Annotated in this window: 56 protein-coding genes, 2 tRNA genes and 7 pseudogenes (1 of these 65 cut by a window edge); 51 read left to right on the top strand and 14 right to left on the bottom strand. The window is 69.3% G+C overall.

All coding sequences use genetic code 11. The features are described 5' to 3' along the window. Nucleotides 1-140, top strand: the end of a protein-coding gene (locus tag ABD357_RS02885; RefSeq protein WP_344387258.1) for an AAA family ATPase. Its footprint begins 391 nt before the window's first position; only the last 140 of its 531 coding nucleotides appear in the window; its start codon lies beyond the left edge, outside the window; the stop codon is at nt 138-140. A gap of 183 nt (nt 141-323) precedes the next feature. Beyond that, nucleotides 324-941: an SUKH-4 family immunity protein gene (locus ABD357_RS02880; RefSeq protein WP_344387256.1), complete on the top strand. Its 618-nt coding sequence runs from the start codon at nt 324-326 to the stop codon at nt 939-941. 9 nt (nt 942-950) lie between these two features. Here the strand turns inward: ABD357_RS02880 and ABD357_RS02875 are convergent. Next, nucleotides 951-1,048 (bottom strand) — tRNA-OTHER (locus tag ABD357_RS02875). A 204-nt stretch (nt 1,049-1,252) separates the two neighbouring features. On the opposite strand from ABD357_RS02875, the gene ABD357_RS02870 reads away from it, so the two are divergent. The 9 genes from ABD357_RS02870 (at nt 1,253) to ABD357_RS02830 (ending at nt 11,288) form a co-directional block, all read left to right on the top strand. Further along, complete coding sequence (locus ABD357_RS02870; RefSeq protein ID WP_344387253.1) at nt 1,253-2,719, top strand: MFS transporter; 1,467 nt, start codon at nt 1,253-1,255, stop codon at nt 2,717-2,719. Between the two features lie 32 nt (nt 2,720-2,751). Then, nucleotides 2,752-2,949, top strand: coding sequence for a hypothetical protein (locus ABD357_RS02865; protein WP_266762988.1), 198 nt, complete (start codon nt 2,752-2,754; stop codon nt 2,947-2,949). Further along, nucleotides 2,949-3,317: a type II toxin-antitoxin system death-on-curing family toxin gene (locus ABD357_RS02860; protein WP_344387250.1), complete on the top strand. Its 369-nt coding sequence runs from the start codon at nt 2,949-2,951 to the stop codon at nt 3,315-3,317. Before ABD357_RS02865 ends, ABD357_RS02860 begins: the two co-directional genes overlap by 1 nt. Nucleotides 3,318-3,438: 121 nt before the next feature. Further along, nucleotides 3,439-5,238: a DEAD/DEAH box helicase gene (locus tag ABD357_RS02855; RefSeq protein WP_344387249.1), complete on the top strand. Its 1,800-nt coding sequence runs from the start codon at nt 3,439-3,441 to the stop codon at nt 5,236-5,238. A 395-nt stretch (nt 5,239-5,633) separates the two neighbouring features. Beyond that, nucleotides 5,634-6,281: an IclR family transcriptional regulator gene (locus tag ABD357_RS02850; protein WP_344387247.1), complete on the top strand. Its 648-nt coding sequence runs from the start codon at nt 5,634-5,636 to the stop codon at nt 6,279-6,281. A gap of 214 nt (nt 6,282-6,495) precedes the next feature. Then, nucleotides 6,496-7,287 (top strand): S16 family serine protease, encoded by a 792-nt coding sequence (locus ABD357_RS02845; protein WP_344387246.1) that lies wholly within the window; start codon nt 6,496-6,498, stop codon nt 7,285-7,287. Nucleotides 7,288-7,405: 118 nt separating this feature from the next. Continuing rightward, nucleotides 7,406-9,550, top strand: a complete 2,145-nt coding sequence (locus ABD357_RS02840) for a PEP/pyruvate-binding domain-containing protein (protein WP_344387244.1) — start codon at nt 7,406-7,408, stop codon at nt 9,548-9,550. After that, nucleotides 9,547-10,455 carry a hypothetical protein gene (locus tag ABD357_RS02835; RefSeq protein WP_344387243.1) on the top strand — a complete coding sequence of 303 codons (909 nt, stop codon included), beginning with the start codon at nt 9,547-9,549 and terminating at the stop codon, nt 10,453-10,455. The genes ABD357_RS02840 and ABD357_RS02835 overlap by 4 nt, the downstream gene beginning before the upstream one ends. A 146-nt stretch (nt 10,456-10,601) precedes the next feature. After that, nucleotides 10,602-11,288: a fused DSP-PTPase phosphatase/NAD kinase-like protein gene (locus ABD357_RS02830; protein ID WP_344387242.1), complete on the top strand. Its 687-nt coding sequence runs from the start codon at nt 10,602-10,604 to the stop codon at nt 11,286-11,288. Between the two features lie 27 nt (nt 11,289-11,315). On the opposite strand, the gene ABD357_RS02825 is transcribed toward ABD357_RS02830, so the two are convergent. Next, the gene (locus ABD357_RS02825; protein WP_344387241.1) at nt 11,316-11,789 is read right to left on the bottom strand and encodes an Lrp/AsnC family transcriptional regulator; all 474 of its coding nucleotides are present in this window, start codon (nt 11,787-11,789) and stop codon (nt 11,316-11,318) included. 122 nt (nt 11,790-11,911) lie between these two features. Between ABD357_RS02825 and hppD the strand changes: the two genes are divergently transcribed. From hppD to ABD357_RS02805, 4 genes are all read left to right on the top strand, one after another. Then, nucleotides 11,912-13,057: a 4-hydroxyphenylpyruvate dioxygenase gene (gene hppD, locus ABD357_RS02820; protein WP_344387240.1), complete on the top strand. Its 1,146-nt coding sequence runs from the start codon at nt 11,912-11,914 to the stop codon at nt 13,055-13,057. A gap of 73 nt (nt 13,058-13,130) precedes the next feature. Then, nucleotides 13,131-14,537 carry an FAD-binding oxidoreductase gene (locus ABD357_RS02815; RefSeq protein ID WP_344387239.1) on the top strand — a complete coding sequence of 469 codons (1,407 nt, stop codon included), beginning with the start codon at nt 13,131-13,133 and terminating at the stop codon, nt 14,535-14,537. A gap of 159 nt (nt 14,538-14,696) precedes the next feature. Further along, the gene (locus ABD357_RS02810) at nt 14,697-16,331 is read left to right on the top strand and encodes an RDD family protein (protein ID WP_344387237.1); all 1,635 of its coding nucleotides are present in this window, start codon (nt 14,697-14,699) and stop codon (nt 16,329-16,331) included. Between the two features lie 118 nt (nt 16,332-16,449). Beyond that, nucleotides 16,450-17,085 carry an RDD family protein gene (locus ABD357_RS02805; protein WP_344387236.1) on the top strand — a complete coding sequence of 212 codons (636 nt, stop codon included), beginning with the start codon at nt 16,450-16,452 and terminating at the stop codon, nt 17,083-17,085. Between the two features lie 18 nt (nt 17,086-17,103). On the opposite strand, the gene ABD357_RS02800 is transcribed toward ABD357_RS02805, so the two are convergent. Further along, entirely contained in the window at nt 17,104-17,373 is a 270-nt protein-coding gene (locus ABD357_RS02800; protein ID WP_344387234.1) for a hypothetical protein, read from the bottom strand. A gap of 493 nt (nt 17,374-17,866) precedes the next feature. On the opposite strand from ABD357_RS02800, the pseudogene ABD357_RS02795 reads away from it, so the two are divergent. Then, nucleotides 17,867-18,193 (top strand): annotated as a pseudogene (locus ABD357_RS02795) (hypothetical protein); the annotation flags it as partial. 52 nt (nt 18,194-18,245) lie between these two features. On the opposite strand, the gene ABD357_RS02790 reads toward ABD357_RS02795, so the two are convergent. Continuing rightward, complete coding sequence (locus tag ABD357_RS02790; protein WP_344387232.1) at nt 18,246-18,830, bottom strand: nicotinamidase; 585 nt, start codon at nt 18,828-18,830, stop codon at nt 18,246-18,248. Between the two features lie 186 nt (nt 18,831-19,016). After that, complete coding sequence (locus ABD357_RS02785) at nt 19,017-20,345, bottom strand: nicotinate phosphoribosyltransferase (protein ID WP_344387231.1); 1,329 nt, start codon at nt 20,343-20,345, stop codon at nt 19,017-19,019. A 194-nt stretch (nt 20,346-20,539) separates the two neighbouring features. On the opposite strand from ABD357_RS02785, the gene clpS reads away from it, so the two are divergent. From clpS to ABD357_RS02750, 7 genes are all read left to right on the top strand, one after another. Continuing rightward, the gene (gene clpS, locus ABD357_RS02780; protein ID WP_328771263.1) at nt 20,540-20,857 is read left to right on the top strand and encodes an ATP-dependent Clp protease adapter ClpS; all 318 of its coding nucleotides are present in this window, start codon (nt 20,540-20,542) and stop codon (nt 20,855-20,857) included. Between the two features lie 12 nt (nt 20,858-20,869). Then, nucleotides 20,870-21,475: a DUF2017 domain-containing protein gene (locus ABD357_RS02775; RefSeq protein ID WP_344387229.1), complete on the top strand. Its 606-nt coding sequence runs from the start codon at nt 20,870-20,872 to the stop codon at nt 21,473-21,475. A 150-nt stretch (nt 21,476-21,625) separates the two neighbouring features. Further along, complete coding sequence (locus tag ABD357_RS02770) at nt 21,626-22,048, top strand: M67 family metallopeptidase (RefSeq protein ID WP_344387228.1); 423 nt, start codon at nt 21,626-21,628, stop codon at nt 22,046-22,048. A 79-nt stretch (nt 22,049-22,127) separates the two neighbouring features. Then, nucleotides 22,128-22,223 carry a putative leader peptide gene (locus ABD357_RS02765; RefSeq protein WP_316754057.1) on the top strand — a complete coding sequence of 32 codons (96 nt, stop codon included), beginning with the start codon at nt 22,128-22,130 and terminating at the stop codon, nt 22,221-22,223. Nucleotides 22,224-22,343: 120 nt separating this feature from the next. Beyond that, complete coding sequence (locus tag ABD357_RS02760) at nt 22,344-22,631, top strand: MoaD/ThiS family protein (protein ID WP_344387226.1); 288 nt, start codon at nt 22,344-22,346, stop codon at nt 22,629-22,631. Nucleotides 22,632-22,648: 17 nt separating this feature from the next. Then, nucleotides 22,649-23,599, top strand: a complete 951-nt coding sequence (locus tag ABD357_RS02755; RefSeq protein WP_344387225.1) for a PLP-dependent cysteine synthase family protein — start codon at nt 22,649-22,651, stop codon at nt 23,597-23,599. A 497-nt stretch (nt 23,600-24,096) separates the two neighbouring features. Next, entirely contained in the window at nt 24,097-24,849 is a 753-nt protein-coding gene (locus ABD357_RS02750; RefSeq protein ID WP_344387224.1) for an MBL fold metallo-hydrolase, read from the top strand. A gap of 130 nt (nt 24,850-24,979) precedes the next feature. On the opposite strand, the gene ABD357_RS02745 is transcribed toward ABD357_RS02750, so the two are convergent. Then, nucleotides 24,980-26,245, bottom strand: coding sequence for a PTS transporter subunit EIIC (locus tag ABD357_RS02745; RefSeq protein WP_344387223.1), 1,266 nt, complete (start codon nt 26,243-26,245; stop codon nt 24,980-24,982). Nucleotides 26,246-26,412: 167 nt separating this feature from the next. On the opposite strand from ABD357_RS02745, the gene ABD357_RS02740 reads away from it, so the two are divergent. From ABD357_RS02740 to rdgB, 4 genes are all read left to right on the top strand, one after another. Then, nucleotides 26,413-26,709, top strand: coding sequence for a PTS sugar transporter subunit IIB (locus tag ABD357_RS02740; RefSeq protein WP_344387222.1), 297 nt, complete (start codon nt 26,413-26,415; stop codon nt 26,707-26,709). A gap of 114 nt (nt 26,710-26,823) precedes the next feature. Next, the gene (gene rph / locus ABD357_RS02735) at nt 26,824-27,561 is read left to right on the top strand and encodes a ribonuclease PH (protein ID WP_344387220.1); all 738 of its coding nucleotides are present in this window, start codon (nt 26,824-26,826) and stop codon (nt 27,559-27,561) included. A gap of 158 nt (nt 27,562-27,719) precedes the next feature. After that, the gene (locus ABD357_RS02730; protein ID WP_344387218.1) at nt 27,720-28,124 is read left to right on the top strand and encodes a hypothetical protein; all 405 of its coding nucleotides are present in this window, start codon (nt 27,720-27,722) and stop codon (nt 28,122-28,124) included. 82 nt (nt 28,125-28,206) lie between these two features. Beyond that, entirely contained in the window at nt 28,207-28,809 is a 603-nt protein-coding gene (gene rdgB, locus ABD357_RS02725; protein ID WP_344387217.1) for an RdgB/HAM1 family non-canonical purine NTP pyrophosphatase, read from the top strand. Between the two features lie 55 nt (nt 28,810-28,864). Here rdgB and ABD357_RS02720 read toward each other — a convergent pair. From ABD357_RS02720 to bcp, 3 genes are all read right to left on the bottom strand, one after another. Beyond that, nucleotides 28,865-28,948: transfer RNA gene (locus ABD357_RS02720), tRNA-Leu, on the bottom strand. Continuing rightward, nucleotides 28,948-30,003: an HNH endonuclease signature motif containing protein gene (locus tag ABD357_RS02715; protein WP_344387215.1), complete on the bottom strand. Its 1,056-nt coding sequence runs from the start codon at nt 30,001-30,003 to the stop codon at nt 28,948-28,950. The genes ABD357_RS02720 and ABD357_RS02715 overlap by 1 nt, the downstream gene beginning before the upstream one ends. 222 nt (nt 30,004-30,225) lie before the next feature. Then, the gene (bcp, locus tag ABD357_RS02710; protein WP_344387214.1) at nt 30,226-30,693 is read right to left on the bottom strand and encodes a thioredoxin-dependent thiol peroxidase; all 468 of its coding nucleotides are present in this window, start codon (nt 30,691-30,693) and stop codon (nt 30,226-30,228) included. Between the two features lie 104 nt (nt 30,694-30,797). On the opposite strand from bcp, the gene ABD357_RS02705 reads away from it, so the two are divergent. Together ABD357_RS02705 and ABD357_RS02700 are read left to right on the top strand one after the other, a co-directional pair. Beyond that, a complete protein-coding gene (locus ABD357_RS02705; protein WP_344387212.1) occupies nt 30,798-31,208 on the top strand; it encodes a DUF3618 domain-containing protein in 411 nt (136 codons plus the stop codon). 82 nt (nt 31,209-31,290) lie between these two features. Further along, nucleotides 31,291-31,632, top strand: coding sequence for a GroES family chaperonin (locus ABD357_RS02700; protein ID WP_344387211.1), 342 nt, complete (start codon nt 31,291-31,293; stop codon nt 31,630-31,632). Here ABD357_RS02700 and ABD357_RS02695 read toward each other — a convergent pair whose 3' ends face one another. Continuing rightward, complete coding sequence (locus ABD357_RS02695; RefSeq protein ID WP_344387209.1) at nt 31,633-34,047, bottom strand: transglycosylase domain-containing protein; 2,415 nt, start codon at nt 34,045-34,047, stop codon at nt 31,633-31,635. Nucleotides 34,048-34,258: 211 nt separating this feature from the next. On the opposite strand from ABD357_RS02695, the gene ABD357_RS02690 reads away from it, so the two are divergent. From ABD357_RS02690 to ABD357_RS02675, 4 genes are read left to right on the top strand one after another with little or no spacing between them, the layout of a single operon-like run. After that, nucleotides 34,259-35,059, top strand: coding sequence for an ABC transporter permease (locus ABD357_RS02690; protein WP_344387208.1), 801 nt, complete (start codon nt 34,259-34,261; stop codon nt 35,057-35,059). Nucleotides 35,060-35,066: 7 nt separating this feature from the next. Beyond that, nucleotides 35,067-35,900 (top strand): ABC transporter permease, encoded by an 834-nt coding sequence (locus tag ABD357_RS02685; RefSeq protein WP_344387207.1) that lies wholly within the window; start codon nt 35,067-35,069, stop codon nt 35,898-35,900. Nucleotides 35,901-35,904: 4 nt separating this feature from the next. Then, nucleotides 35,905-36,906, top strand: a complete 1,002-nt coding sequence (locus ABD357_RS02680; RefSeq protein WP_344387206.1) for an ABC transporter ATP-binding protein — start codon at nt 35,905-35,907, stop codon at nt 36,904-36,906. Between the two features lie 10 nt (nt 36,907-36,916). Next, nucleotides 36,917-37,807 (top strand): DUF1707 SHOCT-like domain-containing protein, encoded by an 891-nt coding sequence (locus ABD357_RS02675; RefSeq protein ID WP_344387204.1) that lies wholly within the window; start codon nt 36,917-36,919, stop codon nt 37,805-37,807. A gap of 169 nt (nt 37,808-37,976) precedes the next feature. On the opposite strand, the gene ABD357_RS02670 is transcribed toward ABD357_RS02675, so the two are convergent. Next, nucleotides 37,977-39,311 (bottom strand): SGNH/GDSL hydrolase family protein, encoded by a 1,335-nt coding sequence (locus ABD357_RS02670; protein ID WP_344387203.1) that lies wholly within the window; start codon nt 39,309-39,311, stop codon nt 37,977-37,979. Nucleotides 39,312-39,685: 374 nt separating this feature from the next. Between ABD357_RS02670 and ABD357_RS02665 the strand changes: the two genes are divergently transcribed. The 5 genes and pseudogenes from ABD357_RS02665 to ABD357_RS02645 all read left to right on the top strand — a co-directional run bounded on the left by ABD357_RS02665 (nt 39,686) and on the right by ABD357_RS02645 (nt 43,264). Further along, nucleotides 39,686-41,068 carry a DUF445 domain-containing protein gene (locus tag ABD357_RS02665; RefSeq protein WP_344387201.1) on the top strand — a complete coding sequence of 461 codons (1,383 nt, stop codon included), beginning with the start codon at nt 39,686-39,688 and terminating at the stop codon, nt 41,066-41,068. Between the two features lie 150 nt (nt 41,069-41,218). Further along, a pseudogene (locus ABD357_RS02660) lies at nt 41,219-41,491 on the top strand (MFS transporter); the annotation flags it as partial. A 241-nt stretch (nt 41,492-41,732) separates the two neighbouring features. After that, the gene (locus tag ABD357_RS02655) at nt 41,733-42,443 is read left to right on the top strand and encodes a hypothetical protein (RefSeq protein WP_344387199.1); all 711 of its coding nucleotides are present in this window, start codon (nt 41,733-41,735) and stop codon (nt 42,441-42,443) included. 5 nt (nt 42,444-42,448) lie between these two features. Next, nucleotides 42,449-43,108 carry a PH domain-containing protein gene (locus tag ABD357_RS02650; protein WP_344387198.1) on the top strand — a complete coding sequence of 220 codons (660 nt, stop codon included), beginning with the start codon at nt 42,449-42,451 and terminating at the stop codon, nt 43,106-43,108. Nucleotides 43,109-43,129: 21 nt separating this feature from the next. Further along, a complete protein-coding gene (locus tag ABD357_RS02645; protein ID WP_344387196.1) occupies nt 43,130-43,264 on the top strand; it encodes a hypothetical protein in 135 nt (44 codons plus the stop codon). A 22-nt stretch (nt 43,265-43,286) separates the two neighbouring features. Here the strand turns inward: ABD357_RS02645 and ABD357_RS02640 are convergent, their stop codons facing one another. Further along, the gene (locus ABD357_RS02640) at nt 43,287-44,609 is read right to left on the bottom strand and encodes an MFS transporter (RefSeq protein WP_344387195.1); all 1,323 of its coding nucleotides are present in this window, start codon (nt 44,607-44,609) and stop codon (nt 43,287-43,289) included. Nucleotides 44,610-44,653: 44 nt separating this feature from the next. On the opposite strand from ABD357_RS02640, the gene ABD357_RS02635 reads away from it, so the two are divergent. The 7 genes and pseudogenes from ABD357_RS02635 to ABD357_RS02605 all read left to right on the top strand — a co-directional run. Next, complete coding sequence (locus ABD357_RS02635; protein WP_344387194.1) at nt 44,654-45,679, top strand: GlxA family transcriptional regulator; 1,026 nt, start codon at nt 44,654-44,656, stop codon at nt 45,677-45,679. A 69-nt stretch (nt 45,680-45,748) separates the two neighbouring features. After that, nucleotides 45,749-46,108, top strand: coding sequence for a VOC family protein (locus ABD357_RS02630; RefSeq protein ID WP_344387193.1), 360 nt, complete (start codon nt 45,749-45,751; stop codon nt 46,106-46,108). A 236-nt stretch (nt 46,109-46,344) separates the two neighbouring features. After that, a complete protein-coding gene (locus ABD357_RS02625) occupies nt 46,345-46,764 on the top strand; it encodes an Hsp20/alpha crystallin family protein (protein ID WP_344387192.1) in 420 nt (139 codons plus the stop codon). Nucleotides 46,765-46,902: 138 nt separating this feature from the next. Beyond that, entirely contained in the window at nt 46,903-47,376 is a 474-nt protein-coding gene (locus ABD357_RS02620) for a DUF2267 domain-containing protein (protein ID WP_344387191.1), read from the top strand. A 64-nt stretch (nt 47,377-47,440) separates the two neighbouring features. Next, a pseudogene (locus ABD357_RS02615) lies at nt 47,441-47,752 on the top strand (hypothetical protein); the annotation flags it as partial. Between the two features lie 331 nt (nt 47,753-48,083). Continuing rightward, nucleotides 48,084-48,494: pseudogene (locus ABD357_RS02610) on the top strand (flavodoxin family protein); the annotation flags it as partial. 142 nt (nt 48,495-48,636) lie between these two features. Continuing rightward, a pseudogene (locus tag ABD357_RS02605) lies at nt 48,637-48,990 on the top strand (MOSC domain-containing protein); the annotation flags it as partial. 115 nt (nt 48,991-49,105) lie between these two features. Here ABD357_RS02605 and ABD357_RS02600 read toward each other — a convergent pair. Together ABD357_RS02600 and ABD357_RS02595 are read right to left on the bottom strand one after the other, a co-directional pair. Next, nucleotides 49,106-50,566: a sodium:solute symporter family protein gene (locus ABD357_RS02600; RefSeq protein WP_344387189.1), complete on the bottom strand. Its 1,461-nt coding sequence runs from the start codon at nt 50,564-50,566 to the stop codon at nt 49,106-49,108. 453 nt (nt 50,567-51,019) lie between these two features. Next, a pseudogene (locus ABD357_RS02595) lies at nt 51,020-51,171 on the bottom strand (ABC transporter substrate-binding protein); the annotation flags it as partial. A 116-nt stretch (nt 51,172-51,287) separates the two neighbouring features. On the opposite strand from ABD357_RS02595, the gene ABD357_RS02590 reads away from it, so the two are divergent. The 6 genes and pseudogenes from ABD357_RS02590 to ABD357_RS02570 form a co-directional block, all read left to right on the top strand. Next, nucleotides 51,288-52,637, top strand: coding sequence for an aspartate aminotransferase family protein (locus tag ABD357_RS02590; RefSeq protein WP_344387187.1), 1,350 nt, complete (start codon nt 51,288-51,290; stop codon nt 52,635-52,637). 27 nt (nt 52,638-52,664) lie between these two features. Continuing rightward, nucleotides 52,665-53,744 (top strand): phosphotransferase, encoded by a 1,080-nt coding sequence (locus ABD357_RS02585; protein ID WP_344387186.1) that lies wholly within the window; start codon nt 52,665-52,667, stop codon nt 53,742-53,744. 165 nt (nt 53,745-53,909) lie between these two features. Next, nucleotides 53,910-55,082, top strand: a complete 1,173-nt coding sequence (locus ABD357_RS02580) for an ROK family transcriptional regulator (RefSeq protein WP_344387184.1) — start codon at nt 53,910-53,912, stop codon at nt 55,080-55,082. A gap of 106 nt (nt 55,083-55,188) precedes the next feature. Beyond that, nucleotides 55,189-55,269: pseudogene (locus ABD357_RS44505) on the top strand (DNA-binding protein); the annotation flags it as partial. A gap of 88 nt (nt 55,270-55,357) precedes the next feature. Next, nucleotides 55,358-55,624, top strand: a complete 267-nt coding sequence (locus tag ABD357_RS02575) for a hypothetical protein (protein WP_344387183.1) — start codon at nt 55,358-55,360, stop codon at nt 55,622-55,624. A 35-nt stretch (nt 55,625-55,659) separates the two neighbouring features. Continuing rightward, a partial coding sequence (locus ABD357_RS02570; RefSeq protein WP_344387373.1) for a transposase occupies nt 55,660-55,768 on the top strand: 109 nt, incomplete at its 3' end.

Genomic DNA, 55,768 nt, shown 5'->3' with positions numbered 1-55,768 from the left:
CGTGGACGGTCGACGAACTGGACCGCGGGTTGCGGGAGGAGACCCCGCGCATCGGGCTCTGGCTGGACACGTCGGAACTGAGCGTGGCACAGACGGTGGACGCGATTGTCGCGGGGCGGGAATCGGCTCGGGTTGCCTGACGGCACGTGGGTGACGTGCCGTGCGAGTCGGCCGGTAAACGGGCCGGAAGCCTTGTGGCGCTTGGGTTTTGGTGCGTTGTCAGTGGTGCGGCGTATGGTTTTCGATCAGTGGGGAGCGGCTGCTGGGACAGCGGGCCGCGCCCTGCTGGGGATGCACGATGCGATCACATGCACGGGGGAGCCATGAGGACGATTGACGCCGGTACGGGGGCGGTCACGCTGACCGACGAGTGCGGTGGCGCGGGACGCCGGCTGGAGGTGCCGGCCGACGCGACTGCTCGGGGCGAGATGTCGGCGTACTGGCGCATGGCCGCGCTGGTCCATGCCCTCACCAAGATCGCCGACCCGTACGCGGGTCTCCGGCTCGACCTGCCGGCACGGCTGCTCGACGAGGAGTTCGGCCCGGGCGGGATCATGCGCTTCGAGGACGTCGACTTCCCGGCCACGCTCACGCACGAGCCCACCCGCCGTTTCCTCCGGGAGACGGGTCTTCCGGAGGACGGCGTCACGTTCCAGCTCGAGATGGACGTTCCGCTGCAGACGCTCGCCGAGCGCCACGCGGCCGAGCGGACGGAGGAGTTCCCCTCCCTGGGTCCTTGGGCCCAACTCCCCTATGCAGCCGACCGGTTGATTCGTCTGGGCCGCCTCGCCGATGCCACGGACCTCCTCGTCGACGGCACCACCGGGGAGCTCCACGAGTGGTCAGCCCCGGCCGCCGGGCTGCGACCGCTCAACGCCGACATATCCACGCTCGCGTTCACGCTCTGGCTGCTGCACCGCGCAAGCTGCCCGACGCCGTAATAACACTCGCGGCCGTGACCGGATTCGAACCGGTGTAAACCCCCGCGGGCGGAGCCCGCTAATGGATGCAGCGCAGGCGGTCCCCTCAACCACTCGGGCACACGGCCGGGTTGGGAACGTTTCGCTCGTTCCGAACTCGATGTCGTCGACCGTAGGCCGCGGGGGACGGGACGCTCAGGGGATGGACTGGGGCTGCAATGGGACTGCCGTACCGCGTTCATGAAAGGAGAGAGGGCGTACGACCAAGGTCCCAGGCGATCACCGCCTCGCGACAGGGGCCAACGGAAGTCGTGCCCCTTACGCTGACGACCATGACCACCCGGGAACCGAGCGACGCCGACGTCGCGGACACCGCCGCCAAACCAGCCGCACCGGCCGACCCCGGCGCCGATGACGGTGTGCTCGGCCGCCCCTACCGGTCGCTCAGCATCGGGATCGTGTCCGTCGTGCTGCTGATCGCCTTCGAGGCGACGGCGGTGGGGACCGCGATGCCGGTGGCGGCGCGGGAGCTCGACGGGGTTTCGTTGTACGCGTTCGCGTTCTCGGCGTACTTCACGACGAGCCTGTTCGGGATGGTGCTGGCCGGACAGTGGTCCGACCGGCGCGGGCCGCTGGCGTCATTGACCGCGGGGATCGCGGCGTTCGCGGCGGGGCTGGCGCTGTCCGGGACGGCCGGGGTGATGTGGCTGTTCATCCTCGGCCGGGCGGTGCAGGGGTTCGGCGGCGGGCTGGTGATCGTGGCGTTGTACGTGGTCGTGGGGCGGGCGTATCCGGAGCGGTTGCGGCCCTCGATCATGGCGGCGTTCGCGGCGAGCTGGGTGATCCCGTCGATAGTCGGGCCGCTGGCCGCCGGTTCGGTGACTGAACAACTCGGCTGGCGCTGGGTGTTCATCGGGATACCGGTCCTGGTGGTGTTCCCGCTGGCGCTCGCCCTCCCACAGATACGGCGACTGGCATCCGGCCCGGCGGAGGGCTCCGTCGCCGCACCCTTCGACCGTCGCCGGATCCGGCTGGCGCTGGGCATCTCGCTGGGGGCGGGCCTGCTGCAGTACGCCGCCCAAGACCTGCGGTGGCTTTCGGCCGCCCCGGCCGTGGCGGGGACGGCGTTACTGGTGCCGGCAGTGCTGGGGCTGCTGCCGCGCGGGACGTACCGGGCGGCGCGCGGGTTGCCGTCCGTGGTGCTGTTGCGTGGGGTCGCGGCCGGGTCGTTCATCGCGGCGGAATCCTTTGTGCCGCTGATGCTGGTCACGCAGCGGGGGCTGTCGCCGACGCTCGCCGGGTTCTCGCTCGCGGCCGGTGGGGCGACCTGGGCTCTGGGGTCCTTTGTACAGTCGAGGGCACGGGTGGAGCCGTACCGGGAGCGGCTGATGGGCCTGGGGATGGTGCTGGTCGCGGCGGCGATCGCGGCGGCGCCGAGTGTGCTGATCGACGCGGTGCCGGTGTGGACGCTGGCCGTGACGTGGGCGTTCGGCTGCTTCGGAATGGGGCTGGTGATCTCGTCCACCAGCGTCCTCCTGCTGCACCTGTCCGCCCCGGAGGAGGCCGGTGCCAACTCCGCCGCGCTCCAGATATCCGACGGCCTGTCGAACGTCCTGCTGCTGGCGGCGGGCGGGGCGGCGTTCGCGGCGCTGGGCGGCGGCACGATCACGCATGCGGCCACGTCGGCCTCCGGCGCCGGCGCACCACCGGCCGCCTTCGCCGCCGTGTTCCTGCCGATGGCGGGGGTGGCGTTGGTGGGGGCTTGGGTGACTACACGGGTGCGGGGCGAATCCCGGTGACCCTGGCTGGTACCGCGTAGTACCGTCGAGCCATGGCTGGACTCAACCTGCGATTCACCGACGAAGAACTCGACGCGCTGCGCGAGCGTGCGGCAGCGGAGGGGCGCAGCATGCAGGCCTTCGCGCACGATGCCGTGATCTCGGCCATAAACGAACACTCGCGGTTGTTCAACGAAGCTGCCGACCATGTGCTCAAGGCCAGCGCTGAGCTGAACCGTAGGCTCGCCTGATGCACTACCTCACGCTGCCCGAACTGCTGAACCTTGCGAAGCGGCTCGGGGCGGAAGAGGTGCGTGACTACGGGCTTCTGGACTCGGCGCTGGCGCGCCCGCAGTCGAGCGTGTTCGGGCAGGACGCTTATCCGGACGTCTGGCAGAAGGCCGCGGCGCTGATGGAGTCGCTCGCCCGCAATCACGCGCTCGTTGACGGGAACAAGCGCATCGCCTGGTACGCGACCTGGGTGTTCCTGCACATGAACGGGCACCTCCTGGACCCGGACTTCGACGTGGACGAGGCCGAGGCCTTCGTACTCGATGTCTGCCAGGGAGCCCTGGACGTACCCAAGATCGCCGCACAGCTGCCACGCTTTGCGCGCTGACTGTGAGCTGGATCCCATCCGCGGGTGGCGCGGCGCAGTCCGCGCGTTGGCACAACCGAGCCGCCGATAGGGTGGCCCGGTTGTCATACGTACCCTGCCGCCCAACCACCCCACGGAGACCGTGACTACCACCGCCAGCAGCGCCTCCCACTCGCACCATCTGTCGCCCGCCTTTCCCGGCCGTGCCCCCTGGGGCACCGCCGGCAAGCTGCGTGCCTGGCAGCACGGGGCTATGGAGAAGTACCTCCAGGAGCAGCCGCGTGACTTTCTTGCCGTTGCCACGCCCGGCGCCGGTAAGACGACCTTCGCGCTGACGCTTGCCTCCTGGTTGCTGCACCACCATGTCGTGCAGCAGGTGACGGTGGTCGCGCCGACCGAGCATCTGAAGAAGCAGTGGGCCGAGGCGGCGGCGCGGATAGGGATCAGGCTGGACCCGGAGTACAGCGCGGGGCCGCTCAGCAAGGAGTACCAGGGGGTCGCGGTGACGTACGCCGGTGTGGGCGTACGGCCCATGCTGCACCGCAACCGCGTAGAGCAGCGCAAGACGCTCGTCATCCTCGACGAGATCCACCACGCGGGCGACTCGAAGTCCTGGGGCGAGGCCTGCCTCGAGGCGTTCGAGCCCGCGACCCGCCGCCTCGCGCTCACGGGTACGCCGTTCCGCTCCGACACCAACCCCATCCCCTTCGTGACGTACGAGGAAGGCAACGACGGGATCCGGCGGTCTGCCGCCGACTACACGTACGGGTACGGCAGCGCGCTCGGCGACGGCGTGGTCCGGCCCGTCATCTTCCTCTCCTACAGCGGCAATATGCGGTGGCGTACGAAGGCGGGGGACGAGATCGCCGCCCGCCTCGGCGAGCCCATGACCAAGGACGCCGTCAGCCAGGCCTGGCGCACCGCCCTCGATCCACGCGGCGAGTGGATGCCGAGCGTGCTGCGCGCCGCCGATCAGCGGCTCACGGAGGTACGGAAGGGCATCCCGGACGCCGGCGCCCTCGTCATCGCCTCCGACCAGGACTCGGCACGGGCGTACGCCAAGCTGATCCGTGAGATCACGGGGGACAAGGCGACCCTCGTCCTGTCCGACGATGCCGGCGCGTCCGAGCGGATCGACGAGTTCAGCCACAACAACGACCGCTGGATGGTCGCCGTCCGCATGGTGTCCGAGGGCGTGGACGTGCCCCGGCTGGCCGTCGGCGTGTACGCGACCACCATCTCCACGCCGCTGTTCTTCGCGCAGGCCGTCGGCCGCTTCGTACGGTCCCGGCGCCGCGGCGAGACCGCCTCCGTCTTCCTGCCGACCGTCCCCGACCTGCTGACCTTCGCCAATGAGATGGAGGTCGAGCGCGACCACGCCCTCGACAAGCCGAAGAAGGACGGCGAGGAGGACCCGTACGCCGAATCCGAGAAGGAGATGGAGGAGGCGAACAAGGAGCAGGACGAGGACACCGGCGAGCAGGAGGAGTTCGCCTTCGAGGCGCTGGAGTCCGAGGCCACCTTCGACCGCGTGCTGTACGACGGCGCCGAGTTCGGCATGCAGGCGCACCCGGGCAGCGAGGAGGAGCAGGACTACCTCGGCATCCCGGGCCTCCTCGAACCCGACCAGGTCCAGCTCCTGCTCCAGAAGCGGCAGGCGCGCCAGATCGCGCACAGCCGCAAGAAACCCGCCGAAGAGGCCGACCTCCTCGAAATGCCCGCCGAGCGGCGGCCGGTGGTCACACACAAGGAGCTGCTGGAGCTGAGGAAGCAGCTCAACACGATGGTCGGGGCGTACGTCCACCAGAGCGGCAAGCCGCACGGGGTGATCCACACCGAGTTGCGGCGCGTGTGCGGCGGGCCACCGAGCGCGGAGGCGACGGCAGGGCAGCTGAGGCAGCGGATCGCCAAGGTGCAGGAGTGGGCGACCCGTATGCGGTGACAGCACGGGTTCGGGTACGAGGATCAGGGCGCCGGTTTCGTTGTGCACGGGACCGGCGCTCTCGTATGTGCGTGGGCGTGCGTGGGTGTGCGTGGTGTGCGGGGGTGGTGCACAGGGGGTGATGTGCGCCGGGCGTACCAGGACAAACGCAACGATGCTCGTACCGGACACTGACCGGATTCTGGACGGAGTCTTCCGCTGAGCGAACCGGGTCGCTACTGTCCCGCTACGCACACGCCCCGTGGCAGCGCCGCCGCGGAGCGCAGCCGGTGCCCGCCCGGGTAGTCCCCGGGACGCTTGCCGACCGGCGGCCTCTGAAGCGCGTCGCCGTTGGGACCGGTGACGCAACCGCCGCGGAGGGGGCCGTCGACTCTCACCACTAAGGAGTGGGCGTCGTGACCGCGGAGACCTCTCAGACGCTCGACCGAGGACTGCGTGTCCTCAAGTTGCTCGCCGACACCGATCACGGGCTGACCGTCACCGAGCTGTCCAGCAAGCTCGGGGTGAACCGGACCGTTGTGTACCGCCTGCTCGCCACGCTTGAGCAGCATGCGCTCGTACGCCGTGATCTGGGTGGTCGTGCCCGGGTGGGGCTCGGGGTGCTGCGGCTGGGGCGCCAGGTGCATCCCTTGGTACGTGAGGCCGCGTTGCCCGCGTTGCGGTCGCTGGCCGAGGACATCGGGGCGACGGCGCATCTCACTCTGGTCGACGGGACGGAAGCGCTGGCCGTCGCTGTGGTGGAGCCGACGTGGACGGACTACCACGTGGCGTATCGGGCGGGGTTCCGGCATCCGCTGGAACGGGGGGCCGCGGGCAAGGCGATCCTTGCGGCGCGGGCCGCGGCCGCGACGGTGGCCGATCCCGGATACACGCTGACGCACGGGGAACTGGAGGCCGGTGCGAGCGGTGCGGCTGCGCCGCTGCTGGGGGTGACCGGGGTGGAGGGGAGCGTGGGCGTGGTCATGCTTGCGGATTCTGTCCCGGAGAGGGTTGGGGCGCGGGTTGTGGACGCCGCGAAGGAAGTGGCCGAGGCTTTGCGCTAGCCAGGTGGGCGTGGGTGGGTTTTCTTTCCCCAGCCACGCCCCTTCCCGAAACTGAGGGCTGCGCCCCCAGGCCCCCAGGGGTTTGTTCGTCGGCTGCGGGCCGTCCGTGGCTGGTCGCGCAGTTCCCCGCGCCCCTTACGGGGCGCAGCCCCGCCTGTCCCAGGCCCGCCTACCAGTCCGCGGCCGGAATTCCCCCTCACGTTAGATTGATCCCGTGCTCTCTCAGCTCTCGCGCCCCCGGGCCGTCGCCCTATTCGCTCTGCCTGTCGTGGCTCTGCTCGCCACAACGGCCTTTGTACCGTTGCCGTTTGCGGTGGCTCAGCCGGGGATGACCGCGGATGTGCTGGGGGAGAACCGGGGGGAGCCGGTCATCACCATCACCGGTGCGGAGACGCACGAGACGCGTGGCCAGTTGCGGATGACGACCATCGTGGCGACCGGGCCCGATGCGGACGTGCGGCTGGCGGATGTCATCGACGGGTGGTTCGACACGGAGCGAGCCGTGATGCCGCGGGACTCCGTGTACCCGAGCGGTGACACCGTCAAGGAGATCGAGGAGCACAACGCCGAGGCGATGCGGGAGTCCCAGAACACCGCCACCGAGGCCGCGCTGGACTACCTCGGCGAGGAGCCGGACGACATCAAGGTCACCCTGAAGCTCGCCGACGTCGGCGGACCCAGTGCCGGGCTCCTCTTCTCGCTCGGCATAGTCGACAAGCTGGACGGTGACGGCAGCGGAGGCGACCTGACCGGCGGCCGCACGATAGCGGGCACCGGCACCATCGGCGCCGACGGCACGGTGGGCGCCGTGGGCGGTGTCGCTCTCAAGACGCAGGCCGCCAAACGCGACGGCGCGACCGTCTTCCTCGTACCGAAGGCCGAGTGCTCGGACGCGGAGTCGGAGCTGCCCAAGGGGCTGCGGCTGATCCCGGTGACGACGCTGAAGAGCACGGTCGAATCCCTCCGAGCCCTGGAGACGGGCACCGGATCCGTCCCCAGCTGCTGAACTCCACGCTGCTGAACTCCACCCAGAGGAGAGCGGCCGCACTGCGGGCGGTGAGGAGCCGGTCCAGCGTTAGCGAGGACGCGGAGAGGCGTTCAGAGTGGACATTGGGACGTTCGGCGTGACCGAAGGATTTGCTGTGGGCATCTGCCTGGAGCGGCTGGCGGTGATTCCGTTGGACACCGAAGAGGCCGGGAACGCGGCGCTGACCGGGGCCAAGGCGGCCAATCTCGCCCGTGCCGCCGCTGCCGGGCTGCCCGTCCTGCCGGGGTTCGCTCTCGTGCCGCAGGAGTCGGCGTCCGACCTGCCGCACGGGCCGTCCGCAGTGCGCGATGCCTGGCGTGGACTGGCCGACGAGGAGGGGCGGTCTCTGGTCGTACGGTCCTCCTCCGCGCACGAGGACACCGCCGATTCCTCGAGGGCCGGCCTTTTCGCATCCGAACTCGACGTGCGCGGCTGGGACAACTTCCTGTCCGCGGTCCAGGCGGTGCTCGACTCGTCCCGTCGGAGCCGTGGGCCCGCGCGTGGCGGAGGTGATCCGTCTGCCGGCATGGCGGTGCTGGTCCAGCCCATGCTGCGCACGGTCGTGGGGGGAGTCATGTTCGGTGCGGACCCCGTGGCGGGCCGTGACGACCGCATTCTGGTCAGTGCGGTGCGTGGCGGGCCCGAGCAACTGCTGGCCGGTACCGTCCAGGGCGTTCGCTACCAGTTGACCCGCCACGGCCGGCTGGTCGCCACCGAGCCGCGCGAACACCGCCGCGACCGGCTGTTGGGACGCCGCCGGGCATGGCGCCTCGTGCGGCTGGCCCACCAGGCGAAGCGGGTGTTCGGCGAGCCCCAGGACATGGAGTTCGGTTTCGACACCGACGACGCTCTGTGGCTCTTCCAAGCGCGTCCCATCACCGCCCTGGCTCTACGGGCCGCACGCGGTGCCAGGCTGCTGGGCCCCGGCCCGGTCGCCGAGACCTTCCCCGAGGTGCTCCAGCCGCTGGAGGAGGACCTGTGGATGGCACCGATGTCCCACGGACTGACCCTGGCCCTGGACAGTGCCGGCACCGCCCCGCGCCGGGTCCTGCGCGCGGTGCCCCCGGTCACCACCGTCGACGGGCGTGTGGCGGCCGACCTGAGACTGCTCGGCGCCGTACCGTCCGCGCACCCTGTGCTCGACTTCATCAACCCCATACCCGGCGCCCGGCGTGCCTCGGCGGCGTGGCGGGTGGGGCGGCTGCGGATCGCGCTGCCGATGCTGGCGGTGGACCTGATGGCCGATGTCGACCGCGAGCTGACCCAGATGCCGCCCCCGCAGGAGATGCTGTCCGGGCAGATACTGGCCGCCCTGGCCTGGGGCCGCAACGTCCTGTCGTCGCTGCACGCGCAGGAATCCCTCGTGGGCTCTCTGGTCGGTCAGGGCAGCGGTGCCACGGCCGTGGGCGAGGCACTGGCCGTACTCGCCGAGGGGCGATCACGCGGCATCACCGACGCGGAGCTGCTGGCTCGGCACCCCGTGCTGCTGTCCCTGTTGCCGCCCTCGCTCGAGCGGCCGGGCCGGCTGCCGCACCGTACCGGCTGGACCGGAGCACCGCGTGGCGTCGAGGCGCTGCCCGCCCGTGAGGGGCTGCGGCTGCGCATCCGCTGGGTGCAGGAGATGCAGGCGAGTCTGGTCCGTGAGTACGCGGCCCGTCTGCAGACCGCCGGCCGGCCCGACGCGCTGCGGCAGTTGTCCACGCTGCGCTGGCCGGAGCTGGCAGGGATCCTGGGCGGGGAACCGTGGACGGCGGATGTGGACGAGCGGGCGCTCCGGCCGGACTCGCGACCTCTGCCCGCCGCATTCCGGCTCTCGCAGGAAGGCCGCCCCGTCGCCGAACACATCGGCGGTCGTGGCCGAGGGCGGGCTCGGAGCCGGGATCGCGGCCACCGCACCGGCCAGGGCGCGGGCGGCGGCCTCGGCATCGGCACCGCCTGGCACGGCCGCGGCCCGCGGCCCGGCCATGCGGTCCTGGTGGTACGGACCCTGGATCCCGCCCTGGCCGCCGAGCTTCCCGAACTGGGCGGACTGGTCGCCGAGACCGGGAGCGTCCTGTCCCACCTCGCTGTGCTCGCCCGTGAGTACAAAGTCCCCACCGTCGTCGGTGTGCCGGACGCAGTCGACCGCTTTCCGCAGGGCGTCGAACTGACCGTGGACGGCACCAGCGGCACGGTCGAAACCGTGCGCAAGGGGCCCGAGAACGAACCCGTGAGCGCGGGAGCGGAAGAGGGCTTCGCGTGAAGTACGTCAGCTACCTGGTGGGAGGCGTGGCCGCGGTAGCGGCGGCGGTCTACCTTTTTGTGTATCTCTACCGCTGGGAGTGGCAACGCGCCCTGACCAGCGGAATCCTGCTCCTGGTCGTCGAAGTCTTTCTCGTGGCCGCGGTCCTGCTCTCCCGGCTCGGCCGCCTGGAACGCCGACTCGCCGAGACCGAGGCGCGCGCCGAGGAGGTACAGCGGCGGCTGCAGCAGAGCCGTGAAGCCGCACCCGATCGCTTCCGCTGGCTGGACACCCGTCGTTTCGAGAACAGGAACGACACGTTCGTGTTCGTCCCCGTGCTGATGGCCGCGGGCGCCGCGCTCTCCGTCATCGCCCTGGTCATCCAGAAGATCGCCAGTAGTACGGGTAGCGCGAGGGCGGAGCGGCTGCTGGCGGGCCGCCTGGCGAACCTCGCAGCCCCGCCCGGTGGCATACGTGGGGATGTCCCCGGCATCGAGGAGCGTCCGGCCGTTCCTCCCAGCCGACCGAGACGCACCCTCTTCAAGGCCGCCGCGGGCGGGGTGAGTACCGCACTGCTCGCCTTCCTCACCTTCTTCCTCGCCGACACGGTCCAGACCCACCCCACGTCGGCTCCTGACTCCGCGGCCAGCACCGTCGTCTTCCACGTCACGTTGCGCAACGCCGACACCGGGCCGGTGCGCGACGTGGCCGCACGCGACCTCTGGGAGACCTGCCGCCGGTCGACCGCCGGCTCGCGCGAGCACGCGCCACTGTCCAACCTGGGCGACGGGGTGTACGCGGGCGTCATCCGGCCCCCACTGCCCGGCCACGACCTGTTCCGGCTGCGTGGCTGCCTCATGGACATCACCGCGAATCGGGCGACTGCCGTCGTCCTCGGCGAGGGGCAGGTGCCACCCACTCCATGAAGCAGGTCGCAGGTCGCAGGTCCACCCGTTCCATGAAGGCTTTGGCTTGGTTAGTACCTTTTGTGCGTTTAATCACATAGCAGGGGTACTCGAACGGTGTTCCGGCTACTGTGAGCGGGACGTTTTCCCACCCAAGGTTCCGTTTCGTGTTGATTTTCCGCACCTCTCCGATCGCTCGCATCCACCCACTCATCCGCAGGACCGCGAAGATCGCGATCCTCTGCGTCCTCGGTTACGCCGCCGTGTGGCTCGTCGCCACACTCGGCATGCTCGGCATCCACGCCCTGGCTTCCCAGAAAGGGTCGTCCGGTGTGCGACTGGCCGGTATCAACCACTTCCAGGCCGTGGACGACCGTCTCTGGAGGGGATCCGCCCCTCGGGAAGCCGGATACCGCGAGCTCTCGGAACGGGGTGTGAACACCGTTGTCGATCTGCGCGCCGAGAAACTCTCGGCCGCGGCCCTGGCGGTGCCCCGGGATGCCGGGCTGAACGTCGTGCGCATGCCCATCAGGGACGGGCAGACGCCCACTACCGAGCAGGTCGACGGTTTCCTGCGGACCGTGGAGTCGGCGTCCGGTCCGGTGTTCGTGCACTGCGGAGCCGGTGTCGGGCGGACCGGAGCCATGGCCGCGGCGTATGCGGTACGCATCGGCGACGCGACCTCGGCTCAGGCGGCGCTGCGGAACCTCGCGGTGGGCCCACCCTCGATCGAGCAGGTCTGGTACGCGCTCTCCACCGGCCGCGACGACGGTGAGACCGAGCAGCCGCCCGCCGTTGTCGAAGCGATCAGCCGCCTCCTCGACGCCCCTCGCCGCATCAACGCCTCGATCTAGCCGTCACCACTCCCGCCACCACTCCCGTCAGTCGCCGTCCCCCGCCGCCTGCTCCACCAGCGGGATGATCCGCAGGGGCACGGGGTTCTCCATGACGATCGCCGTGGCCGCCCGGACGATGCCGTCGAAACCGACGACCAGGTCGATCACGCGCTGGAGATCGGCGTTGGAGCGGGCGACGAGACGGCACAGCATGTCGCCGCTGCCGGTGGTGGTGTGCAGTTCGAGCACCTCTGGGACGGTCGCCAAGTGCGCCCGTACGTCCGTGCCCTGACCCTGCCGGATCTGGAGGGTCGCGAAAGCCGTGACGGGGTACCCGAGTGCCGCGGGGTCCACCTGCGGCCCGAATCCGCGGATGACGCCGTTCGACTGAAGCCGGTCGAGGCGAGCCTGGACCGTCCCGCGCGCGACGCCGAGCCGCCGCGAGGCCTCCAGCACGCCGATGCGCGGCTCGCGCGCCAGCAGCACGAGGAGCCGGCCGTCCAGCTGATCGATCCCCATGGAGGCCTCCCCGGTGGTCATCCTGTACAGAAGTCCCGGTCGTAGGTGCCAGTTGCTGCGCATGTTGTCCAGTGAATACGCCAACTATTGCGCACCTTGCGGAACGGAGGGAGCGTATCGCCATGACTGAGACCATCCATCACACCCCTGGTACCGCGCGCGACGCAGACCCGTTCCCGGTCAAGGGAATGGACGCGGTCGTCTTCGCCGTCGGCAACGCCAAGCAGGCGGCGCACTACTACTCCACCGCCTTCGGCATGAAGCTCGTCGCGTACTCCGGACCGGAGAACGGCACCCGCGAGACCGCCTCGTACGTCCTGACCAACGGCTCGGCGCGCTTCGTCCTCACCTCCGTCATCAAGCCCGCCACCACCTGGGGCCACTTCCTCGCCGAGCATGTGGCCGAGCACGGCGACGGTGTGATCGACCTGGCCATCGAGGTCCCGGACGCGCGCAGGGCGTACGCGTACGCGATCGAGCACGGCGCCCGCTCGGTCGAGGAGCCGTACGAGATGAAGGACGAGCACGGCACCGTCGTCCTCGCGGCGATCGCCACATACGGGCAGACCCGGCACACCCTCGTCGAGCGGACGGGATACGACGGCCCGTATCTGCCCGGCTTCGTGACCGCCGACCCGATCGTCGAGCCGCCCGCCCACCGCACCTTCCAGGCCGTCGACCACTGCGTCGGCAATGTTGAGCTCGGCCGGATGAACGAATGGGTCGGCTTCTACAACAAGGTCATGGGCTTCACGAACATGAAGGAGTTCGTGGGCGACGACATCGCCACCGAGTACAGCGCGCTGATGTCGAAGGTCGTCGCGGACGGCACGCTCAAGGTCAAGTTCCCGATCAACGAGCCCGCCATCGCCAAGAAGAAGTCCCAGATCGACGAGTACCTGGAGTTCTACGGCGGCGCCGGCGTCCAGCACATCGCGCTGAACACGAACGACATCGTCGAGACGGTACGCACCATGCGGGCGGCCGGAGTCCGGTTCCTGGCCACGCCCGACTCGTACTACGACACGCTGGGGGAGTGGGTCGGCGACACCCGCGTCCCCGTCGACACCCTCCGCGAACTGAAGATCCTGGCCGACCGCGACGAGGACGGCTACCTGCTGCAGATCTTCACCAAGCCGGTCCAGGACCGCCCGACCGTCTTCTTCGAGATCATCGAACGCCACGGCTCGATGGGCTTCGGCAAGGGCAACTTCAAGGCCCTGTTCGAGGCGATCGAGCGGGAGCAGGAGAAGCGGGGCAACCTCTGACCGTCGGTTCCAAGGCGGCCCGCCTGCCCCTCGTGCAGGTGGGCTTCACACCGGCGTCCCCGGATGCGACGCTGTGATCATGAGCCGTATCGAAGCCCCTCGTGACGAAGCGACGGGGAACCTCCTCGACCGTCTGCTCGCGGGGCTGCCGGCCGAGGCGGTGCTGAGCGACCCGGACGTCACGGTCTCGTACGCCAACGACATGGCCAGCTTCTGCGAGGCCGGGACGCCCGCGGTCGTCGTGCTGCCGCGGACCGTCGAAGAGGTCCAGCACGTCATGCGCATCGCCACCGAGCTGCGCGTCCCGGTCGTCCCGCAGGGCGCCCGTACGGGACTGTCGGGCGGCGCCAACGCATCCGACGGCTGCATCGTGCTGTCCCTGATCAAGATGGACCGGATCCTCGAGATCAGCCCCGTCGACCGGATCGCCGTCGTCGAGCCCGGCGTCATCAACGCCGCGCTGTCCCGCGCAGTGAACGAACACGGCCTCTACTACCCGCCGGACCCCTCCAGCTGGGAGATGTGCACGATCGGCGGCAACATCGGCACGGCCTCAGGCGGCCTGTGCTGTGTGAAGTACGGGGTCACCGCCGAGTACGTACTCGGCCTGGACGTCGTCCTCGCCGACGGCCGCCTCATGCATACCGGCCGCCGCACGGCCAAGGGCGTCGCCGGGTACGACCTGACCCGCCTGTTCGTGGGCTCGGAGGGTTCGCTCGGCATCGTCGTACGGGCCGTACTGGCGCTCAAGCCGCAGCCGCCGCAGCAGCTGGTGCTGGCCGCCGAGTTCGCGTCCGCGTCCGCCGCCTGTGACGCCGTGTGCCGGATCATGGAGGGCGGGCATGCGCCGTCCCTCCTCGAACTGATGGACCGTACGACGGTGAAGGCCGTCAACGACATGGCGAACATGGGCCTGCCGGAGACCACGGAGGCCCTGCTGCTCGCCGGCTTCGACACCTCGGACCCGGCCGCCGACCTCGCCGCGCTCGGCGCCGTGTGCGAGGCCGCGGGCGCCGCCCAGGTCGTCCCGGCCGACGACCTGGCCGAATCCGAACTGCTCCTCCAGGCACGGCGGTTGTCGCTCACCGCGCTCGAAGCGGTCCGAGGCGTGACGATGATCGACGACGTGTGCGTGCCCCGGTCGCGGCTCGGCGACCTGATCGAGGGCGTCGAGCGGATCGCCGAGAAGCACCAGCTGACCATCGGGGTCGTCGCCCACGCCGGCGACGGCAACACCCACCCCACCGTCTGCTTCGACGCCGGCGACCCCGACGAGTCCCGCCGCGCCCGCGAGTCCTTCGACGAGATCATGGCCCTCGGCCTGGAACTCGGCGGCACGATCACCGGTGAACACGGCGTGGGCGTACTGAAGAAGGAATGGCTGGCCCGCGAGATCGGCCCGGTCGGCGTGGAGATGCAGCGCGCGATCAAGACGGCCTTCGACCCGCTGGGCATCCTCAACCCCGGCAAGGTCTTCTGAGTCGCCGCCCGGTAGTTGAAACCGTCCGGTATTTCGGGAAGGCGTGCCAGAACCTTGCCCGAACGGGGTAGGTAGTGGCGGACCGGACGTGACCCTTGCTCCGGTCTGGTAGATGTGGATTCCCCAAACGACCCCCGAGCAGATACGGGACCGACGGACATGAGCGCCCCAACCCCGGCCCCCGGCCACGACAGGCCCCGCGAAGGGTATTACCCGGACCCGTCCATTCCTGGATATGTCCGGTACTGGAACGGTGCCTCGTGGGTACCCGGCACCAGCCGACCGGCGCCGTCCGCCGGCGAATCGCTGCCGACGCCACCCGGTGGCCGCTCGGCCCCGGCCGCCACCGGTCCCGCCACCACGGAGGAGACGGGACCGCACTTCTTCGACGAGGACCCGCCCGCCGCGGCCCCCTCGCCCGCCGAAGCCCAGCACGGCAGCCGCCCCGAGCCCGCGACGGCGTGGGGCGCCGACCGCTCCCGGCAGACCGGTTTCGGCGGTGAGCAGGACCGCCGGGTCTCCTGGGGTTCCCCCGCTGATCCGCGCCTGTCGTCCGAGCCGGCCCAGCCGGAGGGCAGGTCCGAGCACACCGACGGCACGGTCACGTTCCGCGCGCCCAGGTCCGAGGACCGGGTCGAGGACAAGCCCCGGGACGCCCAAGACGGCCAGAACGCCCAGGACGCGCAGCCTCCGGCTTCCGGCGGCACGGTGGTGTTCCGCAGGCCCACGGGGCGGGTGCGGCCGGCCGCGGGCTCGGAGGAGGAGTCATCCGGTTCGCCCCGCGACGCCTCGCCCGGGTCCGGCTCGCCCCGGCCCAGGGCCGGAGCCTCCGGTGTCCCCAGCGCCCGTAACCCTCTCGCCTCCGAGGGCACGATGGCCTTCCGTGCCGTCACTCCGCGGCAGAGGCAACTGCGCGACCCTCAGGTCCCGGGCCCGACCGCGGGAGGAACCGCCGTGGGGGACACGGCTTCAGGAGGCTCGAGGGCAAGCTCGACCGCGGGAAGCCCGGCCGCCGCCCGCGCGGGCCTCTCCCAGGGCGCCTCCGCCTCGGCGGCCGGCGCCCAGAGCCCCGCCGTACCCGCCCAGTCCACGAATTCCCCGGCCGCGCAATCCACCGCCTCCGCCCCCACCGCCCCATCCACCCCCTCCACGCCCGAGCAGTCCACCCCCATGGCCGCGGGCGCCGGCGGTGGACAGCCCTCCTGGGCCCAGCAGGTGCACCGCCTCGCCGGAGCCGAGAGCGAACCGCCCGTCGTCCCCTGGAAGCCGGTGTCCGAGGACCCCTTCCAGGCCGCCGCCCGGGCGCAGGCGTCCGCGCGTCCCGCCGGGCTCGGCAAGCGGCTGGCCGCCCGGCTCGTGGACTCGCTCGTACTGGGCGCCGTCACGGGCGCGGCTGCCGTGCCGCTGGGCACCAGGGCCCTCGACCACGTCAACGACAAGATCGACGCGGCCAAGCTGTCCGGCGAGACCGTCACGGTCTGGCTGCTGGACGGCACCACGGGCGCGTACCTCGGCATCGTCCTCGCCGTCCTGCTGCTCTTCGGTGTCCTCTACGAGGCGCTGCCCACCGCCAAGTGGGGCCGTACGCTCGGCAAGAAGCTGTGCGGTCTCCAGGTGCGGGACATCGAGGGCGGCGAGCCCCCGTCGTTCGGCGCGGCCCTGCGCCGCTGGCTCGTCTACAGCGTCCCCGGACTCCTCGGCATCGGTGTCCTCGGTGTCCTGTGGGGCCTGTTCGACCGCCCGTGGCGCCAGTGCTGGCACGACAAGGCGGCGCACACGTTCGTAGCGGGGTGACCCGCGAGCCGGCCCACGCCCCAGCCGCCCGCCGACGCACGAGTCAGCCGCTGCGAGCGATAGCCCGGACGGCTCCCCGCCCATTGCGCGGCCGGGTGCTTCGCGGTCGACTCGGGGTATGACGACCGAGCCGCCGCCTTCCCCGGAAGACGATCCGTTCAAGAAGCGTCAGCCGCCACCCGGCGAGGCCGGCGGCTCCCCGTACGACACCCCGTCGGAGGGCTCGGAGGGCGGGGGCACCACACCCCCTCCGTACGCGGGTGACCCCTACGCCGGCGGCCCGTACGGCAACGAGCCCCTCGCGGGGATGCCGCCGCTCGGCGACAGCCCCAAGCGCGTACTGGCACGGCTCATCGACATGATCCTGGTGGGTGTCGTGTCGTGGCTGCTGGCGTGGGCGTTCGGTGCCACCGACTACGACGCGGACGGCGGCACCGTCGAGTACAGCGAGTCCATCGGCCAGTCCCTGATCGCCGCGGTGCTCTACGTCACGTACGACACCGTCCTGACCGCCAGGGACGGGCAGACCCTCGGCAAGAAGCTGTTCCACATGCGGGTGGCGAACCTCAACGACGGCTCGACGCCCTCCTGGCAGAACGCGCTGACCCGCGCACTGATCCTTTGGCTGCCCTTCGCGTTCTGCTGCGCGTGCATCTGGACCGCGATCACAGGTGGCTGGAGCTTCTTCGACAAGCCCTACAAGCAGGGCCTGCACGACAAGCCGGCGAAGACCGTGGTGGTCAGCACCGGCTGAACCAGTCGAGCGGCGCGGTCAGCGCTTGCTGCCGCTGGCCACCGGAACGGATTCGGTCACCGGAACGGATTCCGCAACACGCTCCGGGGCGACGGACGCGGCGACCGGCGTCGGCTTCTTCGGGACGGGAACCGTCATGGCCACGAGGAGACCGAGGGCGAGGGCGGAGAGCGCGATCACCGCGACTCCCGGACCCGAACTCGTCTGTGACAGCAGCAGCATGGCGAGGGTGGAGAAGATCACGGTGCAGGAGCCGTAGGCGAGCTGTGCGGCGGTCGGACGAGGCATGAGCGTTCCTCGGGTCGGGGGCCTCCCCCGTGCCTCTCGCCAAGGGGGAGGATGCGGATACGAATCAGGGGGCGACAACAACGGTGTCGACTTGGCAATCCGCTGATCTCCAGCGCGCCGCCAGCCGACTCTAATCCGCTGTCTGCCCGAGTGGAACGAGCGGTAAGCGTGACCTAACCCACGGTGCCGGTGCACAGGGGGCGCACGGAATCATGGCGTCCACCCACTGGACGGTGTGGCGCGCCGGTTGAGCGGTACACCAACCTCGTGGCGCTCCGTACCGGCTAACTGACACCAACACCAAGATCGCGACCGCGAAGGAGTCCCAGCGACGGCTCGGCGATCATGGTGAAGGTCTCGGCCGCGGCGAATTGAACGGCATACCAGCAGGTCAAAGCTTGATCGATCGTGACCCTCTGGCGGGTCGCGGCCGATCGTGTTTAGGTGCGTCCTGTGGCTCTCTTATTGACACTGTTTCTCACGGGGGTGTGATGTGGCCGCAGGAGGTTTCTGCAAGCTGCCGAACGGCAGTGTGGTGGTGGCGTTGAACCTGCCCACCCCCTCCGCCATGGGCGGCACCGGTTGTGTACGCATCCTCGTGCACGCACAGAACCGGGCCCGCGCGCTGACGCGGGTGCGCAACCTGGGCATGCGGGCGGTCTACCTGCGCGGCAACGCCGAGCCGCCGACCCCGGACGAAATCACCGCGGTCCTGCACCATCCCGACGGCCTCATATGGCGCACACCCCCCGGCGGCGACACCACCGCCACCGCCACGGAGCTGTGGCGCCCGATCCGGGCCCTGAAGCGGCGTACGGCTCCTCCCGGCCAGCCTTCCAAGCCCACTACTGCGCCCAAGGCTGCGAAACCGGCTAAACCACGGGCTTCCCGGTGAGCTCCACACCCGCCTCGCGCAGCTCCTCCAGGGCCCGCTCGGTGGTCTCCTCGCCCACACCGGCCGTGAGGTCGAGCAGTACGTTCGTACGGAAGCCTTCGCGGGCCGCGTCCAGCGCCGTGGCGCGGACGCAGTGGTCGGTGGCGATGCCGACCACGTCGACCTCGGTGATCTGGCGTGCGCGCAGCCAGTCCGCCAGCGTGACGCCGTTCTCGTCGGCGCCCTCGAAGCCGCTGTACGCCGCGGCGTAGGCGCCCTTGTCGAAGACCGCGTCGATCGCGCCGGAGGCGACCGCCGGGGCGAAGTTCGGGTGGAAGCCCACGCCCTCCGTGCCCGCCACGCAGTGCTTGGGCCAGGAGTGGACGTAGTCGGGGTTCTCGGAGAAGTGGTCGCCCGGGTTGACGTGATGGTCACGGGTGGCCACGACATGGCGGTAGCCGGCGGGCGCCTGCCCGATCAGCTCCGTGATCGCGGCGGCCACGTCTGCCCCTCCGGTCACCGCGAGGCTGCCTCCCTCGCAGAAGTCGTTCTGTACGTCGACGACGATCAGTGCGCGGCGCATGGTCGGTGTCCTTCCCCCTTGAGGGGCGCTGATGTTGCGGTTGCATTGCCCGTTCCCCGCTTGTTCATGCCCCCGCGGGGAAAGGCTGTCCGGAGCTGATTCCCGGGTACCCCGGTCGGGAGCTCCGCTCCCGGCAGACGTGAACGGGCGTACCCGGGCGCACGCATCGGGCGTACGCGGGCGTGCTCAGACGTATTCCGTCGGGATCACCGCCTCCCCGCGGGACAGCTGGGTCGCGGACAGCGGCAGGTTGGCGCGGGCAGCCGCGTGCCGGTCGCGTACGACATCCAGGGGCTCGCGGGCGACGACCTCGCCGCCCTTTATCAGCTCGACAAGCAGCTGACGGTCGGCCAGCTCCGCCGGGACGGCCCCCGTGCCGATCACCTCGGCCTCGGCGACCCCCTCCTCGTCGAGCCGTCGCGCGGCCCACTTCCGGCCGCCGATGGACGTCTTGCCGCCCGTCGACTTCTTCGCCACCGGCACGAGCGGAGCCTTCGGATCCGCCGACTCGGCACGGGCCACCAGTTTGTAGACCATCGAACACGTCGGATGGCCGGATCCCGTCACCAGCTGGGTGCCCACTCCGTACGCGTCCACGGGCGCCGCGGCCAGCGAGGCGATCGCGTACTCGTCCAGGTCCGAGGTCACGACGATCTTCGTGTCGGTCGCGCCCAGCTCGTCGAGCTGCTGCCGCACCCGGTGCGCCACGAGCAGCAGGTCACCGGAGTCGATGCGTACGGCGCCCAGCTCGGGCCCGGCGATCTCGACGGCCGTCCGTACGGCCTCGGCGACGTCGTAGGTGTCCACCAGCAGCGTCGTGCCCCGGCCCAGCGAGTGCACCTGGGCCTGGAAGGCGTCCCGCTCGCTGTCGTGCAGCAGCGTGAAGGCGTGGGCGCTGGTGCCGACGGTGGGGATGCCGTAGCGGAAGCCCGCGGCCAGGTCCGAGGTCGTCGTGAAGCCGCCGACGTACGCCGCGCGTGAGGCGGCCACGGCGGCCAGCTCATGGGTGCGCCGGGCGCCCATCTCGATCAGCGGCCGATCGCCCGCGGCCGAGGCCATCCGGGAGGCGGCGGCGGCGATCGCCGAGTCGTGGTTGAGGATCGAAAGGATCACCGTCTCCAGGAGCACGCATTCCGCGAACGTGCCCTCCACGCGCAGGATCGGCGAGCCGGGGAAGTAGACCTCGCCCTCGGGGTAGCCCCAGACATCGCCACTGAAGCGGTACGAGGACAGCCACTCGAGGGTCGGCTCGTCCACGACGCGGCGCTCGCGCAGGAAACCGAGGACGTCCGCGTCGAACCGGAAGTTCTCGACCGCGTCCAGCACCCGCCCGGTTCCCGCGACGACTCCGTAACGCCGTCCCTCAGGCAGCCGGCGTGTGAAGACCTCGAAGACCGAACGGCGCCCGGCGGTGCCGCCCTCGAGGGCGCCCTGCAGCATGGTCAGCTCGTAGTGATCCGTGAAGAGTGCTGTCGACGGAACATCCACCGGCAGCCCCAGGTCCGCTACATGCACGAAAGCTCTCCTCGACATGACTCTCCGGTGTCCCCGGGCCGGCCGGTCCCCAGGTCGGCCGGGGGTCCGGGGGTTGTCCCCCGGTGTATGCAGCATGGCAACGGATGATACCGCCAATCTCGTCACTCTGACGATTTCTGGGGCTCGCGGTTCTGGAGGGGCCGTTTGGCCGCCTACCCCCCTCTGGTGGCAGCATGGGCCATGTGACGGCTCCCGCACCTCTAGAGATCGAAAAGACCGAGTCGGCGGAGGAGGTCTCCGCCGTACCAGAGCCGGACGTCCCCTGGGTCACCATCGTCCACAACGACCCGGTCAACCTCATGAGCTATGTGACGTACGTTTTCCAGACGTACTTCGGCTACTCGAAGGACAAGGCCACCAAGCTCATGCTCGACGTCCACCACAAGGGCCGTGCCGTCGTCTCCAGCGGGTCCCGCGAGGAGATGGAGCGCGATGTGCAGGCCATGCACGGTTACGGCCTGTGGGCCACCCTCCAGCAGGACCGGAAGTAGCGAACTCACTCCATGCCAGGACAATTCGAACCGCTCCCCGGCGGCGGCGCGGCCGTCGCCCTCGACGAGGTCGAGATCTCCATCATCCGCTCCCTGGCGGTTCAGCTCCTGGAGCTCATCGGTCCCGGACCCGCGGAGGACGCCACCGAGGACCCGCTCGCCGAACTGTTCTCCGAGGGTCCCAGCGAGCCGCCCGCCGACCCCGTACTGCAACGCCTCTTCCCCGACGCCTACAGCGGGCCCGACGTCGAGGCCACCTCGCCCGAGCAGGCCGAGGAACAGCGCCAGTACTCCGCGGAGTTCCGCCGCTTCACCGAGAACGACCTGCGCGCGGGCAAACGGGACAACGCCCTCGCGGTGATCCGCTCCCTGGACGCGCTCGCCTCTGCCGGCGAGGGCGGGGCGGTGCTCAAGCTGTCGACGGAGGAATCCCAGCAGTGGCTGGGCGCTCTGAACGACCTGCGGCTCGCGATCGGCTCCCGGCTCGACGTCATCGACGAGGAGGACACCGACCTTCTCTACCGGCTGCCGGACGACGACCCACGCAAACCGATGGTGATGGCGTATCTGTGGCTGGGCGGGCTCCAGGAGACGCTCGTCGAGACGCTCATGCCGTGAGACGTGGGGCGCTGCCCGCAACCCGGAGGTCACCGCGCGCCCCGACCCGGAGCTCGAAAAGACCGAGGTCGGCTGAGCTGCCGCCCAGCATGTGGGCAGACCCGTACCACTCCTCGGTACGGGGCTGTGCTTTTGCTTATCCTGACCGGCATGCTCACCATCACCCAGGCCCTCGTCGACCAGATCGTCGCGCATGCGCGCCAGGACCACCCCGACGAGGCGTGCGGCGTCATCGCGGGCCCGGCGGGTTCGGACCGCCCCGAGCGCTTCATCCCCATGCTGAACGCGGCCATGTCACCCACGTTCTACGAGTTCGACTCCGGCGATCTCCTCAAGCTGTACCGCGAGATGGACGACCGCGACGAGGAGCCGGTCGTCATCTATCACTCCCACACGGCCACCGAGGCGTACCCGTCCCGCACCGACATCTCGTACGCCAATGAGCCCGGCGCCCACTACGTGCTGGTGTCCACCGCCGACACCGACGGCCTCGGCGACTTCCAGTTCCGCTCATACCGGATCGTGGAGGGCGAGGTCACGGAGGAGGAGGTCAAGGTCGTACAGGCCTACTGATCCCGCGATGCGGGCAGAAATCATCCACGATGTGAGATCACATTCCAGAACCCGGACCGGGAATCGATACGATGAGCCCATGGTTCTCCACGACGTGAGCGACAAGACGCCGGGCATGCTGCTCGTGGCGCGGCTGCACGTCGACCTGTGCAGGCTCGCCAGCGCCATCTGTTGATGCGGCCTGCCGCCGTACGGCCTTGATTGAGAGCCGCGGCGCGGTTATCGCGTACCACCTTGCTCTTCCGCGCTGTCGCGCGCCCACCGACCTGACTTCTTCCGACAGGAGCCCGCAACCATGGCCATCGAGGTCCGCATCCCCACCATCCTCCGCCAGTACACCGACGGTCAGAAGGCGGTGGAGGGCACCGGGGACACCCTCGCCGATCTGTTCGCCGACCTCGAAACCCGCCACTCGGGCATCCAGGCTCGCATCGTCGACCAGGCAGCCGGCGGCGAACTGCGCCGCTTCGTGAACGTCTACCTCAACGACGAGGACGTCCGCTTCCTCGACGGCATCAACACCAAGCTGACCGACGGCGACAACGTGACGATTCTGCCGGCGGTAGCCGGCGGCATGGTCTGACCGGGCTCTGATCCCTGATGCGCTACGACTCCCCGCTGGCCGCGGTGGGCAACACCCCTCTGGTGCGCCTGCCGCGGCTCTCGCCGTCCGCCGACGTCCGCATCTGGGCGAAGCTGGAGGACCGCAACCCGACGGGTTCGGTCAAGGACCGTCCCGCCCTGCACATGATCGAGCAGGCGGAGAAGGACGGCCGCCTCACGCCCGGCTGCACGATCCTCGAACCGACGAGCGGCAACACCGGCATCTCCCTGGCCATGGCGGCCAAGCTCAAGGGCTACCGCATCGTGTGCGTCATGCCCGAGAACACCTCGCAGGAGCGGCGGGATCTGCTGGCCATGTGGGGCGCCGAGATCATCTCGTCCCCCGCGGCCGGGGGCTCCAACACGGCCGTACGCGTGGCCAAGGAACTGTCGGCCGAGCACCCGGACTGGGTGATGCTCTACCAGTACGGCAACCCCGACAACGCGGGCGCCCACTACGCGACGACCGGCCCCGAAATCCTCGCCGACCTCCCCTCCGTGACCCACTTCGTGGCAGGCCTCGGCACGACCGGCACGCTGATGGGCGTCGGCCGCTATCTCCGCGAACACAAGCCGGACGTCAAGATCGTCGCGGCCGAACCGCGCTACGACGACCTCGTGTACGGCCTCCGGAACCTCGACGAAGGCTTCGTCCCCGAGCTGTACGACGCCTCGGTCCTGACCACACGCTTCTCGGTCGGCTCCGCCGACGCGGTGACGCGCACGCGCGAGCTGTTGCAGCAGGAGGGGATCTTCGCGGGCGTCTCCACGGGGGCCGCGCTGCACGCGGCGATCGGTGTGGGACGTAAGGCCGTCAAGGCGGAGGAGACGGCGGACATCGTCTTCGTCGTCGCCGACGGCGGCTGGAAGTACCTGTCGACGGGCGTCTACACGGCGGCGACGACGGAAGAGGCCATCGAGAGGCTGCAGGGCCAACTCTGGGCGTAGGGGGTGGGCGGGGTTTGTTTCGCCCCCGCCGCCCTTACCCGTCCCATCCCGGGGCCGGCCCCGGGCCCTGCTGGGGGCTGCACCCCCAGATCCCCTTCGGGGCTGCGCCCCGGACCCCGTTCCGGGGGCCAGCCCCCGGACCCCCGCTCCTCAAGCGCCGGAGGGGCTGATTTTTGTGTGGCCGAACTTTGTCAGCGCAGGCCCGCATCAATCAGCCCGTCTGGGGCACCTCCCAGCGGTAGCTGGGGGAGTTTGAGGACGAGGCCTCTAGGCCGATGGGGTCTGGGGGCGCAGCCCCCGGCGGGGTCCAGGGTCCGAGCCCCTTGGCATGGGACGGGTAAGGGCGGCGGGGGCGAACCACCCCCGAACCGGTGACTCCGCAGGTGAGTTCGCCCACAAGACCCCCTTACGGAGGAGCGACCGGAGGTTTTGCGCCTTACGCTCGACGGACCGCACGACCCCCGTCTTCACTCCCCGCCAGCGGAGGTTTCTGCTTTATGAAGCTCACCGTCGTCGGCTGCTCGGGGTCGTTCCCGTCCGCGGAATCGGCCTGCTCGAGCTACCTCGTCGAGGCCGACGGCTTCCGGCTGCTCCTCGACATGGGCAACGGTGCCCTCGGCGAGCTGCAGCGCCACTGCGGTCTCTACGACCTCGACGCGATCTACCTCAGCCATCTGCACGCCGACCACTGCATCGACATGTGCGCCTACTTCGTGGCGCGTTACTACCGGCACGACGGCGGCCGAGCCGCCCCCATCCCGGTCTACGGACCCGAAGGCACCGAGCACCGCCTCACCACCGCCTACGCGGACACCCCCAGCGCCTCCTCCATGAGCGAAGTCTTCGACTTCCACACGGTCAAGCCGGGCTCCTTCGAGATCGGCCCGTTCTCTGTGCACACGGAGAAGGTGAGCCACCCGGTGGAGGCGTACGGCATCCGCGTCGAGCACGGCGGCCGGACGCTCACGTACTCCGGGGACACGGGCGTATGCGACACGCTCGTCGAACTCGCCCGGGACGCCGACCTGTTCCTGTGCGAGGCCGCGTTCACCCATGGCAAGGAGAGCATCCCGGACCTGCACCTCAACGGCCGCGAGGCGGGCGAGATCGCCGCCCGCGCCGCCGCCCGTCGCCTCGTCCTCACCCACATCCCGCCGTGGACGGACCCCCAGGTCAACCTCGCGGACGCCCGCGAGACGTACACGGGCCCGGTGGAAGTGGCGGCGCCGCGAGTGACGTACGAGATCTAGAGCCCGTACGTATGCGAGATCCTCGTGCGGGATCCTCATATACGAGATCCAGAGCCCGTACGTACGAGAAGGCCCCCGGAGTCGACTCCGGGGGCCTTCTCGTACGTACGGGCTGAGGCCCGCTCGAGGCCTACTTCGCCTCCGCCTTCTGCAGCTCGGCCAGCTCCTCGTCCGACTCGCGGCCCGGAGTCGGCAGGTTGAACCTGATGATCGCGAAGCGGAAGACCACGTAGTAGACCGCCGCGAAGCACAGGCCCACCAGCACCAGGCCCCACGGATTCGTCGCGATCCCGAGGTTCAGGAAGAAGTCGACCGCGCCCGCCGAGAAGCCGAAGCCGTCCTTCATTCCGAGGGCCCAGGTCAGCGCCATGGAGACGCCGGTGAGGACGGCGTGGATGGCGTACAGGACCGGCGCGATGAACATGAACGTGAACTCGATCGGCTCGGTGACACCGGTGACGAACGAGGTCAGCGCCAGCGAGACCATCATGCCGCCGACGACCTTGCGGCGCTCGGGACGGGCGCAGTGCACGATCGCGAGGCAGGCGGCGGGAAGCGCGAACATCATGATCGGGAAGAAGCCGGTCATGAACTGGCCGGCACTCGGGTCACCGGCCAGGAAGCGCGCGATGTCACCGCTCTTGCCCTCGTACTCGCCCGCCTGGAACCACGGGAAGGAGTTCAGCAGGTGGTGCATGCCGATCGGGATCAGCGCGCGGTTGGCGACACCGAAGATGCCCGCGCCCACGGAGCCCGAACCGACCAGCCACTCACCGAAGTTGTGCAGACCGGTGCCCAGGACCGGCCAGATGTAGCCGAAGACGATGCCGATGAGCAGGCCGGCGAAGGCGGAGAGGATCGGGACGAGGCGGCGGCCGCCGAAGAAGCCCGCCCAGTCCGGAAGCTTGGTCCGGTAGAACTTCTGGTACAGCAGGGCGACGACGATGCCCATCACCACACCGCCCAGGACCTTGGCGTCCACGGGCGCGTCGACCATCACGACCTTGCCGTCGACGGCCTGCGCGACCTGGGGCAGGTTCTCGTCGGTGAACGTGGCCAGTACGTTTTTGAAGACCAGGTAGCCGACGACCGCCGCGAGCGCGGTCGAGCCGTCCGACTTCTTGGCGAAGCCGATCGCGATACCCACCGCGAACAGCAGTGCCATGTTGTCGAGGATCGCGTTGCCGCCCGCCGACATAAAGCCGGCGATCTTGGTAAGGAATTCGGGGAACGACTCGCGACCGAGCATGTCGGCGTTGCCGAGGCGCACCAGGAGCGCGGCTGCGGGCAGGACGGCGACCGGCAGCATCAGGCTGCGACCGATGCGCTGCAGGACAGCCATCGCGCCGGAGCCCTTCTTCTTGTCAGCCGCCGGAGCGGCGCTGGCCGTGGACACAACTTCCTCCTGGGGGACGGTGGTGACTCCGTGTGTATGGGAGCGACCCATGATCCATCGGCCGCGTGGTCTACACCACTCAGTGGTGTAGACCTGTTGTAGCACGGTGAAGGGCGGATAAGGAACCCACACTTTTCCTTTCTCGTCGACCCTGTGTTTGGCGACCCTTGCAAAGTGGTGTAGACCTATGTGTTACTGCGGCACAGCGGACCGGATCAGGGGAGAAGGACATGGCCACCAAGGCTGAGAAGATCGTCGCCGGGCTCGGCGGCATCGACAACATCGAAGAGATCGAAGGCTGCATCACCCGCCTCCGCACCGAGGTCGTGGACGCCAACCTCGTCGACGAAGCCGCCCTCAAGGCCGCCGGCGCACACGGCGTCGTGAAGATGGGCACCGCCATCCAGGTCGTCATCGGCACGGACGCCGACCCGATCGCGGCGGACATCGAAGACATGATGTGAGCCGCCGGGCTGCCTCCTGAGCCGGCCGCCTCGGTGGCGCTTCAGCCGGCCCCGAGGGACCGCTTCCGATTACCGGAGGCGGCCCCTCCCGTTCGGGCCGCTAGGCTCATCGCCATGTCACGAATCGACGGCCGCACCCCCGAGCAGCTCCGCCCCATCACCATCGAGCGCGGCTGGAGCAAGCACGCCGAAGGCTCCGTCCTCATCTCCTTCGGCGACACCAAGGTCTTCTGCACCGCCTCCGTCACCGAAGGCGTCCCGCGCTGGCGCAAAGGCAGCGGCGAAGGCTGGGTCACCGCCGAGTACTCCATGCTGCCCCGCGCCACCAACACCCGCGGCGACCGCGAATCCGTACGCGGCAAGATCGGCGGCCGTACGCACGAGATCAGCCGCCTCATCGGCCGCTCCCTGCGCGCCGTCATCGACTACAAGGCGCTCGGCGAGAACACCATCGTCCTCGACTGCGACGTACTCCAGGCCGACGGCGGCACCCGCACCGCCGCCATCACCGGCGCCTACGTCGCCCTCGCCGACGCCATCTCCTGGGCCCGCGGCAAAAAGCTCATCAGGGCCAGCCGCCAGCCCCTCACCGGCACCGTCAGCGCCGTCTCCGTCGGCATCGTCGGCGGCGTACCCCTGCTCGACCTCTGCTACGAGGAAGACGTACGCGCCGACACCGACATGAACGTCGTCTGCACCGGCGACGGACGCTTCGTCGAGGTCCAGGGCACCGCGGAAGCCGAACCCTTCGCCCGCGAAGAGCTCAACTCCCTGCTCGACCTTGCCGTTTCAGGCTGCGAAGAACTCGCTGTCGCACAGCGCAAGGCACTTGATACGGTCCTCGAAAGGTAAAGGACGCACCAAGTCCGCCCCAAGAGGAGCCGCAGCGCCACGGGCAACCACGGCCGCGGCCCCCGCGTCCCTACCAATACCGGCGCACGGCACACCGCCGCACGCCCCGCCGTACCACACGGCCCCCCGAGGGCCTGAAGCAACGGGAGGACCGTTCCATGGCCGCGAGCCGACGCCCGCGACGTCGCAGTATCACCATCGCCGCCGCAGTGGCAGCCGTAGCGCTGACCGCCGGGCTGACCACCGGCTGCGACGCCGTCAACAAGGCGCTGGACTGCGCCAGGACCGCCGACGCCATCGCCGACAGCGTCACCGACCTCCAACAGGCCGTCGAGAACGCGGCGAACGACCCCACGCAGACCGACGAGGCGCTCAACTCCATCGAGAAGAACCTCGACAAGATCGGCGACAAGACCGAAGACACCGACGTGAACAAGGCCACCGAAGACCTGCGCGAGGCCGTGGTCAACGTACGTACGGCGATCCAGAACGGCGACGAGACACCGGACATCAGCCCGGTCACGGACGCCGCCGGCGAACTGACCAAGGTCTGCACCTCGTAGGTGATCCAGCGGTTACGGAACTGGGTGGGGGCGCCCTGAACGAGAGGGCGCCCCCACCCGTGACGTGACTACTGTGAGAGCCATGACCCGCCTGATCCTCGCCACCCGCAACCACGGAAAGCTCACCGAGCTCAAGGCGATCCTCGCCGCCGCCGACCTCCACTTCGACCTGGTCTGCACCGACGCCTACCCCGACGTCCCCGACGTCAAGGAAACAGGCGTCACCTTCGCCGAGAACGCCCTCCTCAAGGCCCACGCCCTCGCACAGGCCACCGGCCACCCCGCCGTCGCCGACGACTCCGGCCTCTGCGTCGACGTACTGGGCGGCGCCCCCGGCATCTTCTCCGCCCGCTGGTCCGGCTCCCACGGCGACGACCGAGCCAACCTCACGCTCCTCCTCGACCAGCTGAGCGACATCCCCGACCAGCACCGAGCCGCCCACTTCGCCTGCGCCGCCGCCCTGGCCCTCCCGGACGGAACGGAACGCGTGGTCGAAGGCCGCCTCCGAGGCACCCTCCGCCACGAACCGGCCGGCACCCACGGCTTCGGCTACGACCCGATCCTCCAGCCGGACGGGGACACGCGGACGTGCGCGGAGATGTCCCCCGAGGAGAAGAACGAGATCAGTCATCGGGGGAAGGCGTTTCGGGGGATGGTGCCGGTGTTGCGGGAGTTGTTGGGCTGACACTCGTCCGGTGTGTACGCCGAAGGGCGCCCTGCGAGAGGGCGCCCTTGGAGGGTGCGGCGGAAGGGATTCGAACCCTCAAACCCTGTCACGGGTCACTGGACCTAAACCAGCTGTGTCGCCATTGCACCACCGCCGCTAGTCGCGAGCCATAGTACCGGGCTGGCGACTGACGGGAATGACGTATTGACCTTCCTGCCGGGCAGGCCGTTCCCTCCTGCGGTTCCGGCACCACGTATCGGTCAAGGCGTGGCAGTTTGGGCACAAGTAGCGGAGGTTCTCGGCTCGGTTGTCCAGCCAGTTTCCATTGATGTGGTCGATCTGAAGCGTGATGGGTTGCCCCAGCCATTCGCCGGGATTTCCGCAGGATGCGCAATGGTACGGAACGCCGATCTCCTCGAGGGCGCGATGCAGACGGGAGCGGTTTGTGCGAGGTGACCCCTCTGGAAGTACAACGAGGGCCGTCTCCGCGGTCGGCTTCGGCTTGACCACGCGTAGCGCTCCCCAGGGGCGCCGTGTGAAGTGGCTGGTGTCGAGGCCGAGTTGCGCAGTCTTACGTCGAACGCGGCGGTGATTCGTGTCGTTCACCTCCAGGCCCAGGATGCGGATGACTTCCGCGTAGCTGTTGGCTTTTGGCACCGCGGAGCGGAGTGCCTCTTCTGGGATCGAGACACGTGTATTTCGGAAGTGGGCCGTGTCGACGCCTCGCTCCCGGAGCATTTTGCCCAGCGTGGCGCGCGACCGGCTGTCGTCCGGGACACCGAGTTCGCGGGCGACTCCGCGGACACTGTGAGCCGAGGCGGCAGCTCTCGCGAGCTCCATCGTGGTGAACGGCAGATCGATCTGTTCACGGTTCATCCCCGGGAAGTGACTGACGTCGATGCCCGCAGCGTCGATGCGGCGCTTGATGTGCGACAGGGTGCCGGTGGCGGGAGTGGCGCCGAGCTTGGAGACGACTTCGCGCAGTGTGGTGGAGGAGGCTGCTGCTTGGGCTATGGCTTCATCCGGATACTTGCGCCATGGGCTGCGCTGCTTGAAGTGGCTTGTGTCGAGGCCCTGCTCGGCCACCTTCTCCTGGAGTACGCGGCGCTGTCCGCCGCTCGGCTTCAGCCCGAGCAACCGCATCAGCTCGGCCCACCCCTGAGATGCGGCAACAGCCTTGGCCAGCTTGTTCCGTTCGTATCGGTCAGACATGCCGCATCCCCCTGCTGCCTGCCCGCCGACATGCGGATCCTGGCACTGTTCCCCTCCGTCCCGGCCACCCGTTCGTGGCCTCGCACGGAGTAACGAACCGTTAATCGGACAGTCATGCCCGGAATGCGCAGCGAGATGCAGAGCGGCCCGTACCGGATGTCACCGGTACGGGCCGCTCGCGCAGAACTCGCGCAAAAGCTCGCGCAGAAGTAGGCAGGCGTCTCAGATCCCCAAGTCCTTGATGATCTTCGCGACATGGCCGGCCGCCCGCACGTTGTACAGGGCGCGTTCGACCTTGCCCTCCTCGTCGACGATCACCGTGGAGCGGATGACGCCCATGTACGTCTTGCCGTAGTTCTTCTTCTCGCCGTAGGCGCCGTAGGCCTCGATGACCGTCTTGTCGGGGTCGCCGGCCAGGGTGACCTTGAGGGACTCCTTCTCGCGGAACTTGGCCAGCTTTTCCGGCTTGTCGGGGGAGATGCCGATGACGTTGTAGCCGGCGGATGCCAGGACGTCGAGGTTGTCCGTGAAGTCGCAGGCCTGCTTGGTGCAGCCGGGGGTGAGGGCGGCGGGGTAGAAGTAGACGATGACCTTGCGGCCCTTGTGGCCGGCCAGGGAGACCTCGTTGCCGTCGGCGTCGGGGAGGGTGAAGGCGGGGGCGGTGTCGCCGGGCTGGAGTCGCTCGCTCATCTCGGTTCGGTCTCCTTGCGGGGTGGTGGATACGGACCCGAGCGTAATAGGGGTGCCCGGGGGGTGTCCGGTGAGCGGAGCTGACAGACTGTCGGCCAGGACAGATGACCACATACGACCATGGAGGCAGCGCGGTGTCGGATACGTCGAGCACGCCGGACATCAGAACTCCGGCGCAGATCGAGGCGGACATCAAGCGCCGTCGCGAGACCCTCGCCGAGACGCTCGACGAGATCGGCGCGCGGGTGCACCCGAAGACGATCGTCGGTGACGCGAAGGCCAAGGTCGTCTCGAACATCGACCACACCCTCGGCCGCGCCTACGTCGGCGTGAACCGCATGGTCAGCGATGTGAGGGGCCAGCTGGTGAACGACGAGGGCGCGCCGCGGCTCGAGCGCATCGTGCCGGTGGCTCTGGTGGTGGTCGGGGTCGTCGGGCTGTTCGCCGTGGGTTCGCGGCGTGGCGCCGTGGGTTCTCGGCGTGGTTCGTCGGGTTCCCGGCGCCGCAAGCGCTGACACCAGCCGGATCCCGCATGCATATGGTCTCCGCCGACCCCGCCCGCGTACGGGCCGCGCAAAGCCAGGTAGGTTCAAGAGCGTGAGTGCGAACACCCATCACGACAAGCTGCCCATCCGGATGCTGCACGACCGTGTGCTCGTGCGGCAGGACACCGCGGAGGGCGAGCGCCGTTCCGGTGGCGGCATCCTGATTCCGGCGACCGCGGCGGTGGGCCGTCGGCTCGCCTGGGCCGAGGTCGTCGCGGTCGGGCAGAACGTACGGGCCGTGGAGCCGGGGGACCGTGTCCTGTTCGACCCGGAGGACCGTGCCGAGGTCGAGGTGCGCGGCGTCCCGTACGTGCTGATGCGTGAGCGTGATCTGCATGCGGTGGCGGCGGACCGGTTCGAGGGTTCCGAGGACTCGACCGGCTTGTACCTGTAGCTATTCGGCGTTTCTGAACGTCGCGCCGCCGTGCGTCGTGCCCGACGTGATCCCGCGGCCGTCCGTCGTGCCGCCGCCTCCCGTGGAGGTGTCGCCGCCCGTAGGCGTGCCTCCGTCGGTCGTGCCGCCGGTCGTGGGCTTTCCTCCTTCTGCCCCGTCTGTCGTTCCGCCGTCGGTCGTCGTGCCGCCGCTCGGCTGGTCGGGGGCTGTCGGGGCCGGGGGCTCGATGGGGGTCTCTTCGCCGCCGGTGGTCGTCCCACCGTCGCCCCCGTCACCCTCGTCACTCCCGTTCCCGCCGTCCGTGCTGCCCCGCCCTCCCGGTCCGTCCCGCCCGTCCGTCGTGCCGTTGTCCTCCTCGCCCCTGTCCCACGGCGGCTCGTCCCAGGGCTCTTCCGTCGGGAGTTCCTGCTCGTCCGCGCCCTCCTGGATCTGGAGGTCGAAGTCCTTGGCCTCTGTGCCCTCGAGCGCGTCCTGGGTGTACTGGGCCCAGATCTGTGCCGGGTAGCCGCCGCCGTTGATGCGGGCCTGGCCGAGTGCCCCGTACAGGGGGGTGTGGGCGCCCGTTTTCGGGTTCTGGCCCATGATGGCGACGACGGTGGCGAGGTCGGGGGTGTAGCCGGCGAACCAGGCGGCCTGGTCCTCCTCCGCGGTGCCGGTCTTTCCGGCGGCGGGCCGGCCCGCCGCCTGGGCGGCGGTTCCGGTGCCGCCCTCGACGACGCCGCGCAGGACGGCTGTCGTGGTGTCGGCGGCTTCGCGGCTGACGGCCTGCCGGACGCCTGTGGCGCGGGAGGGCAGTGTGACGGCGCTTTCGGTGCCGTCCGTGCCGTCGGTGCCGTCCTTGGTGATCTCGGAGACGAGTGAGTACCGGCCGTGCTTGCCGTGGTTGGCGAGCGTGGCGTAGGCCTCCGCCATGTCGAGGACGCTCGCGGTGGCCGGGCCGAGGGCGATGGAGGGGGAGGCCGTCAGGTCGGGGGTGGAGGAGGGGATGCCCAGGTCGAGAGCGGTCTGCCGGACGTTCTCGGGGCCGACGTCCACGGCCATCTGTGCGTACACCGCGTTGACGGACTTGTCGGTGGCTTCGCGGACCGGGATCGGGCCGTAGGAGGCCTGGTCCTCGTTCTCGGGGGCGTATGTGCCGCCTTGCCAGCCTTCCACGGGCCGCTGGTTCGTGCCGTCGTAGACGGTGTTCGGGGTGATGAGGCGGCCGTCCTGCGTGGTGGAGCCGTGCTGTAGGGCGGAGGTGAACACGAAGGGCTTGAAGGTGGAGCCGACCTGGTAGTCGCGGCGGGTGGCGTTGTTGACGTACTGCTTCGTGTAGTCGATGCCGCCGTACATCGCGAGGACCTTGCCGGTGGCCGGGTCGATGGAGGCGCCGCCGGCGCGGACGTTGCGGTCGGTCTTGTTGGTCTTCTTGTCGAGCCGGCCCATCACCTGGTCGTCGACCGCTTTGACGAAGGCGTTCTGCTTGTCCTTCTGGATGGTGGTGGTGATGCGGTAGCCGCCGGTGGCGAGGGTGTCCTCGTCGATGATCTCGCTGCCGGTCAGGTAGTCCTTGACGGCCTGCACGAGATAGCCGCGCTGCCCGGAGAGTCCGGCGGCAGCCTTGGCCTCCTTGGGTGTCGGGAACTCCAGTCCGGCCCGCTCCAGGGGCGTCAGCCACTTCTCTTTGACCATGCCGTCGAGTACGTAGTTCCAGCGGTCCACGACGGCCGGTCTGTTCTCGGGGTGCGCGGTCACGTCGTACGCGCTGGGGGCGTTGAGGAGCGACGCGAGGTACGCGCCCTGTGCGGCCGTGAGGTCCTTGGCGTCGATGTCGTAGTAGGCCTGTGCGGCGGCCTGGATGCCGTAGGCGTTGCGGCCGAAGAAGCTGGTGTTCAGATAGCCCTCGAGGATCTCGTCCTTGCTGACCTCGCGGTCGAGCTTGATGGCGATGAAGAACTCCTTGATCTTCCGGGTGGCCGTCTGCTCCTGCGCCAGGTAGTAGTTCTTGACGTACTGCTGGGTGATCGTCGAGCCGGACTGTTTTCCCTTGCCGGTGACGGTGTTCCAGGCGGCGCGGATCATGGCCTGGGGGTCGACGGCGGACTCGGAGTAGAAGTCACGGTCCTCGGCGGCGAGCACGGCGTGCTGGGTGTCCTTGGAGATCCGGGCGAGGGTGACGTTCTCGCGGTTGACCTCGCCGTCGCGGGCGAGCCGGCTGCCGTCCGCGTACAGGTAGACGTTGCTCTGCTTCATCGCGGCCGCGTTCGCTGCGGGGATCTCGACCAGGAAGTAGCCGAGCGCGAACAGGCCGATCAGCAGGAGGAGTGCGCCGACGAAGGTGCCGAGCACCATCCGCCAGGTCGGGATCAGCCGGCGCCAGCCGGTGCGTCGCCTCAGGCGCGCGGTGCTCGTCTGCTGCGGCTGGTCGTTCATGTCGTGCCGGACTCCCGTTTCGCGGCATACGTACCTGTACGCCATCTTTCGCTCTCTGTTGCCCCCTGTTGAAGACTCTCGCACCGTGCGTTCCGTTCCCTGCACGGGGCACACGCTTTGGTCACAGAAAATGCCTGGCACGGGGTGTGGCGCGGAGGCTAGGCTCCTGCGCTTCGGTGTCTGGCGGCGGGTGCGCGGGAGGGGTGTGGTCGTGGGCGCGGGGCGGTTGTACGCGGCCGTCGCGGTGGGGAGTTTCAGGCGGTACGCGACGTATCGGGTGGCCACCGCGGCCGGGGTGTTCACCAATACCGTGTTCGGGCTGATCCTCGTGTACACGTATCTGGCGCTGTGGGACGAGCGACCGGATCTGGGCGGGTACGACCAGGCGCAGGCCGTGACGTATGTGTGGCTGGGGCAGGCGCTGTTCGCGGCGCTGGCCATCCAGGGCGGAGGCTTCGAGACCGAGCTCATGGAACGCATCCGCACCGGTGAGATCGCGATCGATCTGTACCGGCCGGCCGATCTCCAACTGTGGTGGCTGGGAAGCGACTTGGGGCGGATGCTGTTCCAGTTGGTGGGGCGGGGTGTGATTCCGTTCGTCTTCGGTGCGCTGTTCTTCCCGATGGCCCTGCCGGGGGACTTCGGTACCTGGGCGGCCTTCCTGGTCGCGCTGCTGCTGGCGGCCCTTGTCAGCTTCGGGATCCGCTATCTGGCGGCGTTGAGCGTGTTCTGGCTCATGGACGCCAGGGGTGTCACGCAGGCCCTGATGGTCACGGGCATCTTCTGCTCGGGCATGACACTGCCGCTGAACGCCTTCCCGGACGCGCTCGGGGACGTGGTGCAGGCGTTGCCGTGGGCGGGGCAGCTCCAGGTGCCGGCGGATGTGCTGATGGGGGAGGCCGACCCGTTCGGGGCGTTCGTCTTCCAGGCGGCGTGGGCGGTGGCACTGCTGGCGGCGGGGCGGCTGCTGCAGTCGGCGGCTACACGGAGGGTGGTGGTGCAGGGTGGGTGAGACCTCGATGGGTGAGACCTCGAAGGCCGCCTTCAGAGTCACGGACGGTCTGCGGGCCTACCTGCTGATCGCCGGGATGTGGATCCGGGCCGGCATGACCTACCGCACCTCCTTCGTCGTCACGGTCTTCGGCAACCTGCTGCTGTCCGGGCTGGACTTCGTCGGCATCCTGCTGATGTTCTCGCAGGTCGACTCGCTCGGCGGCTGGACACTGCACGAGGTGGCCTTCCTGTACGGCCTGTCGGTGACGGCGTTCGGGATCACCGACCTGCTGCTCGGTTCGTCGGAGGTCCTGGGTACCCGGATACGCGACGGGTCGTTCGACACGCTGCTGGTACGTCCCGTTCCGGTGCTCGCGCAGGTCGCCGCGGACCAGTTCCCGCTGCGCCGCTTCGGCCGGGTCATACAGGGTTCGCTGGTGCTGGGCTGGGGGCTGTTCGCCGTCGACGTCGACTGGAGTGCGGCGAAGGTGCTGCTGGTGCCGGTGATGCTGGTCAGCGGCGCGGTGATCTTCGGGGCGATCTTCGTGGCGGGCGCGGCCTTCCAGTTCCTGGCGCAGGACGCCGCCCAGGTGCAGAACGCCTTCACGTACGGCGGCACCACACTGCTGCAGTACCCCCCGACGCTGTTCGGGAAGGAATTGGTACGCGGGGTGACCTTCGTGCTGCCGCTCGCCTTCGTCAACTGGCTGCCCGCGTCGTACGTCCTGGGGCGGCCGTATCCGCTCGACCTGCCGACGTGGGTGACGTTCACGTCGCCGCTCGCCGCCGGCGTGTGCTGCGCGCTGGCCGGTGTGCTGTGGCGGGCGGGACTTCGTTCGTACCGGAGTACAGGGAGTTAGGTCAGTGGCAGACGTTGTGGCAGACGGTGTGACGGGTGTTGTGGCGGACGGTTTCATCGAGCTCGACCGTGTCGAGAAGGTTTTCGACGTACGCAAGAAGACCGGTTTCCTGCGGCGGGAGCGGCACGAGGTACGGGCGGTCGACTCGATCTCCTTCACCGTGGCGCGCGGCGAGATGGTCGGCTATATCGGGCCGAACGGTGCGGGCAAGTCGACGACGATCAAGATGCTGACGGGGATCCTCACGCCGAGCGGTGGCCGGCTGCGCGTCGCGGGTATCGATCCGTCCCGCGAGCGGAGGCGGCTCGCGCACCGCATCGGGGTGGTGTTCGGGCAGCGTACGACGCTGTGGTGGGACCTCCCGCTGATCGACTCGTACAAGCTGATGCACCGCATGTACCGCATCCCGGACGGCCGTTATCGCGAGAACCTCGGCCGCCTCGTCGAACTCCTCGATCTGGGCGCGTTGTTGGACGTCCCGGTGCGGCAGCTCTCGCTCGGGCAGCGGATGCGCGGGGACATCGCGGCGGCGCTGCTGCACGATCCGGAGGTGCTGTACCTCGACGAGCCGACGATCGGTCTGGACGTGGTCTCCAAGGCGAATGTCCGGGAGTTCCTGCGGGAGGTGAACACCGAGCGCGGCACGACGGTGCTGCTGACCACGCACGACCTGCAGGACATTGAGCAGCTGTGCTCGCGGGTGATGGTCATCGACCACGGGCGCATGATGTACGACGGCCCGCTCACCGGGCTGCACGAGATCGGCGACAGCGAGCGCACCCTGGTGGTGGACCTGGAGCGCGAACTGCCGCCCATCGAGGTCGACATGGCGCGTGTGGTGAAGGTCGAAGGGCCCCGGCAGTGGCTCGCCTTCCCGGCCTCGGCGTCGGCGGCGCCGCTCGTCGCGCGGATCGCCGCCGAGTATCCGCTGGTGGACCTCTCGGTGCGGGAACCGGACATCGAGGCCGTCATCAGCCGCATGTACGCGGAGAAGGCAACCTCGTAGGCTTCGGTATATGACCGAAGAGCTCCCCGAATTGCGGGCGTCAGACACAGACCGTGAACGAGTCGCCGAAGTGCTCAGGGACGCCCTTGCGGAGGGTCGCCTCGACATGGAGGAGTTCGAGGAACGGCTCGACGCGACGTACAAGGCGCGTACGTACGGGGATCTCGCGCCGATCACCCGCGATCTGCCTGCCGCCGGAGTGACGCCGCCTTCTCCTGTGTCGATGGTCAAGCAGCCCGCCGAGGGCAGCGGGGACTGGGCGAGCCGGATCGTCGGGGGCGAGGGGTCCTCCCAGTGGGGCGTCGCGATCATGTCGGGGTTCGAGCGCAAGGGGCGCTGGACCGTGCCGAAGCGGTTCAACTCGTTCGTGTTCTGGGGCGGCGGCGTCGTTGATCTGCGCGAGGCGGACTTCGCGGACCGCGAGGTCGTCGTCAACTGTGTCGCGATCATGGGTGGCCTGGATGTGATCGTGCCGCCCGGCGTCGAGGTCGTCGTCCGCGGCATCGGGATCATGGGCGGCTTCGACCAGCGCGAGGAGGGCGTGCGCGGCGATCCCGGCGCGCCACGCGTGATCGTGACGGGCTTCGCCTTCTGGGGCGGCGTCGGCGTCAGACGCAAACTGACCAGGGCGGAGCGGTTGCGGATCAAGGAGCAGCGGCGCCAGGAGAAGCTTGAACGCAAGGCTGGCCACCAAGGGGAGCGGGAGGAGTTGGAGGGCGGCTCCTCCCACCGGGATGCGCTGGACATGGGTCACGCTGCGACCCGGGACGCGCTGGATCAGGCGCGGTCCGTCCATCGGGATGCGATGGAGCAGCATCGGGACATGATGCGCCAGCATCGGGAGGAACGGCGGCGGGCCCGGCACGAGGAGCGCGACGAGCGCCGCCGAGGGCGGGACTGAGAGCTCGGCCCGGAAGGCGGTATGTCGGCTGCGGGGCCGTCGTGGCTGGTCGCGTAGTTCCCCGCGCCCCTGAAAAGCCTGCGGCTTCCCACAGGGCCTGCGCTCCCGCGCTCCGGAAAGACTGCGCCTTCCCGCGCCCCCTTTGGCCTCAGGGGCGCAGTCCCCGCTGTCACAGCTCCGCCGGAGCCGACCCCTTCAGCATGTCCAGGTCGAACTTCTTCGCCATCTGCTCGTAGCCCCGATCGCTCGGATGCAGGTGGTCGCCCGAGTCGTACAGGGGGTTGAGGCGGCGCGGGTTGTACGGGTCGCGGACCGCCTCGTCGAAGTCGACGTAGTCGTCGAAGATGTCGCCCGAGCGGATCTGGGCGTTGACGGCCTGGCGGGTGGCTTCGAGGTGGGGGCGGTAGCCGCGGTGGCCCTGGAACGGCATGAGGGTCGCGCCGATGACGCGCAGTCCGCGGGCGTGGGCCCGTTCCGTCAGCTCGCGCATGCCGTCGGTGATCTTGTCGGCGTCGGTCTGGTGCGGGGTACGCAGGATGTCGTTGACGCCGAGGGCGATGACGACTGCCTTGACGTTGGTGCGGCCGAGGACGTCACGGTCGAAGCGGTTCAGTCCGCTCGGGTTCCCGGCGGGGCGGCCTCCGCCGCCGGCCAGCAGGCGGTTTCCGCTGATGCCCTGGTTGACGACGCTGTAGCGGGGCCCGTCCGAGCCGCCGCGGGCGCGGTCGCGCAGCCGGTCGGCGAGGGCGTCGGTCCAGCGCCGGTTCTCGCCCATGCTGGAGGTCACGCCGTCGGTGAGGGAGTCGCCGATCACGACGACCGTGCCCTCGGACTCGTTGCTCAGCACGTCCACCGCCGTCAGATAGCGCCAGGCCGGCGTCTGAGCGGCGTACGGAACCCCGGTCACGTCCTCCGTACGGTCGCCCTCCGCGGTGTACGAGATCTGCCGGGCCGTCGGGTGGTAGGTGACCGGGCCGGACGGTGTGGGCGAGTACGTGGTCACCAGGATGTCCGTGTCGTGCGGGATCAGCAGCCGTGCGGCATCGCTGACCACCTGCTGCCCAGGCGGCACGATCACCGAGGGGTTGCCGCCGAAGGTCAGGCGGCGCATGGTGTCGGCGGCAGCGGCGGCGTTGTTCGCGGTGGCCGCCACGGCGATCGAGGCGTGCGTGATGCTGAGCGGCTGCTGCCCGTACAGGTTCGACAGGGTGACGCGTGCCGCGGTGCCCCCCACGCCCGCGTGCACGACATTGCGTACGGAACGGCCGGCCATGCCGTTCGTCTCGGTGCCCGGCTCGGCACCGGACGGGGATGTCGACCAGGTGCCGACCCAGACGCCGGTGGACGCGGGAGCCGCCGGGTTGTTGTGCGGGCCTCGGCCGCCCGCCATCGTGTCGCGGGCGGCGCCGTCGTCGAAGCCGACTCCGACGTAGATGGCCGCGGAAAGGACCATGATCATGGCGATGATCGCCGTCAGCAGGGCATAACCGTGGCGCTTGGTCATGCGGTGCAGGTCTCCTATGGGCAGTGGGAGCCTGAGGCTCCGATGTGATCACCTCATGATGAGGCATGGCGGGGGAGGAATCCGACAGGCCCCCCGGCCCTGTCTCGAACCCCCGAACGGAAGACGCCGGGAACTCCTGTTCCGTTCCAGGAGTCGGTCAGGAAGGGAGGACTCGTCGGAAGTCGGTCAGAAGCCGGTCGTAATCCGGCCAGGAGTCGGCCAGTAGTCGGTCAGCAGTCGGTCGGGAGTCGGCCGGCAGTCGGGCAGGGGTTCGGGCAGGAGCTCGGTCAGGAGGGGAGCGCGATCGGGAGTGACGGAAGAGAGAGGCGCAGGAAGGCGACAATGGGTACGGGTTCTGCGAACGGGTGGAGTGGATGGAACGTACGAAAGCGGATGAAGCCGAGCGTGCCGAGCTCATAGGGCCAAGTGCCCAGCCGGTCCGAGCCACTAACCGGACCACCGACGGGACCGCCGGCCGGACCAGCAACCGGGCCATGGGCTACTACAGCGCCGCCGACGAGGAGAAACGCCGCGGCGTCCGCCGTATGAAGATCACGGCCACCGGCATGTTGCTCCTGGTCGCCGTCATCTACGTACTCGCCAAGTGGGCGTCCAACGCGGGCGCCGGTGCCTGGGCCGGGTATGTCGCGGCGGCGGCCGAGGCGGGCATGGTCGGTGCGCTCGCCGACTGGTTCGCCGTCACCGCCCTGTTCCGCCACCCCCTCGGCCTGCCCATCCCGCACACCGCGATCATCCCGACCAAGAAGGACCAGCTGGGCATCTCCCTGGGCGAGTTCGTCGGCGAGAACTTCCTGTCGCACGAGGTCGTACGGAACCGTCTGCGCGCCGTCGGCATCGGCAGCCGCCTCGGTGCGTGGCTCGCCGAGCCGGAGCACGCCGACCGGGTCACCGCGGAGCTGTCCACCGCGCTGCGGGGCGCTCTCGCCGTGCTGCGCGACTCCGATGTGCAGGCCATCGTCGGGGAGGCCATCAACCGGCGGGCCGACGCGGCGGAGATCGCCCCGCGTATCGGGAAGATGCTGGAGGGCATCGTCGCGCAAGGCGGCCACAAACGTGCCGTCGACCTGATCTGCGTACGCGCCCACGACTGGCTGGTCCTGCACAACGACCAGGTGATGGACGCCGTGCAGGGCGGCGCCCCCGGCTGGACCCCGCGGTTCGTCGACAAGCGGGTCGGCGAGCGCGTCTACAAGGAGCTGCTGCGCTTCGTCACCGAGATGCGCGACATGCCCGCCCACCCGGCCCGCGGCGCCCTCGACCGTTTCCTCACCGACTTCGCCGCCGACCTGCAGTCCGACACCGACACCCGCGGACGCGTGGAGAACCTCAAGCGCGAGGTCCTCGGCCGTGGCGAGGTGCAGGACATCATCGCCTCCGCCTGGTCCTCCGTACGGCAGATGATCGTGTCCGCCGCCGAGGACGAGCGCAGCGAACTGCGGCTGCGCGTAAGGGCCTCGCTGCTGTCGCTCGGCCAGCGGATGGCCACCGAGCCGAACCTCCAGTCGAAGATCGACGGCTGGGTGGAGGACGCGGCGGTGTACGTGGTGACGACGTACCGCGACGAGATCACCTCCCTCATCACGGACACCGTCGCGGGCTGGGACCCCGAGCACACCACCAGGAAGATCGAGGCGCACATCGGCCGCGACCTCCAGTTCATCCGCATCAACGGCACGGTGGTGGGCTCGCTGGCGGGGCTGGTCATCTACACGGTGTCGCGGGTGCTGGGGGCGTAACAGGTCTGGTGCACAGGCCTGTTGCTGGGCCTCTCTGGGTCTTGCTGGGCCTGTTGCAGGGGGCGTAATCCCTCGCTCGTCGGGGACCCGTCCGAGGTTCGCTCGACGAGGAGGGAGCCCATGTCCGCCACCGCGCCGCAGGCCACCAGCACCGTCACCACGGCCATCGCCTTCTTCTACGCCATCGGCACCGCGGCCGGCGGCATCAGCGGCCCCCTGCTCTTCGCCGAACTGACCGAGTCGGGCGTCGTCGCCGACACCGTCCTCGCCTTCCAGATCGGCGACACCCTGATGTGCGCGGCGGGCCTCGTCGCGGCGGCCCTGACGATACGCGCCGAACGCCGCTCCCTGGAGGACATCGCCCGCCCGCTGACGGCGACGACCGCGATGGCTCCGGGGACGGCGGTCCGGTACGGCTCCTAGGCCGCGAAGGGCCTCGAGGTTTGCCAGCCGCTGGTCTCGGGGCGGTCGATGGGGGCGCCCGAGCGGGCCGCCGGCCGGGTGCGCGGCGCTCGCGTTCGCCTTCCGTAAGTTCTTGACGGTTGACCGTTTGACCAGGTAGTTCTTCGAGAGCGCCGAATATGTGAACAGGGCCCCGTGCTCCGTCCGAGAGGGCGGTGGTGCGGGGCCCAGCCGTGCGCGGACGAATGGGCGAGGGGGCGGGATGGTCGGCTTTCTGGTGTTCGCGGTCTGTGGGGCGCTGTCCGGCGTGTTCGCCGCTGCGTGGGCGAGCTGGCGCGAGCGACCGCTGAAGCGTGGCCCCGGCGCCCGGGAGGCGATCGGGATATGGGCCCGGCTGGGCACGGACATCGTGCACAGCCGCTCCGGACTGCGCGAAGACGACGAGGTCACCGTCGAGTACGCCGTGGACGCCCCGTCCGCCGCCCGGATTCCCGGCGACCCGGGGCCGACCCGCGGGCTGCTCCTGAGCGGCGGCGTGGCCGTGCTCGCCCTGGCCCGCACCCTGTGGTGCGCCCTGACCACCACGCGCCACGCGCGCCGCCTGCTGGCGGCGGCACGCGGCGCCGAAGCCAGGACGGTCGAGTACGTGCTGCTGGCCGACCCCGAGGAACCCACGTCCGCAGCACCGCAGCTGGTCTGCTTCGACGAGGGCCAGGACCGGCCGTTCGGACTTGTGGAAGTGGACCCTGGCGGGCGCGGCAGGCCCCTGGTGTCCTGGCTCCCCCGAGAGGGCACCGCCGACCTTCGCTCCGTACCCGGAGACCCGGACACCGTCGTGCCGTGGATCGACGGGCACCCGGTGTGGCCGTGCAGCCCGCTGTTCGACCTGTCGGATCCGGCTGAGGCAGAGACCTTCCGGGAGTACGTGGACATGCTCGCGCCGTCCTGGATCGAGTTGCCGACAGGGGGATGAACCGGATGAGCGGGAACCAGAGACGGAGGCAGCGCCGGCTGAAGAGGCAGTGGCTGGAGCAGGAGGCGTGCCGCGCGGCACTCGTCGCACGGGAGCAGCGCCTCGCGGAGCTGCTCCCGGAGGCCCGGCCTGCTACGGAGCCGCTGGTGGTGGGGGCGGGCTGGTTCGGCCGGGGCGTGGCCACGGCGATCGCGGGCTCCTATCTCCTGTGGGGAAGCGAGCCGGACACCTCCACGTCCGTCGGAGACTGGATCTCCCTGGCGTGGGGGTTGCTGTTCGGGATCCTCCTTTGCTGTCGGGTGGCCATGTGGCGGATCGCCGCGGATGCGGGCGGCCTGTGGATACGGCGTTTCGGCCGGGTCCGCCGGTTGCCCTGGGACCGCATCCGCATGATCGAGCTGCACCGTGACGGCACGCTGAACTTCGCCGTCGACAACGACGAGTCCTCGACAATCCTCGGCGCTTTCGTGCCGCCGCTTCTGCAGGGTCGGCTGCGGATTCCCCCCACCGGCCGGGAGACGGCAGACCGGCTCGCACTGATGGCTCGCCACCCCGAGCTGCGCCCCACGGGCGAGATCCCGGGCAGGGAAGTGGGACTGCCGCTGGCGGTGTGGGCCCTGGTGGCCCTGGGGGTGCTGGCCGCGGACTGGTTCCTGCTGGACTGAGACGGTGAGCCGGGCTCCCGGGTGGGAATCTCCCTGGGACTCGTCGTCATCTGCTATGTCCGTAACGCCCTGCTCGACCGGCCGGACGGGCACGTGGCCCGACGGTGGGCCGGGATGTGGATCTGGCCGTTCCGGCCGACTGCTGGACGGCTGTGACGGGGCTCCTTCTCAGCTCAGGTCACTGGACCGCGGTGGTCAGTTCGTCCTGTGCCGGGCGCCTGATCGTGAGGGCCATCAGCGCGCCCGTCGCGCACAGGGCTCCCGCCGCCACCCACACGAAGTCGTACGACCCGAAGGCGTCGCGGGCCGTGCCGCCGAGGAAGGCGACGAGTCCTGCGCCCAGTTGGTGGGCGGCGTTGACCCAGCCGAAGACGACCGGTGCGTCGGAGCCGTAGTGCGCGCGGCACAGGGCCAGCGTCGGCGGGACCGTCGCCACGTCGAGCAGCCCGAAGACGATGACGAACGTGACGATCGGCGGCCCCACGGTCGCGGTGAGGAGCAGCGGCAGCGCGAGGAGGGTGAGGCCGCGCAGGGCGTAGTACGTGGCGAGCAGCCGGCGCGCGTCGAGGCGGTCGGTCAGCAGTCCGGAGCCGACCGTCCCGGCCACGTTGAAGATCCCGATGAGTGACAGCAGCGAGGCGGCGACGGTCACCGGCATCCCGTGGTCGTGCGCGGCGGGCGCGAAGTGCGTCCACATGACGCCGTTGGTGGAGGCCCCGCAGACGGCGAAGGTGCCGGCGAGAAGCCAGAAGGGCGCCGTGCGAGTGGCGCGGGCGAGGACCCGGACCGCACGCCGGGCGGCACCCGGCACCGGCGCGGGCTTCGGCACGAACTCCGTTGCTCCGTAAGGAGCTTGCCCCACGTCCGCCGGATGGTCCCGCAGCAGCAGCCATACGAGGGGCAGGGCGGCCGTCGCCGCGACGGCCAGGGCGAGCGCGGCGGCCCGCCAGCCGTGCGCGTCGATCACCCCCGACAGCACCGGCAGGAACACGAACTGCCCCACCACGCTCGCCGCCGTCAGCAGCCCCGTGACCAGCCCGCGCCGCGCCACGAACCACCGCTCGGTGACCGTGGCCGCGAATGCCGTCGCCGTGGCACCCGTGCCGAGCCCCACGAACACGCCCCAGTACAGGACGAACTGGGCGGACGCCGTCATGGTCGTGGTCAGGCCGGCGCCCGCTGCGACGAGGGCGAGGGCGGTGGTCGCGACCCGCCGCATCCCGAACCGGTCCATCAGCGCGGCCGCGAACGGCGCCGTAGCCCCGTACAGCGCCATGCTCACGAACGTCCCGAGCCCGATCGTGCCCCGCGACCATCCGAACTCCTCGTGCAACGGCCCGACGAGCAGCCCCGCGAGGGTGGTGAAGGCACCGGCGGTCACGATGGCGAGGGCGGCGGCGGTGGCGACGATCCAGGGGGTGCGGTTCCGGGTTCGGGTCGGGGTCCGGGTGCGGGGCGAGGTCTTGGTCGTGTCCGTAGTCCTGGTCGGGTCCGTGGTCATGACGTCGACCCTCCGTTTTCGGGGACGCCGCAACGAGTGGCCAGATGGCCATGATGTGCAAGAATCTGGCCATGGCGGCAGAGAGCGCAACGCACCGAGTGGCCGTCCTCGTCCGGGACGGCGTCCTGCCGATGGAGCTGGGGCTGGCCCACCAGCTGTTCGGCAACGCGACCTCACGCTCGGACCGGCCGCTCTACACGACCCTGACCTGCGCCGTCACGCCCGGCATGATCCGTACGGACGCGGACTTCCCGATCTACGCGCCCCACGGCCCGGAGGCCCTCGCGACCGCCGACACGGTGATCGTCCCGTCGTCGCACGAGGAGGACGAGTATCTGAAGCCCGGCGGCCTGAGCGCGGAGCTGGCCGAAGCGCTGGACCGCGCTCGTGGCGCGCGGATCGCCTCCATCTGCACAGGCGCGTTCGTCCTCGCCGCGGCCGGACTCCTTGACGGCATGCGGGCGACCACGCACTGGATGTCGACGGACCTCTTCGGGCGCACGTTCCCCGAAGTGAGCGTGGACCCCGACGTCCTGTACGTCGACGAGGACCGCGTACTGACCTCCGCGGGCGAGGCGGCCGGCATCGACCTGTGCCTGCACATGATCCGCCGGGACCACGGCGCGGCGATCGCGGCGAACGTGGCCCGCCGTACCGTCGTACCGCCGCACCGGGAGGGCGGTCAGGCGCAGTACATCCAACGCCCGGTGCCGGACGGCCGGTTGACGGGCTCGACCACCTCCGCCTCGCGCGCCTGGGCGCTGGCCAGCCTTGCTGACCCGCTGACCCTGCGCGAGCTGGCCGCGCGGGACGCGATGAGTGTCCGTACGTACAGCCGCCGCTTCCGCGAGGAGACCGGCCTCACGCCCATGCAGTGGCTCACCCAGCGTCGCGTCGACCGGGCGCGCGAACTGCTGGAACAGACCGACCACACCGTCGACCGCATCGCGGCGGAGGCGGGCTTCGGCACGGCCGCGTCACTACGGCAGCACTTCCACGCGGCGCTGGGGGTGTCGCCGGGGGCGTACCGGGCGACGTTCAGGGGCACGGTCGTAGGGCCTGGGCAGTAGGGTCCCGGGACGACTGAGTACGCGTACTGAGTGGATCTGAGTGGATCTGAGAGGAGCTGATCAGGGCCGATGACCGTCCGCAGGATCGTCCCCGACTTCCAGACCGACTCCGAGGAGTCGATGGCCCAAAGCCGTGATTTCTACGGCCGGTTGGGGCTTGAGGAGGTCATGAATCTCGGCTGGGTCATGACTCTCGCCTCCCCCTCCGACCCCACCGCGCAGCTCATCTTCATCACCGAGGACCGCACCGCGCCGGTCGTCCCCGACCTGAGCATCGAGGTCGAGGACGTCGACGCGGTGTACGCCGAGGTACTCGCGTCGGGCGCCGAGATCGTACGAGATCTCCAGGACGAGGAGTGGGGCGTACGGCGCTTCTTCGTACGGGACCCCAATGGGCGCGTCGTGAACGTGCTCACGCACCGCGGCTGAGTCACCGGCGGGTCGGGCACCCGTGGTGGAACCCGGGCGGACGATCATGAGGCGTACCGGAGGGCGTTCCGGGGCGTGGCCGTGGACTGAGGGCTTGCAGGTCGGGGGCCCGGTGGGGGCTGGGCGGGGCTCGCCGGGGCGAGACTGAGTCGGGGCTTGTCAACTTTCCTCTAGGGGGTTATATAAGAAGCCGTAGGGCATCGCAGCCAGCCACCGCACGAAAGGAGTGACCCGTGATGCTCATGCGCACCGACCCCTTCCGCGAGTTCGACCGGCTCGCACAGCAGGTCTTCAGCTCCGCACGCCCCGCGGCGATGCAGATGGACGCCTACCGGTCCGGTGACGACTTCATCGTCCACTTCGACCTCCCCGGCATCGACCCGGAGTCGATCGACCTGGATGTCGAGCGGAACGTGCTGAACGTACGCGCCGAACGCCGTTCCCCCGCCCCCGACGGCGCGGAGGTCATCGTCGCCGAGCGCCCCACCGGTACGTTCTCCCGCCAGCTGTTCCTCGGCGAGACCCTCGACACGGAGCGTATCGACGCCTCGTACGACGCCGGGGTCCTGACGCTGCGCATCCCCGTGGCAGAGCAGGCCAAGCCGCGCCGGATCCAGATCTCCGGCGGCGGATCCAAGAAGCAGCTGAGCAGCTGACGGCAGTTGACGTCAGCTGACAGAACGCGACGGCCGCCGTGCCGTACCGCCCCGTGGGTTCGCCCGCGGGGCGGAGCCCATGTCCTGAGACCGAGACGAAGACCGATACGCAGGAGGAGTGCGATGAGGGGGACGACCATGACGACGAGGCCGACTGGACCCAAGGGGACGCCGAGTGCGCCGAGAACGCCGAGAACGACGACCGCGGCGACCACGACCAGCTGGGATCGCCTGATCGAAGCCGTACGCGAATCCGGCCAGTACACCACCGCGGCGGAAGCCGAACGCGTCACCCGTATCGTGCTGTCCGCCCTCGGCGGCCATGTGATCGGCGACGAACGCGTCGACCTGGCGCGCCGCCTGCCCGATGAGGCGGCCGGTGTCATCGCCTCCCAGATCCCGGCCACCCGGCAGCTGACCGCAGCCGAGTTCGTGGACAACGTCGCCGTCCGCATCGAGGGAGCGACCCCGGCCACGGCCCGCTGGGACGTCAGCTCCGTACTGAGCGTCCTCGCGTCGACGGTGGGCGACGACATCGTTGTCCGCATCCTGCGCCAACTCCCGCCCGGGTACGCCCTGTTGTTCGGCCGAGCGGAACTCGCGCCTCGCTAAATGAGTTGTTGACGCGGAGAGGGCATGCGCAGACTCGTCGGGGAGCGAGTGGACGGGGGAGCGCATGCCGACGACGGACTCACCCAAGGAAGCGCGGGCACGGGCGGACGTACGGGACGACGTACAGGAAGTCGTGCGGGAAGAAGCCTCGGCAGACGTACGAGCGGACGCGCTGCCCGACGTACAGGCGGACGCCCTGGTCCACGCCCTGGGCAGCGAGCCCCGCCGCCCCGAGGCCTTCCGCGAACTGATGCGCCACGGCCCCGCCGCCATCCCCGCGATCCGCCGGGGCCTGCGCCACCCCCAGCCCCGCGTACGCGAACAGTGCTGCAACCTGCTGGACCACCTGCTCGTACCGGAGGTCCTGGACGACCTGATCGCCATGCTCGACGACCCGGCCGCCCCGGTCCGGTACGCCGCCCTGCACGCCCTGTCCTGCGACCGCTGCAAGACGGACGCCTGCCGCCCCGACAGCGCGGTGGTCCTCCCACGCGGCATCCACCTGCTGCACCACGACCCCGACCCCCACGTACGCACCATGGCCGCGGAACTGGTGGGCCGCTGGGTCCACACCCACCCCGAAGCAGCAACAGCCCTCACCTGTACCCACGAGACGGACCCGTCCCCAATGGTCCGCAAGAAGGCAGGCTGGTACGCCCCCGGCGGCCCCATCCACCGCCGCACGGCTCCGCGCCCACGCCGCCGCGACCAAGCAGGTCGTCGAACGGCTCTACAGTTGCTCATCACTGCTCAACCCGCAGGGCCAGTACGCCTATTACGGCCGCGTCGGCGGCTGTCTGATCACCGGCAACGAGGACGGCGTCAAACACTGCGCCATGAACGTCCTCTACAGCCTGCAGCACCTGGGCTACACCATCCCGCCCCAGGCGGACGCGGGCTGGATCGGTCAGGCGGGGCCCGGACCCTCGTATCTGGACCCCGGCTCGGGTGGCCCGGAGAACGACTTCACCAACCGCAACACCACTTTCATGACCTGGAACCTGATGCACCTGGCAGCCATGCTCAAGCGCGCCGGCGGCATCCCGGCCCACGGCAACCAGCGCTCCCAGTGGGAGGCAGGCTGCCGTCCGGACGCGCACAACCCCGAACACCGCTGAGCGCTACGCCGCACCACCGGGACTCCGTTTTCGGTGCCCGATCGCAGGCGCTCGAGGAAGGCGTCGACCCGCAGCCGGGCGGAACGGCCGTTTCGGCCGAAGCACGCGTCTGCCGGCCCGGGGTATTCGATTGCTCGCCCTCTTGCTGAACGAGCGGCTGACCGAACGCGGCGGCGATGCCCTCCCCATGAACCGGTTCCGCCCGAACATCGTCATCGGCGGCTGGGACGGCCCCCACACCGAGGACCGCGCCCACCGGTTCGCCATCGCCGATACGGAACTCGGCTACACCAGGCTCGCCATCTGCTGCGCCGTCACCACGGTCGACCAGCAGACCGGCACCAGGGCGGGCCCGGAACCCCTCCGCACCCTCGCCGCCCACCGCCGAGCCCCCGACGGCGTGGCCTTCGGGACGAAGTACGCCGTGCTCCGTCCCGGCAAACTCTCCGTGGGCGACGAGGCGCACGTCACCTCGTGGGGCGAGCCGGAGCTGTAGCCGGGCGACTCCTACGCCGACTCCTTGAGGTAGAAGCGGGGGCCGACGACGGCGACGGCCAGGGCCACGGCTATGACGGCCAGGGGCACGCCGTAGAACAGCAGGACGTACATGTTCAGTTACCTCCAGGGCCGACGCCGGCCGCGGGTGCGGGCGCGGACGCCGGACGTGTCAATTCGGCCTGGGCGAGGCGCCGGTGAGCCCGAGGGTCGAGCAGGTAGGCGAGGGCGTAGACCACGATGTTGACCGCCACGCCGACGATCAGCGCACTGAGACCGAACGGCTCGTGCAGCTCCCACAGCCAGACGGCCATGGCGCCGCCACCCGCGACGATCGCCGCCGTCCCCGCGACACGGCTGCGGAAACCCCACACCACGCCCAGGATCAGTGGGGCGACGACGGTGGGCGCCCACAGGTTGTAGGCGAGTAGCAGTGCGTCGATGATCGACGGTGCTGAGAGAGCGAAGATCGCAGCTGCGACTCCCACCACCACCGTGATCAGACGCTGCACCACCAGCAACAGCCGGTCGCCGGCGCCGCGGTGCAGGAAGGAGACGTAGATGTCCTTGGCGAAACTGACCGCGGTGGCGTTGAGGTAGGAGTCCGCCGTCGACATGATGACGGCGAACAGGGCAGCCAGGACGAGCCCGCTCATGGCTACGGGCAGCAGCTCGGAGACGACAGTGGGCAGCGCCTGGTCGGGTTCGATGTCCGGGTACGCGACGCGCGCCACCAGACCGATGGACGCGGTGACGAAGTAGAAGCCGACCGAGAAGACCCCGGCCAGCAGAAAGCCGTACCGGGACGCCTGGGGATCCTTGGCGGCAAAGGCCCGTTGGGCGTACGGCTGTACCAGGGTCTCGCCGAGCAGGAACGAGACGAAGACCCCGATGAAGGCCAGCGGAGTCCAGCTGCCCAGGAGCGAGGTGTGGCCTTCGGGGACGTTCGCCATCAGCGCCGCGGGGCCGCCCGCATGGGCCACCGCGAAGAGCAGAACGACGGGCAGGAAGACTCCGAAGATCACAAACTGCGCGACATTGGTCTTCACGACCGACCACATGCCGCCGAAGGTGGCATACAGCAGCACGAAGGTCATCCCGACGAGGACGCCGGCCAGCTTCGAGGTACCCAGCAGCAGATGGAAGACCGTGCCGACGGCGAGCACTTGAGCGCCGAGAATTCCGGCGCAGACGGCGATGGACAGCAGACCGGTCAGCAGCCGGGCGACGGGCCCGTAGTGGGCGTCCATCACGTCGCCGACGGTGTGCGCTCCTTCGTAGTGGCGCAGCCGCGGCGCCACGAACTGCCCGACGAGCACCGTCTGCAGGGAGAAAGCGCAGATCGCGAACAGGAAGACATAGCCGTCACTGAAGGTACTGCTCGCCGTACCCATGACGGCCCCACCGCCGAGGAAGGACGCGGCGAGGCTGGCGAAGACCACCCCGCCGCTGATCCTGCGGCCCGCGACGGCGAAGTCATCGGAGCTGTCCCGGTTGACCGACTGCAGGCCGATCGCGATGAGGAGATAGAAGTAGATGCTGATTACGAGCCAGTCGAGCCAGTTGAGGGACGCCACTGTGCCGCGCTCCTTGCGGTGCGATGCCTTATGAGCGGGGGGCGGAGTCACAGATCGTATGGCTGGAACCGACGTGTGTCGCTGTACGCAGTGGAAGGAAATCGCCCGCCCATCGGCGTCATGCATCGTGCGATACGTACAGTTGGGTGCGCGTATTGCGTACGGCCAACTCGCCACGACTCGCCACAAGTCGCCATAACCCGCCAGCGACACTGCTCAAGTGACTCCGTCGGCCGCAGGGCAGTCCGCGCAGGTCAAGACGCTGCAACGGCTGAGGAGGGGCGAGCCGAAGGCAATCGGGCGACTGGCTCTTGCCGGCGGCGGCAGTGGCCTCAGTGGCCCCCGCATTACCGAGTTGGAACAGCCCCTGGCTGCCATGGCAGCTGTGACGGGTCCCAGGACGCGGTGCCCCACGACCCGCACACCCCCTTCGCAGGCTGAGCGGGTCAGCACCTCGACTCGTGTACCGAGCGGGCCGAGGCGCTCGGGCAGGTAGCGCAAGAACGGGATCGCGCGCCGTCGGCGCCCAGCAACGTCGCCCATTCGGCGAACTCCGGTTGCCCGGCCTGAGCACCGGTCATCGGCACGGCAGGCTCCGGGTGGCCGGTGCCGCAGCCGTGCACGAAGAGATAAGTTTCAGGTTGGAACTGAAACAAAAACTGTTATGCTGCCGCAGAAGCAGCCGAGATGAGATGCAAGCGACGAAGGAGGGGACCTGCTGATGACTTCCACGCCGAGTCGAGCGCTGGTCAACTACCCCAACAGGTTCGACCCCGCAGCGCTCGGTGACCTGCCTGAGCGATTGCAGTCCACCGTCAAGCGGCGAAACAACGTGCTGGGCCCTGGTTACGCGCTGAACTACCGGGAGCCGGTCGAGTTCGTCTCCGGCCGAGGCGCTCACCTGTTCGACCGGGATGGCAACGACTACCTTGACGCCTACAACAATGTGCCGTGCGTCGGTCACGCACACCCGCACGTTGTCGAGGCCGTGTCCCGCCAGATGGCGGCGGTCAACACCAACACGCGCTATGTGCAGGAATCACTCGTCGACTACGCCGAGCGTCTTCTCGCGACCATGCCCGAAGCGCTCTCGAAGGTCAGCTTCGCGTGCAGCGGGTCGGAGGCGAACGACCTGGCCATGCGCGTGGCTCGCTTCCACACGGGCGGCGAGGGAATCGTAGTGACTCGCTGGGCTTACCACGGTCTCACTCGCGAGGTTGCGAGCTTCTCGCCGACGCTCGGCGCGGGCTCACCGCTCGGGCCGAATGTGCGGCTCATCGATGCTCCTGATCCGCGACTCGTCCCGCCGGGTTCATCGCTTCCCGACCACATGCGAAGCCAGGTGCGCGGCGCGATCAACGACCTCGAGCGCCACGGCTACAGGCTTGCGGCGCTGATCACCGACTGCGCGCACTCAAGCGACGGCATCTTCACCGATCCCGTCGGTTACCTGCGTGACATGGTCGAGGAGGTGCACGCCGCGGGCGGCGTGTACATCGCCGACGAGGTCCAGTCGGGATTCGCCCGGCTCGGAGAGTCGATGTGGGGGTTCAGCCGCCATGGGGTGCTTCCGGACATCGTCACGATGGGCAAGCCCATGGGCAACGGCATGCCGATGTCCGGCGTGGTGTTCAGACCCGAGGTGTGCGACGAGTTCGGACAGAATGTCCGTTACTTCAACACCTTTGCCGGCAGTTCGATCGCGGTTGCCGCCGGTGCCGCGGTTCTGGACGTCTTCGAAGCGGAGAACGTGCAGCAGCGAGTTCTCGACAACGGCAGGGCGCTTCGAGCCGGCCTTGAGGAGATCACTCGCGAGTCTCCCCACGTCGCGGAGGTCCGCGGCAGTGGTCTGTACGTGGGCGTCGAACTCGTGAAGGACCGGGAGTCGCTGGAGCCCGATCGTGTCCGCGCCGACCACGTCATCAACGACATGCGTGAGCGTCGAATCCTCATCAGCGGCACCGGGGAAGCAGTCAACGTGCTCAAGATCCGACCGCCGCTGGCCTTCGACTCGGCCGACGTGACGCGATTCCTCGAGACCTTCGCGGAGATCGCCGAGATGCGCCTGTAGCAGGCCGAAAGCCGAAGGGACCCAACGGTGGACACCTCGCCCCCCGCACGTATCGCCCAGCAGTTGTTCGAGGAGAGCGGCCTGGCATCGTCCCACGAGCCCATCGAGACGAACGTGGTGGACGCCCTCCTCGCCCGGCACTACCAGCTGAGCGGACAACTCGAGCGGCTGGCAACCGAGAAGGACGACACGTTCCGGCTGCGGACCGGCACGGCCGACCATCTCGTCAAGGTTTCCCCGCCCGACGAGGCGGTAGCCGTCGTAGCTCTGCAGACGGCTGTGATGCGTCACCTCGAAGCCGAAGCTCCTCATCTCCCCGTCCAGCGGGTCAAGGAGACCACCGAAGGCAGCGACAACGTACCGATCGAAACGAAAGACGGCGGGGTTCGAGTCCTGCGCGTCTTCGACTTCGTCGAAGGTGCCGTCCTGGCGCGGACGAACCCCGATCCCCACCAGCTTGCCCAGGCCGGGCAGATGCTCGGGCGAGTGGATCTGGCTCTGCGGTCATTCAGGCATCCGGCGGACGAGCGGCGCCTTGTGTGGGACCTTCGACACTTCGACCAGCTGCGGGAGCTCATCGAGTACACGCCCAGCGCCGCGCACCGTCGGCTGGCACAAGAAGTGTTCCGCCTTTTCCACGAGGCCGTTGTTCCGAGGCTGGGTGATCTCGAGACCCAAGTGATCCATGGTGACTACAGCCCCTACAACGTCCTGGTGGATCCGCGGACAGACAGCTTCGTCACAGGGGTAATCGACTTCGGTGACAGCATGCGCAGTGCCTTGATCTTCGATCCTGCTGTGTCTCTCGCGAACCTTCTCGGCCGGACACCGTGGGATCCCTGGCGTGAGGCATGCAGCTTCGTCGCGGGATACGAGCGGGCCCGGCCGATCAAGGACACCGAACTCCCGCTCCTGCCTGTTGCCGCGCTGGCACGCCTCACACTTCGCGCGCTGGTCACCCATTGGCGCGCGGAGCGAGTGCCGGAGCGTCGCGACTACCTGCTCGAGCACGCCAGGGACGACTGGGTCAACGTGGAGGGGTCCATGGCCGTCGCCATGGAGGAGGTCGTGGCCCGCTTGCTGAGCACCCGCCATGACACGCCTTGAGCGACGTCACTGAGACGACACTCGTCGGCGTCCGACACGCCAGACCTGGCCGCACTCGACGAGATCGTCACCCCCGGCAGCCACATCCTCTGAACCCCAACTTTCCCACCACCACCCGCAGAGGCCACTGGTTCGGGCTGCGTATCGTCTCGCTAAGGTCATGAGGTGAGCAGCATCAACCCCACACCACGCGACTACAACAAGGCAAGTGTCCTTGACGTGGTTCTCTCCCATGCGCCCTTGACCCGGAACAGGCTCATCGAGCTCACGGGGTTGAGCAAGGCGACGGTGTCGCGGGCCGTCGAGGAACTGCGCTCTGACGGGTTCGTCGTGGACGGGGGAGTCGACGCCGTCGTCGGGCGTGGCCGTCCGTCGACGTACCTCGATGTGCCCGAGACGGCCGGACACGTCGTGGGGGTCGGCTTCGGCGCCGTGACCACCGGCGTGCTGGTGACCGACCTACGCGGCCGCGAGATCGGACACGTGATCGTCCCGACGGTCGAGCACCACGACGTCCCCGCTGCCGGCCGGTGGCTGGTCGACCTGATCGCGCAGACCAGCGCATCCGCACGAGGGCCACTGCGCCAGGTCGTCGCGGCACTGCCCGCCCACGTCCGCGACGGCGCCGAGGTCTTTCGGCCTGCCGATCCGATGAAAATCTTCTCCGGCAGAGACCTCCACCGAACCGTTGAAAAGCTCGTCGGTGCTCCGGTGACCTTCGACAGTGACGCGAACGCGTCCTTGCTCCAAGTGCTCACGGACGACGCGAGTATCCAAAACGCTGCCCTGTTCAGCGTCAGCAGCACCCTGAATTTCGCCACCTGCAGGGACCAGGAACTGGCTCGGGGACGTACTCCTTCGTTCGGCGACATCGGTTCCCTCTCCTCCGGCATCGACGACCGCACCCTCAACGGGCTGCTGAGCACCGCAGGGCTTGTGAAGTTCGCTCGCGAACACGGACTGGACATCGAACGCGTCGAGGACCTGTGGCTGGCACCTCAGGACCATCGAGCCCGTGCCGAGATACTCAAGGCGTTCACGACGGCGGTCACCACCGCCGTGAGCATCGTCGCCGTGACACTCGATCCCGAGTCCGTCTACTTCGTCGGCCGGTTGCACCCCTTGGTGAGCGAGGTGCTCCCCGAGGTACGCAAGCGACTCGCACAGACCTTGCCGGCCATCCCCCGGATCACGACCGTCTCCCAGATTCTGGGACTCTCGGTAGCACGCGGCGCGGTGCACGCCTGCCTGGCCATGACCCACAACCGCCTACGGGACGCGCTGCTCAAGGCACGCAGTCAGGCACCGCGGCAGGAGCAGGCTGCGCCGGCATTCTGATCCGGACCGAGAGCATGAGGACGAGAGCGCCGTCGCGCCTCGTCCCTGGTACCGGGCCTCCTCCAGTCCGAGGGCCATGCCGTCGGCGTACTGGGCTTCAGCGCCGTTCGAGCAGCTGAGGAGCACGGCGGGTTACGGAGCTGATGCGCGGGCCTTGATCCTCAAGGCGATCGAGGCGCTGAGCTGACCAGCCGTGGAGCGGATCCGGTGTTTCTGCCCAACTTCCGTGATACACCGGGAAGATCACCGTGACGCAAGCAGAGAGGGCACCGCCCATGGGCCGACCGACGACCTCGACTCCGCTGCCGGGCGACACGAAGGTACTGTCCGTCGGGCTGCATCCGAGGGCGCTCGACTACAGCCGGATGCCCGACGGTGTCGACGAGGCGGTGTTCACTGCCCGGATCGAGGCGGCAAACGCGGCGCTGCGCGAAGCGGGGTTCGATGTTGTCGTGTGCCTGATCGACCTCTCTCCGGACCGCGCCGAGGAGACCGTCCGTGAGCAGCTCCAGGAGCATGCGTTCGTGTCCCTCCCCTCGTAGCGTGGAGTCCGTGATTGCAGGGGAAGTTGAGGTTCATGGGAACCGAGAAGCGGACGTTTGACGCCGAGTTCCGTGAGGGTGCTGTACGCATCGTGATCGAGACCGGGAAGCCGGTTCCGGAGGTCGCCGAGGAGCTCGGCATCA

The organism is Streptomyces vastus (assembly GCF_039532825.1).
Lineage (GTDB): Bacteria > Actinomycetota > Actinomycetes > Streptomycetales > Streptomycetaceae > Streptomyces > Streptomyces vastus.
Note: the sequence above shows the minus strand (reverse complement) of the source record. Positions and strands in the feature narration are given on the sequence as shown.

Bases quoted from the DNA above. Each gene is read 5' to 3' on its own strand.
- ABD357_RS02880 (WP_344387256.1), top strand. From the start codon at position 324: ATGAGGACGATTGACGCCGGTACGGGGGCGGTCACGCTGACCGACGAG.
- ABD357_RS02870 (WP_344387253.1), top strand. From the start codon at position 1,253: ATGACCACCCGGGAACCGAGCGACGCCGACGTCGCGGACACCGCCGCC.
- ABD357_RS02865 (WP_266762988.1), top strand. From the start codon at position 2,752: ATGGCTGGACTCAACCTGCGATTCACCGACGAAGAACTCGACGCGCTG.
- ABD357_RS02860 (WP_344387250.1), top strand. From the start codon at position 2,949: ATGCACTACCTCACGCTGCCCGAACTGCTGAACCTTGCGAAGCGGCTC.
- ABD357_RS02825 (WP_344387241.1), bottom strand. From the start codon at position 11,789: ATGGGGATCGATCAGCTGGACGGCCGGCTCCTCGTGCTGCTGGCGCGC.
- hppD (WP_344387240.1), top strand. From the start codon at position 11,912: ATGACTGAGACCATCCATCACACCCCTGGTACCGCGCGCGACGCAGAC.
- ABD357_RS02810 (WP_344387237.1), top strand. From the start codon at position 14,697: ATGAGCGCCCCAACCCCGGCCCCCGGCCACGACAGGCCCCGCGAAGGG.
- ABD357_RS02805 (WP_344387236.1), top strand. From the start codon at position 16,450: ATGACGACCGAGCCGCCGCCTTCCCCGGAAGACGATCCGTTCAAGAAG.
- ABD357_RS02800 (WP_344387234.1), bottom strand. From the start codon at position 17,373: ATGCCTCGTCCGACCGCCGCACAGCTCGCCTACGGCTCCTGCACCGTG.
- ABD357_RS02790 (WP_344387232.1), bottom strand. From the start codon at position 18,830: ATGCGCCGCGCACTGATCGTCGTCGACGTACAGAACGACTTCTGCGAG.
- clpS (WP_328771263.1), top strand. From the start codon at position 20,540: ATGGGCCATGTGACGGCTCCCGCACCTCTAGAGATCGAAAAGACCGAG.
- ABD357_RS02775 (WP_344387229.1), top strand. From the start codon at position 20,870: ATGCCAGGACAATTCGAACCGCTCCCCGGCGGCGGCGCGGCCGTCGCC.
- ABD357_RS02770 (WP_344387228.1), top strand. From the start codon at position 21,626: ATGCTCACCATCACCCAGGCCCTCGTCGACCAGATCGTCGCGCATGCG.
- ABD357_RS02765 (WP_316754057.1), top strand. From the start codon at position 22,128: ATGGTTCTCCACGACGTGAGCGACAAGACGCCGGGCATGCTGCTCGTG.
- ABD357_RS02760 (WP_344387226.1), top strand. From the start codon at position 22,344: ATGGCCATCGAGGTCCGCATCCCCACCATCCTCCGCCAGTACACCGAC.
- ABD357_RS02755 (WP_344387225.1), top strand. From the start codon at position 22,649: ATGCGCTACGACTCCCCGCTGGCCGCGGTGGGCAACACCCCTCTGGTG.
- ABD357_RS02750 (WP_344387224.1), top strand. From the start codon at position 24,097: ATGAAGCTCACCGTCGTCGGCTGCTCGGGGTCGTTCCCGTCCGCGGAA.
- rph (WP_344387220.1), top strand. From the start codon at position 26,824: ATGTCACGAATCGACGGCCGCACCCCCGAGCAGCTCCGCCCCATCACC.
- ABD357_RS02730 (WP_344387218.1), top strand. From the start codon at position 27,720: ATGGCCGCGAGCCGACGCCCGCGACGTCGCAGTATCACCATCGCCGCC.
- rdgB (WP_344387217.1), top strand. From the start codon at position 28,207: ATGACCCGCCTGATCCTCGCCACCCGCAACCACGGAAAGCTCACCGAG.
- ABD357_RS02715 (WP_344387215.1), bottom strand. From the start codon at position 30,003: ATGTCTGACCGATACGAACGGAACAAGCTGGCCAAGGCTGTTGCCGCA.
- bcp (WP_344387214.1), bottom strand. From the start codon at position 30,693: ATGAGCGAGCGACTCCAGCCCGGCGACACCGCCCCCGCCTTCACCCTC.
- ABD357_RS02705 (WP_344387212.1), top strand. From the start codon at position 30,798: ATGACCACATACGACCATGGAGGCAGCGCGGTGTCGGATACGTCGAGC.
- ABD357_RS02695 (WP_344387209.1), bottom strand. From the start codon at position 34,047: ATGAACGACCAGCCGCAGCAGACGAGCACCGCGCGCCTGAGGCGACGC.
- ABD357_RS02685 (WP_344387207.1), top strand. From the start codon at position 35,067: ATGGGTGAGACCTCGAAGGCCGCCTTCAGAGTCACGGACGGTCTGCGG.
- ABD357_RS02675 (WP_344387204.1), top strand. From the start codon at position 36,917: ATGACCGAAGAGCTCCCCGAATTGCGGGCGTCAGACACAGACCGTGAA.
- ABD357_RS02670 (WP_344387203.1), bottom strand. From the start codon at position 39,311: ATGACCAAGCGCCACGGTTATGCCCTGCTGACGGCGATCATCGCCATG.
- ABD357_RS02665 (WP_344387201.1), top strand. From the start codon at position 39,686: ATGGAACGTACGAAAGCGGATGAAGCCGAGCGTGCCGAGCTCATAGGG.
- ABD357_RS02655 (WP_344387199.1), top strand. From the start codon at position 41,733: ATGGTCGGCTTTCTGGTGTTCGCGGTCTGTGGGGCGCTGTCCGGCGTG.
- ABD357_RS02650 (WP_344387198.1), top strand. From the start codon at position 42,449: ATGAGCGGGAACCAGAGACGGAGGCAGCGCCGGCTGAAGAGGCAGTGG.
- ABD357_RS02640 (WP_344387195.1), bottom strand. From the start codon at position 44,609: ATGACCACGGACCCGACCAGGACTACGGACACGACCAAGACCTCGCCC.
- ABD357_RS02635 (WP_344387194.1), top strand. From the start codon at position 44,654: ATGGCCATGATGTGCAAGAATCTGGCCATGGCGGCAGAGAGCGCAACG.
- ABD357_RS02630 (WP_344387193.1), top strand. From the start codon at position 45,749: ATGACCGTCCGCAGGATCGTCCCCGACTTCCAGACCGACTCCGAGGAG.
- ABD357_RS02625 (WP_344387192.1), top strand. From the start codon at position 46,345: ATGCTCATGCGCACCGACCCCTTCCGCGAGTTCGACCGGCTCGCACAG.
- ABD357_RS02620 (WP_344387191.1), top strand. From the start codon at position 46,903: ATGACGACGAGGCCGACTGGACCCAAGGGGACGCCGAGTGCGCCGAGA.
- ABD357_RS02590 (WP_344387187.1), top strand. From the start codon at position 51,288: ATGACTTCCACGCCGAGTCGAGCGCTGGTCAACTACCCCAACAGGTTC.
- ABD357_RS02575 (WP_344387183.1), top strand. From the start codon at position 55,358: ATGGGCCGACCGACGACCTCGACTCCGCTGCCGGGCGACACGAAGGTA.